This is a genomic window from Pandoraea sputorum (assembly GCF_000814845.2).
Lineage (GTDB): Bacteria > Pseudomonadota > Gammaproteobacteria > Burkholderiales > Burkholderiaceae > Pandoraea > Pandoraea sputorum.
Map to the genome: position 1 here is coordinate 2762017 of NZ_CP010431.2, position 57671 is coordinate 2819687.

Annotated in this window: 48 protein-coding genes and 1 pseudogene (2 of these 49 only partly in view); 33 read left to right on the forward strand and 16 right to left on the reverse strand. The window is 63.4% G+C overall.

Annotated elements, in window-relative coordinates:
• The 8 genes from NA29_RS12215 to NA29_RS12250 form a co-directional block, all read left to right on the forward strand.
• Positions 1–282 carry the 3' portion of a lipocalin family protein gene (locus NA29_RS12215; protein WP_224786792.1) on the forward strand. 231 nt of this gene lie to the left of the window's left edge, so only the last 282 of its 513 coding nucleotides appear in the window; its start codon lies off the left edge, out of view; it ends in the stop codon at positions 280–282.
• Positions 283–480: 198 nt separating this feature from the next.
• The gene (locus tag NA29_RS12220) at positions 481–1263 is read left to right on the forward strand and encodes a DUF1295 domain-containing protein (RefSeq protein ID WP_095178446.1); all 783 of its coding nucleotides are present in this window, start codon (positions 481–483) and stop codon (positions 1261–1263) included.
• 39 nt (positions 1264–1302) lie between these two features.
• The gene (locus NA29_RS12225) at positions 1303–2418 is read left to right on the forward strand and encodes an SAM-dependent methyltransferase (protein ID WP_039398470.1); all 1116 of its coding nucleotides are present in this window, start codon (positions 1303–1305) and stop codon (positions 2416–2418) included.
• Positions 2415–3008 (forward strand): lipocalin family protein, encoded by a 594-nt coding sequence (locus NA29_RS12230; RefSeq protein ID WP_039398471.1) that lies wholly within the window; start codon positions 2415–2417, stop codon positions 3006–3008. The genes NA29_RS12225 and NA29_RS12230 overlap by 4 nt, the downstream gene beginning before the upstream one ends.
• 15 nt (positions 3009–3023) lie before the next feature.
• Complete coding sequence (locus NA29_RS12235; RefSeq protein ID WP_039398472.1) at positions 3024–4325, forward strand: NAD(P)/FAD-dependent oxidoreductase; 1302 nt, start codon at positions 3024–3026, stop codon at positions 4323–4325.
• Entirely contained in the window at positions 4322–5110 is a 789-nt protein-coding gene (locus NA29_RS12240; RefSeq protein WP_052252875.1) for a DUF1365 domain-containing protein, read from the forward strand. The genes NA29_RS12235 and NA29_RS12240 overlap by 4 nt, the downstream gene beginning before the upstream one ends.
• Entirely contained in the window at positions 5107–6318 is a 1212-nt protein-coding gene (locus tag NA29_RS12245) for an SAM-dependent methyltransferase (RefSeq protein WP_039398473.1), read from the forward strand. The genes NA29_RS12240 and NA29_RS12245 overlap by 4 nt, the downstream gene beginning before the upstream one ends.
• 88 nt (positions 6319–6406) lie before the next feature.
• On the forward strand, positions 6407–7261 hold the full coding sequence (locus tag NA29_RS12250) for a class I SAM-dependent methyltransferase (protein WP_039398475.1): 855 nt from the start codon (positions 6407–6409) through the stop codon (positions 7259–7261).
• On the opposite strand, the gene maiA is transcribed toward NA29_RS12250, so the two are convergent.
• Positions 7258–7911: a maleylacetoacetate isomerase gene (gene maiA, locus NA29_RS12255; RefSeq protein ID WP_039398477.1), complete on the reverse strand. Its 654-nt coding sequence runs from the start codon at positions 7909–7911 to the stop codon at positions 7258–7260. The two genes, NA29_RS12250 and maiA, sit on opposite strands and share 4 nt — an antisense overlap.
• Before the next feature lie 303 nt (positions 7912–8214).
• Between maiA and arsH the strand changes: the two genes are divergently transcribed.
• The gene (gene arsH, locus NA29_RS12260) at positions 8215–8964 is read left to right on the forward strand and encodes an arsenical resistance protein ArsH (RefSeq protein WP_039398479.1); all 750 of its coding nucleotides are present in this window, start codon (positions 8215–8217) and stop codon (positions 8962–8964) included.
• Between the two features lie 34 nt (positions 8965–8998).
• Here the strand turns inward: arsH and NA29_RS12265 are convergent, their stop codons facing one another.
• Positions 8999–9334, reverse strand: a complete 336-nt coding sequence (locus NA29_RS12265; RefSeq protein WP_039403242.1) for an ArsR/SmtB family transcription factor — start codon at positions 9332–9334, stop codon at positions 8999–9001.
• 72 nt (positions 9335–9406) lie between these two features.
• Between NA29_RS12265 and NA29_RS12270 the strand changes: the two genes are divergently transcribed.
• From NA29_RS12270 to NA29_RS12280, 3 genes are all read left to right on the forward strand, one after another.
• Positions 9407–9928, forward strand: coding sequence for an arsenate reductase ArsC (locus NA29_RS12270; protein WP_039398482.1), 522 nt, complete (start codon positions 9407–9409; stop codon positions 9926–9928).
• Complete coding sequence (gene arsB, locus NA29_RS12275; RefSeq protein ID WP_039398483.1) at positions 9928–11010, forward strand: ACR3 family arsenite efflux transporter; 1083 nt, start codon at positions 9928–9930, stop codon at positions 11008–11010. Before NA29_RS12270 ends, arsB begins: the two co-directional genes overlap by 1 nt.
• Positions 11011–11182: 172 nt before the next feature.
• Positions 11183–12064, forward strand: a complete 882-nt coding sequence (locus NA29_RS12280) for a hypothetical protein (RefSeq protein WP_150777256.1) — start codon at positions 11183–11185, stop codon at positions 12062–12064.
• Positions 12065–12098: 34 nt separating this feature from the next.
• Here the strand turns inward: NA29_RS12280 and NA29_RS12285 are convergent, their stop codons facing one another.
• The 3 genes from NA29_RS12285 to NA29_RS12295 form a co-directional block, all read right to left on the reverse strand.
• Positions 12099–12845, reverse strand: a complete 747-nt coding sequence (locus NA29_RS12285; RefSeq protein WP_052252876.1) for a lysozyme inhibitor LprI family protein — start codon at positions 12843–12845, stop codon at positions 12099–12101.
• 315 nt (positions 12846–13160) lie between these two features.
• Entirely contained in the window at positions 13161–14198 is a 1038-nt protein-coding gene (locus tag NA29_RS12290; RefSeq protein ID WP_039398487.1) for an alpha/beta fold hydrolase, read from the reverse strand.
• Between the two features lie 235 nt (positions 14199–14433).
• Positions 14434–15216 carry an alpha/beta fold hydrolase gene (locus tag NA29_RS12295; protein WP_039403248.1) on the reverse strand — a complete coding sequence of 261 codons (783 nt, stop codon included), beginning with the start codon at positions 15214–15216 and terminating at the stop codon, positions 14434–14436.
• Positions 15217–15373: 157 nt separating this feature from the next.
• Here NA29_RS12295 and NA29_RS12300 point away from each other — a divergent pair, with 157 nt between their 5' ends.
• Together NA29_RS12300 and NA29_RS12305 are read left to right on the forward strand one after the other, a co-directional pair.
• The gene (locus NA29_RS12300; protein WP_039398489.1) at positions 15374–16828 is read left to right on the forward strand and encodes an HD domain-containing phosphohydrolase; all 1455 of its coding nucleotides are present in this window, start codon (positions 15374–15376) and stop codon (positions 16826–16828) included.
• A gap of 65 nt (positions 16829–16893) precedes the next feature.
• On the forward strand, positions 16894–17328 hold the full coding sequence (locus tag NA29_RS12305) for a DUF2946 domain-containing protein (RefSeq protein ID WP_052252877.1): 435 nt from the start codon (positions 16894–16896) through the stop codon (positions 17326–17328).
• An 8-nt stretch (positions 17329–17336) separates the two neighbouring features.
• On the opposite strand, the gene NA29_RS26330 is transcribed toward NA29_RS12305, so the two are convergent.
• Positions 17337–17471, reverse strand: coding sequence for a hypothetical protein (locus NA29_RS26330; protein WP_257125725.1), 135 nt, complete (start codon positions 17469–17471; stop codon positions 17337–17339).
• Here NA29_RS26330 and NA29_RS12310 point away from each other — a divergent pair.
• Positions 17470–19020, forward strand: coding sequence for a PepSY-associated TM helix domain-containing protein (locus NA29_RS12310; RefSeq protein ID WP_052252878.1), 1551 nt, complete (start codon positions 17470–17472; stop codon positions 19018–19020). The two genes, NA29_RS26330 and NA29_RS12310, sit on opposite strands and share 2 nt — an antisense overlap.
• A gap of 40 nt (positions 19021–19060) precedes the next feature.
• On the opposite strand, the gene NA29_RS12315 is transcribed toward NA29_RS12310, so the two are convergent.
• A complete protein-coding gene (locus NA29_RS12315; protein WP_039398491.1) occupies positions 19061–20272 on the reverse strand; it encodes a citrate synthase family protein in 1212 nt (403 codons plus the stop codon).
• A gap of 248 nt (positions 20273–20520) precedes the next feature.
• On the opposite strand from NA29_RS12315, the gene NA29_RS12320 reads away from it, so the two are divergent.
• The gene (locus tag NA29_RS12320; RefSeq protein WP_095178539.1) at positions 20521–21903 is read left to right on the forward strand and encodes a CoA transferase; all 1383 of its coding nucleotides are present in this window, start codon (positions 20521–20523) and stop codon (positions 21901–21903) included.
• A gap of 55 nt (positions 21904–21958) precedes the next feature.
• Here the strand turns inward: NA29_RS12320 and NA29_RS12325 are convergent, their stop codons facing one another.
• A complete protein-coding gene (locus tag NA29_RS12325) occupies positions 21959–23734 on the reverse strand; it encodes a GGDEF domain-containing protein (protein WP_052252879.1) in 1776 nt (591 codons plus the stop codon).
• A 212-nt stretch (positions 23735–23946) separates the two neighbouring features.
• Complete coding sequence (locus tag NA29_RS12330; RefSeq protein ID WP_039398493.1) at positions 23947–25977, reverse strand: NADPH-dependent 2,4-dienoyl-CoA reductase; 2031 nt, start codon at positions 25975–25977, stop codon at positions 23947–23949.
• A 179-nt stretch (positions 25978–26156) separates the two neighbouring features.
• Here NA29_RS12330 and NA29_RS12335 point away from each other — a divergent pair, with 179 nt between their 5' ends.
• The 3 genes from NA29_RS12335 (at position 26157) to NA29_RS12345 (ending at position 28921) form a co-directional block, all read left to right on the forward strand.
• Positions 26157–26726, forward strand: a complete 570-nt coding sequence (locus NA29_RS12335; RefSeq protein WP_039398495.1) for a PadR family transcriptional regulator — start codon at positions 26157–26159, stop codon at positions 26724–26726.
• Between the two features lie 143 nt (positions 26727–26869).
• The gene (locus NA29_RS12340) at positions 26870–27904 is read left to right on the forward strand and encodes a YVTN family beta-propeller repeat protein (protein WP_084103696.1); all 1035 of its coding nucleotides are present in this window, start codon (positions 26870–26872) and stop codon (positions 27902–27904) included.
• 12 nt (positions 27905–27916) lie between these two features.
• Positions 27917–28921: a sterol desaturase family protein gene (locus NA29_RS12345; RefSeq protein WP_039398496.1), complete on the forward strand. Its 1005-nt coding sequence runs from the start codon at positions 27917–27919 to the stop codon at positions 28919–28921.
• A 173-nt stretch (positions 28922–29094) separates the two neighbouring features.
• Here NA29_RS12345 and NA29_RS12350 read toward each other — a convergent pair whose 3' ends face one another.
• Positions 29095–29505, reverse strand: coding sequence for a hypothetical protein (locus NA29_RS12350; RefSeq protein ID WP_039398499.1), 411 nt, complete (start codon positions 29503–29505; stop codon positions 29095–29097).
• 185 nt (positions 29506–29690) lie between these two features.
• Between NA29_RS12350 and NA29_RS12355 the strand changes: the two genes are divergently transcribed.
• A complete protein-coding gene (locus NA29_RS12355) occupies positions 29691–30764 on the forward strand; it encodes an Lnb N-terminal periplasmic domain-containing protein (protein ID WP_442756986.1) in 1074 nt (357 codons plus the stop codon).
• Positions 30761–32884, forward strand: coding sequence for an esterase/lipase family protein (locus tag NA29_RS12360; protein ID WP_072633271.1), 2124 nt, complete (start codon positions 30761–30763; stop codon positions 32882–32884). The genes NA29_RS12355 and NA29_RS12360 overlap by 4 nt, the downstream gene beginning before the upstream one ends.
• 16 nt (positions 32885–32900) lie before the next feature.
• Here NA29_RS12360 and NA29_RS12365 read toward each other — a convergent pair whose 3' ends face one another.
• Positions 32901–33515 carry a putative pterin-binding protein gene (locus NA29_RS12365; protein ID WP_039398501.1) on the reverse strand — a complete coding sequence of 205 codons (615 nt, stop codon included), beginning with the start codon at positions 33513–33515 and terminating at the stop codon, positions 32901–32903.
• Between the two features lie 154 nt (positions 33516–33669).
• The gene (locus NA29_RS12370) at positions 33670–35544 is read right to left on the reverse strand and encodes a sulfatase family protein (RefSeq protein WP_072633272.1); all 1875 of its coding nucleotides are present in this window, start codon (positions 35542–35544) and stop codon (positions 33670–33672) included.
• Between the two features lie 210 nt (positions 35545–35754).
• On the opposite strand from NA29_RS12370, the gene NA29_RS12375 reads away from it, so the two are divergent.
• The 5 genes from NA29_RS12375 to NA29_RS12395 all read left to right on the forward strand — a co-directional run bounded on the left by NA29_RS12375 (position 35755) and on the right by NA29_RS12395 (position 43333).
• On the forward strand, positions 35755–36741 hold the full coding sequence (locus NA29_RS12375) for a LysR family transcriptional regulator (protein ID WP_167370896.1): 987 nt from the start codon (positions 35755–35757) through the stop codon (positions 36739–36741).
• Between the two features lie 108 nt (positions 36742–36849).
• Complete coding sequence (gene metE / locus NA29_RS12380; protein WP_039398503.1) at positions 36850–39150, forward strand: 5-methyltetrahydropteroyltriglutamate--homocysteine S-methyltransferase; 2301 nt, start codon at positions 36850–36852, stop codon at positions 39148–39150.
• 310 nt (positions 39151–39460) lie between these two features.
• Positions 39461–40120, forward strand: a complete 660-nt coding sequence (locus tag NA29_RS12385) for a response regulator transcription factor (protein ID WP_039398505.1) — start codon at positions 39461–39463, stop codon at positions 40118–40120.
• Positions 40099–41520, forward strand: coding sequence for a sensor histidine kinase (locus tag NA29_RS12390; RefSeq protein ID WP_052252880.1), 1422 nt, complete (start codon positions 40099–40101; stop codon positions 41518–41520). The genes NA29_RS12385 and NA29_RS12390 overlap by 22 nt, the downstream gene beginning before the upstream one ends.
• A gap of 52 nt (positions 41521–41572) precedes the next feature.
• Positions 41573–43333, forward strand: coding sequence for a glycosyltransferase family 39 protein (locus tag NA29_RS12395; RefSeq protein WP_039403279.1), 1761 nt, complete (start codon positions 41573–41575; stop codon positions 43331–43333).
• A 94-nt stretch (positions 43334–43427) separates the two neighbouring features.
• Here NA29_RS12395 and NA29_RS12400 read toward each other — a convergent pair whose 3' ends face one another.
• Both NA29_RS12400 and NA29_RS12405 read right to left on the reverse strand, forming a co-directional pair.
• The gene (locus NA29_RS12400; protein WP_039398507.1) at positions 43428–44258 is read right to left on the reverse strand and encodes a family 1 encapsulin nanocompartment shell protein; all 831 of its coding nucleotides are present in this window, start codon (positions 44256–44258) and stop codon (positions 43428–43430) included.
• Complete coding sequence (locus tag NA29_RS12405; protein WP_039398509.1) at positions 44255–45376, reverse strand: Dyp-type peroxidase; 1122 nt, start codon at positions 45374–45376, stop codon at positions 44255–44257. The genes NA29_RS12400 and NA29_RS12405 overlap by 4 nt, the downstream gene beginning before the upstream one ends.
• Positions 45377–45725: 349 nt before the next feature.
• Here NA29_RS12405 and NA29_RS12410 point away from each other — a divergent pair, with 349 nt between their 5' ends.
• The 5 genes and pseudogenes from NA29_RS12410 to NA29_RS12430 all read left to right on the forward strand — a co-directional run bounded on the left by NA29_RS12410 (position 45726) and on the right by NA29_RS12430 (position 53925).
• Positions 45726–48938: an efflux RND transporter permease subunit gene (locus NA29_RS12410; protein ID WP_052252881.1), complete on the forward strand. Its 3213-nt coding sequence runs from the start codon at positions 45726–45728 to the stop codon at positions 48936–48938.
• 59 nt (positions 48939–48997) lie between these two features.
• Entirely contained in the window at positions 48998–50245 is a 1248-nt protein-coding gene (locus tag NA29_RS12415; protein ID WP_039398511.1) for an efflux RND transporter periplasmic adaptor subunit, read from the forward strand.
• A gap of 5 nt (positions 50246–50250) precedes the next feature.
• Positions 50251–51732: an efflux transporter outer membrane subunit gene (locus tag NA29_RS12420; RefSeq protein ID WP_052252882.1), complete on the forward strand. Its 1482-nt coding sequence runs from the start codon at positions 50251–50253 to the stop codon at positions 51730–51732.
• A 9-nt stretch (positions 51733–51741) separates the two neighbouring features.
• Positions 51742–52416, forward strand: a complete 675-nt coding sequence (locus NA29_RS12425) for a heavy metal response regulator transcription factor (RefSeq protein ID WP_039398512.1) — start codon at positions 51742–51744, stop codon at positions 52414–52416.
• 31 nt (positions 52417–52447) lie between these two features.
• Positions 52448–53925, forward strand: a pseudogene (locus NA29_RS12430) (heavy metal sensor histidine kinase).
• Here NA29_RS12430 and NA29_RS12435 read toward each other — a convergent pair.
• The gene (locus NA29_RS12435; protein WP_039398516.1) at positions 53913–54494 is read right to left on the reverse strand and encodes a hypothetical protein; all 582 of its coding nucleotides are present in this window, start codon (positions 54492–54494) and stop codon (positions 53913–53915) included. The pseudogene NA29_RS12430 and the gene NA29_RS12435 sit on opposite strands and share 13 nt — an antisense overlap.
• Positions 54495–54619: 125 nt before the next feature.
• Entirely contained in the window at positions 54620–55240 is a 621-nt protein-coding gene (locus NA29_RS12440) for a hypothetical protein (protein WP_052252883.1), read from the reverse strand.
• A 700-nt stretch (positions 55241–55940) separates the two neighbouring features.
• Between NA29_RS12440 and NA29_RS12445 the strand changes: the two genes are divergently transcribed.
• Positions 55941–56645 carry a DUF2092 domain-containing protein gene (locus tag NA29_RS12445; RefSeq protein WP_150777260.1) on the forward strand — a complete coding sequence of 235 codons (705 nt, stop codon included), beginning with the start codon at positions 55941–55943 and terminating at the stop codon, positions 56643–56645.
• An 898-nt stretch (positions 56646–57543) separates the two neighbouring features.
• On the forward strand, positions 57544–57671 hold the beginning of the coding sequence (gene arfB / locus NA29_RS12455) for an alternative ribosome rescue aminoacyl-tRNA hydrolase ArfB (RefSeq protein ID WP_039398518.1). Its footprint extends 289 nt past the window's final position; only the first 128 of its 417 coding nucleotides appear in the window; its start codon is at positions 57544–57546; its stop codon lies beyond the right edge, outside the window.

The window sequence follows — 57671 nt, forward strand, 5'->3', positions numbered from 1 at the left end:
GCAATCGGCAAAGCGCGCTTCACCGGGGCGCCGGACGTCGCGTCACTGAAAGTTTCGTTCTTCGGACCCTTTTACGGTGGCTACCATGTAGCGGCGCTGGATCCCGACTATCGATGGGCGTTGGTGCTCGGGCCCGATACCGGGTACTGCTGGATTCTGGCTCGGGAGAAGCATCTTGATGACGCCCAGCTGAAGCAGATCGTGGCACGCGCAAAGACACTCGGCGTCGATACTGAGTCGCTGATCTGGGTGAGTCACAGTCGGGTGGACCCCACGCAATGACATGCCTGGCAAGCCCTGCTCCTCCAGCAAGGTCCGCCAAGAGGACGGCCGACCGGTCGTCTGCCGATCATCACAGGAATCCAGTCTCCCGCAAATACATCACCGGTCGCATTTCAAAAAATCTCGTCAGAAGTGCATCCGGTGACGCCCCCTCTTCGTATACATCGCAACGACACTCACATGCCGGAAATGTCACCGATGCTAACGACTGCCGTGATGACCCTGTGCGGGCTGATCATCGCCTTCGCTTTGGCCTGGGTATTGCAGAAACAAACGAGAAACGCTGGCTTGGTCGATCCGATATGGGCTGCCGCACTGGCTGCGGTGGCCATATTCGTGGCATTGCAGGGCACAGGAGATGCCCTCACCCGGATTTTTGTCGGCGTAGCCGGTGGCGTCTGGGGCGTGCGCCTTGCTGTGCATCTGTGGCGTCGAAATTGGGGCAAGCCTGAAGACGCACGCTACCGGGCCTTCCGCGAGCGATGGGCGGCGGCGGCCGACCGCAACATGTTCTGGTTCTTCCAACTCCAGGGCGTGATATCGATGTTGCTCGCGGTCGCGTTCTTTGTTCCGGCCTTCAGCGCTCAGGCCGCCTCGCCACTGAGTGTGGGCGTCGCGGCGCTAATCTGGGCGAGTGCGATTGCAGGAGAGACGGCCGCTGATCATCAGTTGCGCAACTTCGTATCCGATCCCGCACATCGGGGCCAGGTCTGTCGCGCGGGATGGTGGCGGTACTCGCGCCACCCAAATTATTTCTTCGAATGCCTGCACTGGTGCAGCTACGCCGCACTCTCCATCTCGATGCCGTGGGGATGGACGACGCTTTTTCCCCCGCTGCTCATGGCATGGCTGCTGCTCAAGGTGTCGGGCATCCCACTGCTGGAGGCGCACCTGATGGCCACCCGCCCGGCCTACCGGGAGTACATGAAAACCACCAGTTCGCTGTTCCCCTGGCCGCCGAAAGCCTCTCGCCAGGCGTGATCGGCTTGACAAACATCCGCTTGCACGGAGTACGACATTATGACTGTCTCTCTTACGCAGCCACCTTCGATCAGCCCCAGCGCCACCGAAGCATCGGGGTTGATCCGGCTTTGTGAGTTGGGTGTGGTGCCCGACGCGCTGTTACGCGCCGGAATGCGACGACTGATACGTCAACGGCTCAGGCAGGAGCACGCGTCACACGTGGAACGCAGCGTGTCGGCGCTGTCGGACCTCGTGAAAGAACTGCGCGCGAGTCCCATTGCCATTGCGGCTCAGCACGCCAATGCACAGCACTACGAGGTGCCCAGCGAGTTTTTCCAAGCTCATCTGGGGCCTGCGATGAAATACTCCTGCTGCTACTACGAGCACGAGGAGACAACGCTGGAACAGGCCGAACAGGCGATGCTGGAGCGTTATGCCGAGCGCGCACAGCTCGCCGACGGACAGCGCATCCTCGATCTCGGCTGTGGATGGGGATCGCTCGCGCTGTGGCTGGCCGAGCGGTACCCCAGCGCCCAGATCGTCGGGCTTTCCAATTCCCATGGTCAACGACGGTTCATCGAAGCGACGGCCGAAAGACGGGGGCTGCACAACCTTCGGATCGTGACAGGCAACGTCGCAGACTTCGACTTTTCCGACGATGTCCCTGCGCAATTCGACCGTGTCCTGTCGATCGAGATGTTCGAGCACATGAAGAATTACGGTGCGCTGATGCGCAAGATCGCGCACTGGCTCGACGATCGGGGAATGTTGTTCGTGCACATCTTTGCGCATCGCTATCTGGCCTATCACTTCCAGGATCGGGACGGCTCCGACTGGATGTCGCGACATTTCTTTACTGGCGGCACCATGCCGAGTGCCGATCTGCTGCTTCACTTCCAGGACGACCTGCGCCTGACCGACCGGTGGTGGGTCGATGGGCAACACTACGCACGCACGGCCAACGACTGGGGCGATGCGCTCGACGCCTCCAGAGCGACGACACTCCCGCTGCTGGAGGCGGCCTACGGAGCGCAGGCTCGTCTGCAATTTCAGCGCTGGCGCATGTTCTACATGGCCGTCGCGGAGCTGTTCGGCTACGCCCGGGGCCAACATTGGGGTGTGGGCCACTACCTGTTCGAAAAGCGTCCAACGACCGTCGGAGGCACGCCGTGATCAGACATTCGGCCGCAGGCGCGGCACTCGTCTTCGCGGTACTGGCCGGTTGCTCCGGCTCGCCACCCAACCCGAATCCGCTCGCGGACGTGCCGCTCAAGGTCGCACCGGTCGATTTGCCACGCTATATGGGCCGTTGGTATGTCATTGCCAATATTCCCTATTTCGCGGAGCGCGATTTCGTCGCAAGCCGTGCCGAATGGGCGCTACGCGAAGACGGGCGCATCGACGATCACTTCTACGGGCGCAAAGGCGGGTTCGACCAACCCGAGCGCCACTATCAATTTGTCGACAGCGTTGTGCCCGGCAGCGGCGGCGGCCATTGGCGCGTGCGGCTCTTCTGGCCGATCTACGTCTCGCAACTCACTTTGTACGTGGATCCGGATTACCGCTACACGCTGCTCGGCTACCCGGACAAATCGCTGGGCTGGATATTTTCGCGTTCCCCAACGATGGACGACGCGACGTATCGCTCCCTACTGACGCGCTTATCGGCCATGGGCTATGACATATCGCGATTTCGACGCGTGCCGCAATTGCCGGAGCAACTCGGGAAGCCCGGCTTTGCACCATCTGAAGGATCTGACTGACGGAGAGTACGTGCAATGAGTCCAACGACGGTTCTACCTCCCGGGCAACGGATTGCGGTGATCGGCGCAGGGATCTCGGGGCTGGCCAGCGCGTATCTGCTCGCGCGCAAGCATCGGGTGACGGTATTCGAGGCGGGCGAATATGCGGGCGGACACACCAACACGGTCGATGTCGAGCTCGACGGCATGCGCGCGCCCGTCGACACGGGCTTTCTCGTGTTCAACGAGCGCACTTATCCAAACCTCATCGCCCTCTTCGACGAGCTTGGCGTGCGCTCCATCGCCAGCGACATGTCGTTCTCCGTGTCCGTCGGCAGCGGTGCGCTCGAGTGGGCAGGGACCAATTTGAATACCGTCTTCGCACAACGCAGAAATCTCTGTTCACCGAGTTTTCTCGGCATGCTGCGTGACATCATGCGATTCAATGCTGCGGCGCAACGCCATCTCGAGAGTGCCTCGCGCGACCGACAGTCCGTCGGCGAGCTGCTGCTCGCGCATGGTTATGGCCAGCCGTTCCAGCAGCATTACCTGCTGCCCATGGCGGCGGCAATCTGGTCGAGCCGCGCGACCGATATTCTTCGATTTCCGGCGGTCACGTTCCTACGGTTCTGCCAGAATCACGCCCTGCTGCAAATCCGGGATCGGCCGCAGTGGCGCACGGTCGCTGGTGGTGGCCGCGAGTACGTCAGGCGGATTACCGCCACGCTGGAGGACGTTCGACTCCGAACGCCGGTGAAGCAAGTGACGCGCGACAGCAATGGCGTGACGATCTGTTTTGGCGACGCACAGGCCGAACGCTTCGACGCGGTGGTGATGGCCAGCCATACCCCAACGAGTCTTCGTTTGCTTGCAGACGCCGATCCCACGGAACGCCGCGTGCTCGGCGGCGTGCGCTATCAGCCCAACATTGCCGTGCTCCACACCGACCCGACGCTGCTCCCCCGGAGCCGACGCGTATGGTCGGCATGGAATTATGTGAGTCACGCGAGCCGCACGACTGCCGACGCTGCCCCGGTTTGCGTGAGCTACCTGATCAATCAGCTCCAGGCCTTGCCATTCAGCACGCCGGTCATCGTGACGCTCAACCCGGTACGAGAGCCCGCGCCGTCGACGGTGCTCGGCCGTTATGCCTACGAGCATCCGTTACTCGATCTCGCCGCAGTGGACGCACAGTCGCTCCTTCCGGCGTTACAGGGGCGTCGGCGAACCTGGTTCGCCGGAGCGTGGACCGGCTACGGGTTTCACGAGGATGGCCTCAAATCCGCGCTGCGTGTCGCCCGGGATTTCGACGTTCTGCCGTCATGGGCCGCCCTATGATCCCGACCAGCCCAACCGATCCGACGGACGCCCCGGCCGCCTGGCTACTCAAAGGGCGCGTCATGCACGAACGTCTTCACCCCGTCGCGCACCGCTTCACGTACCCCTTGTTTCAGATCTCTTGCGACGTTGCGCGGATGAACACGTTGGTGCGCTGGTGGTTCGCCGTGGACCGACGTCGCCTTCTGAGCCTGAAGTCGTCCGACTACGGGGCGAGAGACGGTCGTTCGCTGGACATCTGGATGCGCGAACGTCTCGCCGAAGCCGCGATTCCTGCCGACGGTGTCATCTGGCTGCAAACCATTCCACGCATCGCCGGTTTCGCGTTCAACCCGGTGAGCTTCTGGTATTGCCACGATCGCGCGGGAGACCTGCGCGCGATCTACGCGGAAGTGAACAATACGTTCGGTCAGCATCACGGCTACTTGCTGTGCGCGCCGGGTGCGGCCCCCATTCGAGGCGATACCGCGCTCCAGTGTCGCAAGACGTTTCACGTCTCCCCGTTCTGCAAGGTCGAGGGACAGTATGCATTTCGCGTCAACCGACACGGGCGGGTGTGGTCGGTCGGCATTGATTACTACGTGGACGGCCAGCGACTTCTGCAAACCGCCATCGGCATGCATGCCGAGCCGCTCACCGGCCTGGCTGTGCTGAAGGCGATGCTCGGCGCGCCGTTCAATGCCCTGAGCGTCGTTATTCGAATTCATTGGCAGGCACTGCGGCTATGGCGCAAAGGCGTGCCGTTCCACGGAAAGTCGCCATTAGATCGGGAAATCAGATCATGACCCTGCTTCGCCTTCTTTCCCCTCAGACGGCAGTCCCGCTGGGTGCCCGAGTATTCTGTGCCTTGTTGCAGCGTCTTAGCACCGGCCATCTGACACTCGTGACACCCGACGGCTCAGTACAAGTTTTCGGCAAATCCAGCGACTCGCCGGGCGCCACGCTTCAGATCCACGACTGGCGCGCCTGTCGTCAGATCCTGCGCGCGGGCGATATCGGCTTTGCCGAAGCCTATATTGCGGGGTGGATCGATACGCCGGACATCGCCGCACTGCTACGCCTGGCGCTACGCAATCGGTCCTCGATTGAAAGACCGATCGTCGGATCACGATTGAGCCGGATCTGGTTTCACCTGCGGCACGCGATGCGCCGGAATTCGCGGGCGGGCAGCCAGCGCAACGTCCATGCGCATTACGATCTGGGTAACCCGTTCTACGGCCTGTGGCTGGACCCGACCTGGACCTATTCGAGTGCGCTGTTCGAGGGCGATGCGCAACGCTCACTGTCCGACGCGCAGTGCGCCAAGTACCAACGCATTATCGACACACTCGGATTGCGTCCTGGCGACGAAGTACTGGAGATCGGGTGTGGCTGGGGCGGATTTGCCCTGCACGCAGCGCGGCAAGGCATTTCGGTTCACGGCATCACGCTGTCGCAGGAGCAACTGGCGCTCGCGCGCCGCCGGATCGCCGACGCCGGTCTGGCGCACGCGGCAACCGTGTCGCTCACAGACTACCGGGACGTTCAGGGACAGTTCGATGCCGTGGTGTCCATCGAAATGTTCGAGGCGGTCGGGCAGGCCTACTGGACGCCCTTCTTCAGCTTGCTGGCGCAGCGCCTTCGCCCTGGCGGTCGCGCGTTGATCCAGAGCATCACGATTGCGGATGAGGCGTTCGAAGCCTATCGCGAATCCAGCGACTTCATTCGGGAATTCATTTTCCCGGGCGGCATGCTGCCGAGCGTGCCGCGCTTTGTCGCCGCAGCGCGAAGCGGTGGCTTGCATGCCCGTGAGACGCTGAAGTTCGGCCCGGACTATGCACGCACACTGAATCTGTGGCACGCGGCGTTTTCGTCCCGAATCGACGACGTCCTCGCGCAAGGATTCGACGAATCGTTCATCCGCACGTGGCGCCTCTATCTGAAATATTGCGAAGTGGCGTTCGACGAACAGCGCATCGACGTGAATCAGTTTCTGCTCACGCGCGACGACTGACCCGGTCACATCGGGAGCATTTCCCCCATTTTCGGTAAACTGTCGGTTTCCGGGAGGCATTGCCCTCCCGCAGCTTATTCAGTTCCCCATGTCGAATACCCACGAAATCCGTCCCGGCCAGTCCATTGAACTGCTCAAGGAACTCCACATCCTGACGCGCGACGGCAAGATGAATCAGGACAGCCGACGCAAGCTCAAGCAGGTCTATCACCTGTTTCAGTTCATCGAGCCGCTGCTACAGGAAGTCAAGAACGACAATGGCCGCGTGACGCTCGTCGATCACGGTGCCGGGAAGTCCTATCTGGGCTTCATCCTTTACGATCTGTTCTTCAAGGCACTGGCTGACGATTCGCATATCTTCGGCATCGAAACCCGTGAGGAACTCGTCAAGACCTCCACGGCGCTGGCGCAACGCCTCGGCTTTCCGGGCATGTCGTTCCTGAACCTGTCGGTCGCCGATTCGATCACCTCCCCGGCATTGCCCGAAACGGTCGACGTCGTCACTGCACTCCATGCGTGCAATACCGCAACGGACGACGCCATCCGGTTTGCGCTCGCCAAGCAAGCCCGTCACATTGTGCTCGTGCCCTGCTGTCAGGCCGAAGTCGCCGCCGTCCTGCGCAAACACAAGGGGCAGCAACTGGCAGGCAATCCGTTGACGGAAATCTGGCGTCACCCGTTGCACACGCGCGAATTCGGCAGCCAGGTCACCAACGTGCTGCGCTGCCTCCAGCTCGAAGCCCATGGCTATCAGGTCAACGTGACCGAACTGGTCGGCTGGGAGCACTCGATGAAGAACGAGCTGATCATCGCCCAGTACAAGGATCTGCCGCGTCGTCGTCCTGCCGAGCGTCTGGAAAGCGTGCTGGCGTCGCTGGGACTCGAAGAAATGCGTGAACGTTTCTTCACCACCGACGCGCCAGCCTCCGTCGCCGAAGCCTAAATCTCCACCGCGCGATACCCCGGTTGCCGGAACGGATGCGCTTCGGCAAATTCCGGCATCTCGAAGCAGCGCTTCGTCAACTCAGCCACCCGGGGAAATTCGTCCATGTCGACCTGATACAGATCGGCAATGATCTTCTGACCGGCGACGCAGATGTCCGCGAGCGTCGGTGTCGCGCCGACGACGAACGGTGCAGCCGGGCGCACCATCAGCATCCGCTCGTACGTTGCCAGCCCCGCCCTCCCCCAATGCGCGCACCAGGCCTCGATGGCGTCGGTGCCCACGCCGTACGTCTGCGCCAGATGCTTGCGAACGCGCGGCACGACAAACGGATGTGAATCCGCCACGTGCACCTGCGCGACCGCACGGACATACGCGCGTTCACGCGCGATCTCCGGCATCAATCGTGGTTCGGGAAACACCTCGTCCAGATACTCCATGATCGCCATCGACTGAAAGACGTGATGGCCGTCGTGAACCAAGGTCGGTACCACGCGCTCGGCATTGACGTGCGCATAATCGGCGTCGAACTGACGTCCCGCAAGAATGTCGACCTCGATCTCCTCAAACGGGAGCTTCTTCAAGGCAAGCGCAACCTTCACGCGAAACGCAGCGTTCGAACGCCAGAATCCATAGAGCTGAATTGTCATTGCGATAGTCCAATCGTCGTGTTGTCGAAGAGACGCAAATGCACTGTGCAGGCCTTAGCGTCACACACGATTGCATTTGCAATTCAATCGATGGGAATGATGCCATTTGACGATTGCATATGCAACAAATTGCGCTGATCAGACACCCTCTTTACGCGTATCGCAGGCGATTACCGCAGCAGTATCAGAGCCTGCGCTTTGCCCCCACTAACCGATAAGCCCCTGTCCGCTCCATGGGCTTCTTGCATTGAATTCTATATTTCCATATTATTAGAAACATCAAACCCAATGCCAAAGCCTTCCATGTCAATCGTGCCGCCGCCACCGACCACTGCTCTGAAGCCGGAGTATCTCGACGAGACCATCGCGGCCCGGCTCGGCCTCCCCGCCGACCCGCCGGTTCGTATCCTGATGTTGTACGGTTCCTTGCGCGAACGCTCCTACTCACGTCTTGTCACCGAGGAAGCGGCTCGACTGCTCACACGGATGGGCGCTGAGGTCCGCATCTTCGATCCGCGCGGTCTGCCGATGCCCGACGAGACGACTGGCGAGCCCCATCCCAAAGTCAAAGAGCTACGTGATCTGTCGCTCTGGTCCGAGGGCCACGTCTGGTGCAGCCCCGAGCGGCACGGCACGATTTCCGCCGTCATCAAGAACCAGATCGATCACCTTCCCTTATCGATGGGTGGCATCCGTCCGACACAGGGCCGAACGCTCGCCGTGATGCAGGTGAGCGGTGGATCGCAATCGTTCAATTCCGTCAATCAGTTGCGGCAACTCGGCCGATGGATGCGGATGTTCACGATCCCGAACCAGTCATCGGTTGCCAAAGCGTTTCAGGAGTTCGATGAGGACGGTCGCATGAAACCGTCGGCCTACTACGACCGTGTCGTCGATGTGATGGAAGAGTTGGTGAAATTTACGCTGTTGCTGCGCGACAAGCGCGATTATCTGGTCGATCGTTACAGCGAGCGTGTGGAAGCCGGAACGCCGATTGATCCGGTGACGGATCTATCCAGCATCGCCCTCGGTGCCTCACTGAACGCCCGCTGAACGTCCGCTAAGGCAGAGGCACATCGCCGTCACATCAGCACTTGCGCGGTGACACCGGCTCGCACAGCCCCGGCACGCCGCCACAGCAGTTTTCGGTTAGGAAGCCGATCAGCGCATTCATCTTCTCGATGGACGCCGCGTAGTAGATATACCGGCCTTCCTGCCGTGCAGTAATCAGCCCCGCGTTCGCGAGTTCTTTCAAATGGAAGGACAGTGTGGCGTTGGCAAGGCCTAGCGCTTCGGCGATGTTGCCCACGCTCAGCCCGTCCGGCCCGGCAACGACCAGAAGCCGGAACACGGCGAGACGATTGCCTTGCGCCAACGCAGCAAGGGCCTTTACGGCATCGGTATCGTTAAGAGCAGTTTGCATGGCGTCAGACATTGAGGTCATCCGCATTCCTCGCGGATTCATTATTTCTATATTTCTGGAATTTTAGATCAAATGATACAAGCAGACACCCCAAAGCGCCACGTGTTGTTCCTTTGTACGCACAACTCGGCCCGCTCGATTCTTGCCGAAGGCATTCTGAACGACCTCGGTAGCGAGCGCTTCGTCGCCCACAGCGCGGGCAGCCAGCCCGCTGGACAACCGAACCCGCATGCATTGGAATTGTTGTCGTCGCGCGGCATCGATACATCGTCTATGCGAAGCAAATCGTGGGACGAGTTCGCACAACCTGACGCACCGCGCATCGATTTCATCTTCACCGTCTGCGACAACGCGGCCGGCGAGACGTGTCCGATCTGGCCGGGGCACCCGGCCAAAGCGCACTGGGGTGTGCCCGATCCGTCGCAAGTACGAGGCGAGCCGGAGGAGGTGCGCAAAGCCTTTCTTCAAACGTATCTGCAACTCCGCACACGCATCGAGCTGTTCCTCGACCTTCCCCTGGAGAAGCTCGAAGTGGCAGACGCACAACAACGTCTTCAGGAAATGGCGAACCGGCTACGCGCCCGGGGGCAGTGATGACGGATAAGTCTCAACAGACTGGCAGCGACAACGGCGCAACGCCGGCCCCGATGCGAGCCTTCGAGCGATATCTCTCGATCTGGGTGCTCCTTTGCATGACGGTAGGCGTGTTCGTCGGACATGCGACACCTGCACTCGCCGAGTCGGTGTCACGGATTGAATTCGCTCACGTCAACATCGTGGTCGCAGCACTCATCTGGGTGATGATTGTTCCGATGCTGCTCAAAATCGACTTCAGCGCACTGGGCCGTGTGACAGAACACTGGCGCGGTGTCGTCGTCACGGTGGCGATCAACTGGCTTGCCAAGCCATTCTCGATGGCGCTTCTCGGCTGGTTGTTCGTACGTCACCTCTTTGCAACGTGGTTACCGGCGGATTCGCTCGACAGCTACATAGCAGGCCTGATCCTGCTTGCCGCCGCACCTTGCACCGCGATGGTTTTCGTGTGGTCGCAACTGTGCCGGGGTGACGCCCACTTCACACTGGCGCAGGTCGCGCTGAACGACGCCATCATGGTCGTCGCTTTCGCGCCCATTGTCGCGCTACTGCTGGGCGTGTCCTCGATCACGGTGCCTTGGGCGACACTCGTTGTGTCGGTGTTGACGTATATCCTGATTCCCGTTGGGATCGCACAGGGATTGCGTCGCATCATGCTCCGACGCAGTCGCAAGACACTCGATACTGTCGCGGCCGCCGCCGCGCCGTTCTCCATGGCGGCATTGCTCGCGACGCTCGTCCTCTTGTTCGCCTTTCAGGGAGAAACGATTGTCGCGAATCCTGTCGTGATCGGATTGCTCGCCATTCCCATCGTGGTTCAGGTACTGCTGAACGCGGGACTTGCCTATCTGCTGAATCGAAAGCTCGGCGTTGCGCATTGCGTGGCCGGTCCATCGAGCCTGATTGCGGCAAGCAACTTCTTCGAATTAGCGGTCGCAACGGCCATCAGCGTGTTCGGGATGCGGTCCGGCGCAGCGTTGGCGACAGTCGTCGGCGTGCTGGTCGAAGTCCCGCTGATGCTTGTCGTCGTTCATGCCGTCAATCGTTCGAAGCATTGGTACGAAACAAGCCTCACCAGATAGACCGTGCGCAGTGGCCTCGGGAAAAGCTGAATGACAGAAATTCATCACTTCTTGAAATGGATGACAAACACGGGCATTTCGGCCAGAATTTCCCCGGCTCGCCGGATTCGGTCAGACGCACCCGGCATGCCACCTCCCGATGCACCGACCAACTCAGCAGAAGGCTCAAGAAATGTCACATCCTGTCTTTCTCGAGAGTCCGCCGTGGCCACGCATGCCGGAGGGCCGTAAGGGCGAATTGAAGACGTACTTCTCCGCCGACGGCCCGTCGCTGGAAGCCAATGCCTATCTTCCGCTGTTCTGGCGGGTGCTCTTTTCCGTCGAGGACATTCACTTTGCCTACGTCATCGACGAGTTCGACCCGGACGACGAAGCCGTAGAAATCGAAGAGTTTCTTGAAGGCGCGACGCAAGCGGAAAAGGATGCGAAGTACCCCTATCTGGTAACGACAAAGGCGCTGGCGCTCGAACGTGCCGCCCGTCGACGCGACAACGTGATCGAGCTGCTGGGCGAACGTTACCGGCCGATCTTCGACGCCTTCGTCAACTACCTCGGCACTGCGTACGGCGGGTTCATCCTCGTGCGCACCGGCGGCCTGCCCGACGTGACCGACGCCACCGAGTGGATAACCACCGAACTTGAACAAGTAGCGGCACTGGATCACGGCGCACACGTCCAAGCCGCACTTGCCGACGAAATCGAAGACCTTCGGCGTATCTCCGATACCGATGCCGTCTGGCGCTCGACCGGCACCGGCAATCCGCGCGCCGAGGTGAATCCGTGGCCGAGCCGGTCGCTGGTGGAGACTTTCCCGGCATGCGCGCCTCGCTCGCGTCCTGCAGCAGCAGAGCGTCCGCCTGCCGTCGAGAAGCATCAATACAGGAATCCCAACGCGTTCGACAAGGCGCTCGAATGGGTGGCCATTCTGATGTTTGCTGCGGTCGCCGTCTGCACCTGGGCCGTCACCCGGTCGGTCTGGAAAGCGGTTGTCGCGACGGTCGTTGTCACCGGCATCATGGCGTGGCTGCTGGTGCGGGTGCGACGAACTCGCTGACACCGCGACGCTCAGCCAGACGGCGCGGGACAAATCAGTCCGCGCCGATCATCGCATCGAGCCCTTTGAGCCATTGCACACGGGCGGTCGTCTCTCTCGACGCCTGCCCGTCGCGGCAGGCCTGAGCGTTCGGATGGCCTTCGGACGGACACACGACGGCAATCAATCCACTCTCAGCGACTGCAAACGCACGCCACTTTTCATTCGATGTCCGAACGGCATTGTTCGACGCTGGCGGTAATCTCCGCATCATTCGGCGGCCCCAACGGTCGACCTCGGCGTTTGCGGCATGACCCGGCGTCTTTGCGCACGCCAGACGTGCGTCCTTCGAAGCGGCGGTCGAGACCTCACCGCAATCGCGATAGCGGGCGAGCGTCTGTGCCCGCCGTTGTGTCAGCAGCATGACGTCATTGGCGTTCGCGGGCGCGTACATCGTCCCATGCACGGTGGCGTAGACAGCGGCGATGAGCTTCAGATCGGCATCCCGGCTCGCAAGCCACGCGCGTTGTGCCGCGAGTAACGCCGGGCGCGCCGTTTCCGGCAATGTGTCGCGCAACGATTGATAGTTGACATTCAGACGGGCGTCCCACGCTTGCGTGGCATCGTCGATGCACTCGTCCTGCCCGCCGGTGGACTGCTTTTCAGGATCGGCAAGACATCTGGCGAGGATCTGATCGATGTTTCCGGGCACGCCGGACGCTGGCGCATCGGCCGCCGTGGCGGCACACGACAGGCAGAGGGCCAGCGCAGGCAGGCCACACAGTAGCAAGCGATTCACCATATCGGTTGTCGTTCCGGCAGGAATCTCGGATTAGCGGATTCAAGCGCGTGTGCCATAAAAAATCAAGCATCCCTCAAATGGTGGATGCATCGAGTCCTCTCCCGTGACTGTCCTCCTGTCAAAACAGCACCACAAAAACGCAGGGGGAAAATATGGCAGACGTCTACAAGCGGGCCCACCGCGCGAAACTTGCCCTGCCGCCGCAGGCTCAGTCGTAATGCGACGCGGCCAGCTTGTTGAGCTTGTCCCTTGCGCCCGGCGTTTAGTCACCGGACGCACCGGGTGCATCGGACATGCGCCCGACCTCCTCCGGCTTTACAGCGAGACGACTTCCAGAATCGCGTCGGCGAACGCCTTCGGGGCTTCCTGCGGCAGGTTGTGACCGATGCCGCCGCCGATATCGCGGTGCTGATACTTGCCGGTGAACTTCTTCGCATAGGCCGCCGGGGCCGGATGCGGCGCGCCGTTGGCGTCGCCTTCCATCGTGATCGTGGGCACAGTGATCGCCGGGGCCGTCGCGAGACGTTTTTCCAGTGCATCGAACCGCGCCTCACCTTGCACGAGGCCCAGACGCCAGCGGTAGTTGTGAATCACGATGTCCACGTGATCGGGGTTGTGGAACGCGGCAGCCGAGCGCGCGTACGTCGCGTCGTCAAACTGCCACTTCGGCGACGCCAGTTGCCAGATCAGCTTGTTGAACGCGTCGGTGTTGGCGGCGTAACCCTTCGCACCGCGCTCGGTAGCGAAGTAGAACTGATACCACCATTGCAGTTCGGCTTGCGGCGGCAGCGGCACCGCATTGCCCGCCTGACTGCCGATCAGATAGCCGCTCACGGAGACCATCGCCTTCACGCGCTCCGGCCAGAGTGCCGCGACGATGTTTGCCGTGCGCGCGCCCCAGTCGTAGCCGCCGAGAATGGCTTGATCGATCTTCAGCGCGTCCATCAGGGCGATGATGTCGGCCGCCACCACGGCTTGCTGTCCGTTGCGCGGAGCGCTGGCCGAGAGCAGACGCGTCGTCCCATAACCGCGCAGGTACGGCACGATCACGCGGTAACCGGCGGCGGCCAGCAGCGGCGCAACGTCCACATAGCTGTAGATGTCGTACGGCCAGCCGTGCAGCAGGATGACAACCTTGCCATTCTTCGGTCCGGCTTCGGCGTAACCGACGTTCAGGTCGCCGGCGTCGATCTGACGGATCGCTTCGAACGACGTGTGACCACCGACCGAACCTGACGCACCGGCAGACGAAGCCGCATTGGCCAGTTGCGACAGCCCCAATTCAGCGAGCGTGACACCTGCGAGCGTGGTGCCAAGAAGACGACGACGGCGAAGATTGACCGGATCCGACATGACTGATGACCTCTCTGAGTAATATTCCGGCGGCTGCCGGGATTAGCTCCAACCTCACACCTGCGGTGCGTGCCGAGCGCTTACCCGTAGTTATATCGGCGAGTTCATCGTCGTTTATGTCCGAATGTATCTGGCCGGACAAGTGACACATACGGATTCAAAAAACCCCGGTTTCCCGGGGTAATTCGAGGGATGGAGCGGCGCTGGCCGCCCCCGTCACCCCGGACGACAGGTCTTACTTGACGCTGGCGACCGCGTCGAGAATCACCTTCGCCACGTCGGCCGGACGCGACTGCTGCGGCACGTGGCTCGTCGGCAGCTCCGTTACCTTCGCACCGATCGTGCGCGCCATGATGCGCTGGGCTTCCGGGTTGATCATGCGGTCGTTCTGGCTGATCACGAACCACGACGGCTTCTGGTGCCACGAGGCGACGCTGATCTTTTCGCCAAACGCCGATCCCTTGATCGGGCCCTGCGTCGCGGCCATCACGCGCGCTTGCTTGGCGGGCACGTCCTGCGCGAAGAACTTGGCAACGACTGCCGGGGGCAGGCTCAGCCAGCCGCTGGCGTCGGCCACGATATGATCGATGCCCGGTGCCTTGGGCAGGTCTTTCGAGAGCGTTTCGACCGACTGACCGGCGTCCGGCGCGAAGGCGGATACGTAGACGAGGCTGGCGACCTTGTCGTCCTTGCCCGCTTCGGTGATAACGGCGCCGCCCCACGAGTGGCCAACGAGCACGACCTTGCCCGGCTGATTGTCGATGGCGCGTGTGGCGGCAGCGACGTCGCCGGAGAGCGAGTCGAGCGGGTTCTGCACTGCCGTTACGGGGACACCCTTTTCCTGGAGGATGGCGACGACCTTGGCCCAGTCGGAGCCGTCGGCGAACGCGCCGTGAACGATCACGACGGAAGGCGCGCCGTCGCGGGCGGTGGCCGCAGGGGCAGCGTGTGCGGAAACGGCAGCGCCCAGCAAACCGGCGCTAAGCAACATGGCGGCGAGAGTAGAATGGCGGTTCATCGAAATCTCCTTGATTCGGGAAAACGAGCCACGAGGTTGGCTCGACTGGTTGCCAGTGTCGTCGTCTCGCGCTTGCGCCGGTATCGGACGATCGACCGATGCAGGCACCTGATGATCGATAGCGCCTCCATCCTTCTGCCCCTCATCCACGTCCAACATGTCATCGAGCACCGCCGGCCTCACCGACGCGATTCTTGCGCTCGCCTTCATCGGCGATCTCAGCATGGGCCGCTCGACGGACCACTCACGCCGCGCCGCGTGCCTTGCCGGCTGGCTCGCGCAGGAATGCGGTGCAGACCTCGACGCGCAGAATCATGCCCGCGCGACGGCACTGCTGCGCTGGTCCGGTTGCACGGCGAACGCCGGTGGCTTTGCCGAGTTGCTGGGCGACGACGTCGCCGCGCGCGAGGCCATGATGGCGCAAACGCTGCCTCCGCTCTCCGCGCAAACCCAATCGCTCATCGTGCCGTTGGCCCTGATTCACTGCGAAGTGTCGGGCGACGTCGCCGCGACGATGGGGATGCCGCCGCGCGTGGTCGACGCGCTGCGCAACGTCTTCGAACGCTTCGACGGCAAAGGCATGCCCGCCGGGCACGACGGCGATGCGATTCCGGAGACGGTGTTCTTCGTCAACGTCGCGAGCGATCTCGAAATTCTGGCGCGCGCCCATGGACGTGAAAGCGCCCTTGCCTTCCTGCGCAGTCAGTCGGACGCCAAGTATCCCGCGCGTTTGGTAGATGCAGCCCTGCGTCAGGCGAACCGTTGGCTGGATGCGCTGGACGCAGCCGATCCTGACACCGGCGCGTGGCGCCTCGCACAGCCCATCCATCATGCCGACGTGCCGCTGTCGCTGCTGGCGGATGTCACCGAACTGAAGCTGCCGTGGCTCGCCGGTTTCTCACGTCGTACTGCAGATCTGGCGTCGCGTACGGCACAAAGCGTCGCCCTCGACATCGACATCCAGACGCAATTGCACTCGGCCGCCCTGTTGCACGGCATCGGCCGCGCAGCCTTGCCGAACCGGCTTTGGGAGACGGACGGCAAACTGTCCGCCGATCAGTGGGAGAAGGTTCGTCTCGTCCCTTACTGGAGCGCGCGTGCCGCCAAACAGATCGACGGACTGCGGCAGGTGGCCGACCTTGCGTCCTACGCTTACGAACGGCTTGACGGTAGCGGCTATTTCCGTGGTGTCGACGGCTCGACGCTGACGACGCCGCAGCGTGTTCTGGCCACGTCGGTCGCGTTCGAGGCACTGCTGGCGACGCGTCCGTGGCGCCCAGCCCACACGTTCGACGAGGCGGTGGGACTGATCGAGCGTGAAGCCGCCGCCGGAAAGTTCGATGCCGAAATCGTGGCGGCGGTCGTTGCAACGTCGCAGGGGCAAACGGTGCGCCCGCGCGCGACGCCACCGGGCACGGCCTCGCTGCTCTCGCCGCGTGAGATCGACGTGCTGCGCCAAATCAGCGCAGGACTGAGTAACAAAGAAGCCGCCCGCGCGCTGGCTCTAAGTCCCAGCACGGTGCGCACACACGTCGAAAGCATCTTCCGCAAGCTGGATTGTTCGACGCGCGCAGCCGCGACCCTCAAGGCACTCACGGCGGGCATGATCTGACGCCCCGCGTGATAGCATTCCGGCTTTAGCGCCCCAGCCCACCGCAATCTACGATCCTTCGACGCATGACATCGTCTTCTCGCAAACGTCTCACTGCATGGCTCGGCCTCGCCGCCATGTGGCTGGCGATTTGCATGCCGATCGTCAGCCAGGGACTCGCGGCACATCGCGCCGGACAGGCGCGTGTGCTGGATGCGGCGTTCTGTACTGTCGACGGCGCCACGCACGCGTCGTCCGCCGTGCTGGTGGCAGGGACGGCCCACGGGCACGACGACGCGACACACGGCGCAGGCATGTCGCATGCCGCGCATGAGAATCAGGGCGACCTTTGCGACTACTGTTCGCTGCTCGCCAATCATCCGCCGCTCGTCATGCCCGCGCTCGCCGGCGCGATCTCGTTCGCATGGATCGCACGCGCCGGACCGGTCGCGAATGCCGTTGCGTCGAACACCCAATCCGCTTACACGCCGCCTGCGCGTGCCCCGCCTGCCGTTTCCTGACCTCGCGTTCAGTCCGATGCCTCGCCACGCCCGGTGACGGCGTCGCTCTTCATTCGCGCCCAATGCCTGCCTGACGCTTGCGCCAGCGGCATGCGCGCGCCGCTGCCATGCAGCGGCGACACGAGACGGAATCGTCGCAACATGCAGACCTCACATCCGCCGTACTCCCAGACGCCTCACACCCGTGAAGAGCAACCGACGGCCGCCGCTGGCCAATACCGCACCCTCTGGCGCTGGCACTTCTATGCCGGTCTCTTCGTGATGCCCTGGCTTATGGTGCTCGCCATCACCGGCACGATTTACGTCTTCCAGCCGCAGATCGAACCATGGCTCTATCACGACCGGCTGATCGTCGCAGCATCCACCGAGCCGCGCCTGGCCGAGCAGACGCTGATGGAACGCGCGGCGGCGGCGCTGCCCGCAGGCGCGAAAGTCAGCTCCGTCGAAGTCAATCGCGATCCGACGCGCAGCGCGGAGTTCATCTTCCGCTTGCCCGATGGCGAGCGTGAGAGCGTCTATCTGAATCCGTACACCGGCGCGGTGCTCGGTACGCTCAGCGTCGAACACCGGCTGATGGCGCAGGCGCGTGCGTTGCATCGCTCGCTCATGCTGGGCAAGCCCGGCGAATTGCTCATGGAGCTGGCCGGGTGCTGGACACTCGTCATGCTCGTGACCGGACTCGCGCTCTGGTGGCCCCGAGCAGGCGCAACGTGGGCGAATGCGCTGCGTCCTCGTTTGCAGTTGCGCGGGCGTCCGTTGTTGCGCAATCTGCATGGCGTCGCGGGCTTGTGGCTCGCCGCAGGTGGACTGGCGTTCGTGCTCTCGGGACTGCCGTGGTCCGGCTCGTGGGGCGCGCAGTTCAAGGTGCTGACGTCGAAGATCGGCATGGGCTCGCCGCCCGGTGTCTGGGGCGAAGCACCGGTGCGCTCGCAGGTACCGGCAAAGCCCATGAAGATGGACGACCTGCCTATCGCCCAGATGCCGTGGGCCGTGGGAAACACGCAGGTCCCGCAATCGGCGCCGCCTGCAAATGCCGATGAAATGGCAAAAATGCCGGGCATGAACCATGCCGCGCACGATACAAAGGTAGCGGCCGACGAACATGCTGCCCACAACGGACACAGCGAACACAGTGCCCCGGGTAACACAGGCCGGTCGCCCGCTGCGTTGCGTGCAGAAGGCGCGCTGCCCATCGACGACGTGATGGCCATTGCCTCGCGTCTGGGTGTGCAAAGTGGCTATAGTCTCGTCGTACCGAAGCGTCCCGATGGCGTCTACACCGTGTCGTACTTCCCTGCCGACCCGAAGGCCGAGCGCACGATTCACATCGATCAGTACAGCGGCCGCGTGCTTCGCGACATCGATTACAACGCGTACGGTGCCGTCGCGCAGGCGGTTTCGTATGGCACCGCGCTGCACATGGGGCGGTACTTCGGCGTAGCCAATCAATGGCTGTGCGCTGCAATTTCGATGGGATTGTTCGCCATGGCCGCAACGGGCGCGATCATGTGGTGGATGCGCCGTCCGGCACGCACGCTGGGGGCGCCTTCGCGCCCGCAAACGCGTCCGCCGATGCGCGGATGGACCGCCGGTATGGTGGCGCTCGGCTGCATTTTCCCGCTCATGGGGGCGACCATGGCGCTCGTCTGGGCGGGTGACCGGGCAGTGTTCGGGCGACGCTCGGGCGCGTAGCCCGCCGTCGGCGACACCCGAGCGAGTTCGCAGGTGTCGCTCAGACCCTGAGCACGTCGCCAGGTCGCGCGCCAACATAGGCGGCACGCGGCCTAATCAGTTGCGTGCTCTCGCGTTGCTCTCTGGCATGCGCGATCCAGCCGATGGTGCGTCCGAGGGCGAAGAGACCGAACGCGGCACCGACGGGCAATCCCAGGTGACGGCGCACCGCCACGAGCGCGAAATCTAGCGACGGGCGCTGGCCGATCAGTGTGTCGGCCGAGTCGATCATTGTTTGCCATGCGGGATGCGCAGGCAACACCCGCGCAAGCATCGCACTTGCCCGCACATCCCCGGCCGGATAAAGATGATGGCCGAAGCCAGGCAACTTCTCGCCCCGCGCCAATCGCTCGCGCATGCGCACGGCGGTATCGATCTCACCGACTTCGTCCCACATCGCTTCGTTGCGTGCGGTGGTGCCCCCATGACGGCCGCCGGTCAGCGCGGACAGCCCGGCAACGATTGCCGCGCGCAAGCTCGCGCCGGTGGACGCCACACAGCGAGCCGTGAAGCTCGATGCGTTCAACTCATGGTCCGCGCACAACACCAGTGCCATACGGATGAGATCGGCACCCTCAGCGTCTTTCACCCCCCAAGCGGCTGCACATTGTTCGTGAATTGGCGCGTGGCTTGGTAGTGTGCCAAGCAAACAAGCCGTCATCGTACGCAGCAACGCGGCGCTGCCCTGCGCGACACGCACCGGGTCGCGTTGCCAGATCGCGGTCGACGCGTCGTCGCTCGCGACGGTGAATGCGGGCAGCAATGCGTCTTCGGCACGGCGGTCGCGATACCGTTCGAGCAACATCACGGGCCAGTCGGCGGCGAGGTGCCTCATGGAGGCGGTTGCATCGTCGCCAAATGCAGACGCCTCATCGCATTGCCACAGCCATGCCGCCGTGGCTTCGACACACGCCGTTTGCGCCATCTGCAACGCGTCACGTCCGCGGTAGTAGCACCGGCCGTCTTCAATCAGCGTGATGGAAGACTCCAGCACCGGCATGCCCCAGTCGAGCGCGGCCTTGGCCACCTCCTTCGGCTTGCGTCCGCGCGTGCGTTGCGTCGCCAGGCGCTCGACGTCCGATACCCGATAACGACGGTCGCGATGCGTCTTGCCCGGTTCGGCATGCAGCAGGCCACGACTGACGTACGCGTAGAGGGTCTGGAGCGACACGCCGAGATGCTCGGCCGCTTGTTTCGCAGTGAAGTATTGCATCGTCGAAGCCGGTGGATGACCAACAGATTGATTAAGTTAATCAATATTGACAATAAAATCCATCGGCTTAAGCTTCAATGCGCCGGCAGTCTTGCATCGCGACTCATTGCGACGCCACGTATCGAATCGTTCGAGGACTTCCCATGCGTTCCCCTGTTTCACAGACCTCCCCTGCGACGTCTCCGACGTCCCATCTTGCACTGCCGTTGGCGGAAGACACCGGTGTTGTCGCGTCCTACCTGCGCGAGATGCGCCATGCCGTCGACGGCGGCAAGCACGCGGCGACCGATCTCACGCTGAGTGGCACCGGTGCATTGCCCTGCACATTTCCGTACACCGATTTCGCGACCGCCTCGATCGCGACGGCGACACTCGCCGTGGCCGGTCTGACCACGGGGGTCACGGGCGACTACGGCCTGAGCGCACACGCCGTTGCACCGCACATCAATGTCGACAGGCGGTTGGCGTCGTTCTGGTTTCAGACGTCGTTGCGTGCGCAAGGTTGGTCCTCGCCCCCGATGTGGGACCCGATTGCAGGCGACTACCGGACGGCCGACGGCTGGATTCGTCTGCACACTAATGCCCCGCATCATCGTGCGGCCGCACTCGCGGTACTGGGTGTGCAAGCCGACAGAGACGCCGTCGCGCGGGTCGTTTCCACGTGGCAAGCCGACGCCCTCGAAGCCGCCGTCGTGGCGCAAGGCGGTTGCGCCGCCGCCATGCGTTCGCTCGCGCAATGGCGGGAGCATCCGCAAGGGATGGCCGTCGCCAGCGAACCCTTGCTGCATTGGGAGACGTTCGACACCGCAAGCGCCAGCAACGCGCGACGCGGCACATGGCAGCCCATGCGCGAACGCCCGCTGAGCGGTATTCGCGTGCTGGATCTGACACGCATCCTCGCGGGGCCGACGGCTACACGCTTTCTCGCTGGCTTCGGCGCACAGGTACTGCGCATCGATCCGCCCGGCTGGGACGAACCCGGCACGGTGCCGGAAGTCGTGCTCGGCAAACGCTGCGCAAGGCTTGACCTGAAGTGCGCGGATGGGCGCGAAGCGCTTGAGCGATTGCTGCGCGACGCAGACATCGTCGTTCACGGCTACCGTCCCGACGCATTGGAAGGCCTCGGACTCGGTGCCGCCCGCCGCCGCGAACTCAATCCGACGTTGATCGACGTCTCGCTCGATGCCTACGGGTGGCAAGGTCCGTGGTCCGCGCGACGCGGCTTCGACAGTCTGCTGCAGATGAGCGCAGGTATTGCCGACGCGGGGATGCGCGCGGCCGGGGCCGAGCGTCCGGTGCCGCTCCCCGGGCAAGGCATCGATTACGCGACCGGGTACCTGATGGCGGCGGCGGCCGTGCATGCGCTGGCGCTACGTCAGACACAGGGCGTCGGAAGTTCGGTGAAGGCTTCACTGGCCAGAACGGCCAGCCTGCTTGTCACGCACCGTACGCCGGAGAACGCGCCGCCGCCGTTGGCCGCCGAGACGGCGGACGATCTGTCACCGCGCATCGAGGACACGTCGTGGGGGCCAGTCCGACGCGTCGCCACGCCGATGTCGGTGGCGGGTACGCCCGTCGACTGGGCATTGCCCGCGCTGGCCTTGGGAACGGCAACGCCACAGTGGCCGTAATCATCTACGACAGGGTTTGCGGTCGTCGCCGCGCACCCTTCCGCTGGCCGCGCCGTCAGTCGATGGCGTGGCGCTTCGCCTGACGAGCCGCGTGCAACTGGCGTTCCGCCTGACTCAGCAAAGCCGACACGCTCGTGGGCGCGCCAGTGCGCCTGTCGATGACTTCGAAGGTCGCGGGATCTGCCATCGCAATGCCGAAACTAGCGGTCAGCGTCAGCGCTTCTCCGTTCGGCAAAGCGAGCGTCGTCGCTTCGATGCGTCCACGTAGCAATTCCGCGAACTGTCGGGCGCGCGATTCGTCGAGCACGCGCGCAAGAATCACGAACGCATCTGCACCCAGTCGCGCCACGACGTCCCCCGGTTGGCACGTATTCAGACAGACCGCGCCCACACGGCGCAGCACGTCGTCGCCCACGCTGTGGCCCCACGCGGCATTGAGTTGCGTGAAGTTGTCGATATCGAACTTGATCAGTGCAATGTGGCCGGGCGTACGCATCGCACACAGCGCCTGCGCCTGACGCTCGAAGGCGCGCCAGTTCATCAGGCGCGTGAGCGGATCGGTATCCGAACTCATCTCCAGCTCGCCGACCAGTCGCGCGCGCTCGCGGCGCAATTGCACCAGCTCGACGGCGTTCAACCGCAGCGCTCGCAACGCGTCGAACACGGCGCGCACCTGTTCGCGCTTCATCGGGATGCCCTCGACCGGCACCGTTGCGTCGAGATTACCTTGGGCGAGATCGTCGACGAAGCGGGTCGCAGACTCAAACGGCAGCACCACGGTGCGCCGGAAGTTGCGCATCGCCACGATGATGACGAACACCAGTACCGCTTCCGCCAACGACGTCAGGATCAGCCATCGCAACGCCCGGGAGCGTTGCAGTTCGACTTTGCGTTGTGCGAGCCGTAGCATGGTGTCGCGCAGGTCCGTGATGGCGCGCATCGTCGGCACATACTGGCGGGCGAACTCGGCCGTTGTGAGCGCGGGCGGATTCGGCTGCGCGGCCAGCGTGCGAACCGTCGCCACGTAGTGCAGCCCGGTACCGAAATATTGGGCGTTCAGCGCGCTCAGCGAGTCGGGGCCCAGCTCCGGCGGTTCGTTGACGCGCGCGCCGATCATGTCGCGCAACTGGTCGATGCGACCGAGCGTTCGCTCGATGGCGCGCTGATCGGCTTCGGTCAGTGTCTGTCGAGTGGTAAGTGCGGCGGTGAAGTGCGACCCGAGTTGTCCGGCGTGCTCCCGGAGATCGGCCGCGAGACGCGCGAGGATGACGTAATGCAGTGCACCCGGTGCGCCGCGAGAGACGATATCGATGCGCGACGACGCCACAGGCGTGAAGTCGGCGATGACGCGAACCATGCGCTCGACGGCATCGCGAACGGAGGCATCGCTGCGCATTTCGCGCGGACGCTGCACCAGCAGATCAACGTTCGCGCTGGCTGCCGCGAGATCGAGCCGTGCCCGCTCGACGGCACGCAGACCGCTCGCACATTGGTTGCAGGCGTCCGAAGACAGCGCAGAGAGCAGTTCCTCAAGTCGTTCGTTGGTCGCTTCACGTGCGTTGCGCAAGGCAGTGACCGACGACGCGGGCAGCGGAAGGTCCGCGCCCAAAACGGCATTGGCCGGCCCGCGCTCGGCGGACGCCTTCTCCATCGCAAGCAACGTCGCGCGCAAGGCGTCGAGCGCGATCGCTGCATCGCTGGCCCGCCGGTACGTGCCCCACGCCAGGCACAGCAACCCGCTGCAAAGCATGACGACGGCGCAGACGATGGCGAGATTCTGTAACCGGAGACGGCCCGTGAGCGAAATGGCCGAAAGTAACTTGCGCTTCATTGACGATGACACCGTCGGCCACACGGTACGGAGTCCCACTGAGGTCGCGACGGATGCCCCGTGATGGCAGCAATCCGGGGCATGCCTCGGAAACGTCGTGCCCGGCACTTGGCACACACGCTTGGCATCGCAAAAACCGCCTTTGGAAGGCAGAAATCACGAGGCGTCATTGTCGCACACCGCTATGCCACGCCCCGTGTAACTCCCTAAACTTATAGGTCGATCGCCAACTCCGTGCCTTGCTTGATGGCGCGCTTTGCGTCGAGTTCCGCCGCCACATCGGCCCCACCGATGACGTGCACGCGCACACCCGCCGCCTGCAGCCCTTCAGCCAATTCCCGCAGCGGCTCCTGTCCCGTGCACAAAACTACGTTATCAACGGGCAGCACATGCGGCGCATCGTCAATCGTGACGTGAAGCCCCTCGTCGTCGATACGCCGATAGGTCACGCCCGGGATCATTTCCACGCCGCGATGTTTGAGCGACGTACGATGAATCCAGCCGGTGGTTTTCCCCAAACCGTCGCCGACCTTCGAGGTCTTGCGCTGCATCAGGAAGACTTTGCGCGGCGAAGTCTCGGGAACGGGAGGACGCAGGCCGCCCGCATGGGCGTACGACGGATCGATGCCCCACTCGGCGTAGAACTTCTCGGGCACCAGCGTGGCGCTCTCGCCCGCTTGCGTGAGGAATTCGGCCACGTCGAAGCCGATACCGCCCGCACCGAGCACCGCGACGGTTCGCCCGACCTTGGCCCCCCCGCGAAGCACATCGATATAGCGCAGCACTTTCGGATGATCCACGCCTTCGATGTCCGGCGTACGTGGCACAACGCCTGTCGCGAGGACCACGTCGTCATAACCGCCTCCGGCAAGCGAATCCACTGTCGCGCGGGTGTTCAACTGAACGTTGACGCCGCTGGCGTCCAGTTCGTGCCGGAAGTAACGCAGTGTCTCGAAGAACTCTTCCTTGCCGGGAATGCGCTTGGCCATATTGAACTGACCGCCGATCTCGGCATCGGCTTCGATGAGCGTGACGTCATGTCCGCGTCGCGCGGCCACCGTGGCCGCCGCCAATCCCGCAGGCCCCGCGCCGACGACCGCCACGCGACGTCGACGCCCGGTCGGCTCGATGCGCAACTCGGTCTCGTGGCACGCACGCGGGTTGACCAGACACGAGGTGATCTTGCCGCTGAACGTGTGGTCGAGGCACGCCTGATTGCAGCCGATACATGTGTTGATCGTCTGCGCGCGGTCGGCGGCCGCCTTGTTGACGAATTCGGGATCGGCCAGCAGCGGGCGCGCCATCGAGACCATATCGGCCTCGCCGTCCGCCAGAATCCTTTCGGCCACATCCGGCATGTTGATGCGGTTAGTCGTGATGAGCGGAATGCCCACATGCCCCTTGAGCTTGCCCGTCACCCACGCGAAGGCGGCGCGCGGCACGCTCGTGGCAATCGTCGGAATACGGGCTTCGTGCCAACCGATGCCCGTGTTGATCAGCGTCGCACCCGCGGCCTCGATCGCGCGCGCGAGCCGGACGACTTCGTCAAACGTGGAGCCGCCCTCGACCAGATCGAGCATCGACAGACGGTAGATGATGATGAATTCGCGCCCGACGCGCTCACGCACCCGGCGAACGATTTCCACCGGGAAACGCATGCGGTTCTCGTAGCTGCCGCCCCATGCGTCGGTGCGATGGTTGGTCCGGGCGGCAATGAACTCATTGATCAGATACCCTTCGGAACCCATGATTTCGACGCCGTCGTACCCCGCGCGCTGCGCGAGTGCGGCGCAGCGCACAAAGTCGTCGATGGTCGACTCGACTTCGTCGCTCGTCAGTTCGCGAGGTTTGGCCGGTGTGATGGGGGCCTGCAAGGCGCTCGGGGCGACGAGATCGGGATGGTAGGCGTAGCGGCCGAAATGCAGGATCTGCATGGCAATCTTGCCGCCAGCGGCATGAACGGCGTCGGTCACGACACGATGCTTGTCCGCTTCCTCTTCCGTGCTGAGCTTGGCGCCGCCCGCGTACGGACGCCCTGCCTCGTTCGGTGCGATACCGCCCGTCACCATCAGCGCCACCCCGCCACGGGCGCGCTCGGCGTAGAACTCGGCCATCCGGGCAAAGCCGTTGCGCGCTTCCTCCAGTCCAACGTGCATCGAACCCATCAGCACGCGGTTACGCAACGTCGTAAAGCCCAGATCCAGGGGCTGCATCAGGTGGGGGTAGCCGCTCGTCGCGCTCATGATTGTCTCTCTCGTCGTCCGGCCCGGAGATAGCGGGCCGTGGGTCTTGTGGGATTGGGGAATGACCACGCGTATGACCGGTTATGCAACCGGTTGCATAGTTTGAGGGCGATTCTAGCGCGTCCCGACAACTATGCAACCCGTTGCATAGTGCGATTAGAGTCCCTAGACTAGCGGGCATGCCGCTCGCCCACGCCCTGATGACCTCGCTGCTGGAGAAATCCTCTTCGGGGTACGATCTCGCCCGCCGCTTCGACAAATCCATCGGTTTCTTCTGGCACGCCACGCATCAGCAGATCTATCGCGAGCTGGCACGGATGGAGACTGCCGGGTGGATCGTCTCGACGGCCGCCCCGGATGGCGGACGCACGCGCAAACGCGTCTATCGGGTCCTCGACGGCGGACGCGACGAACTGCTCGCGTGGGCCGCCACACCGACCGAGCCGTCCGACCTGCGCGACGACCTCATGGTCCGATTGCGGGCGGACGCTGCCATCGGCTCCCTGCGCCTACAGCCTGAACTGGCGCGGCGCGCGGCGCTTCACGCGCAAAAACTGGCCGCCTATCAGGCCATCGAAACACGCGACTTCCCGGCGGACGCACCGCTGACACGCGAAACCGCCTTGCAACGTCATATCCTGCGATTGGGCGTGCGCTACGAACAAGGGTGGCTGGACTGGACCCGCGAGGCGCTGGCCCTGCTGGTGCAATGGGACGGGCCTGCGACCGGCGCGCCTGACGAAGCCTGATCAGGCAGCCTGATGCCATCGAACGAGACCGCCAATTCGTCCCATTTTCTTGTCAACGAACGGGGTGTCTGGCGCGTTTAACGTGAGAATCGACGTTAAGCTTACCGGCGAACGTCACCGTTTTTCGCCCCCCCTAGGCATTCATGGTGTTTTCTTCCAAGCGCTCCAAGATTTCCCGGCTGGCCGGCCGCGCCCGCGTCGCGACGCTCTCCCTGCTGGCAGCCGCCGTACTCCCGCTGACGTTCTCGTCCGCCCACGCCGGCACGGTCATCGTGCTCGACTCGGGTGCCGCGCAGCTTTCCCTCATCGATCAGGCGTCACACAAGGTCATTGGCACGATGCCCACGGGCAAAGAGCCGCATCACCTGATGATTACGCCCGACAAGCGCTCGCTGATCGTGGCCAATTCGGTCTCGAACAGCCTGATGTTTCTCGACCCGAACACCGGCAAGTTCCAGCGTCAGGTCGCGGACATCGACGACCCCTACCAGCTCGGCTTCTCGCCCGACCGCAAATGGTTCGTGACGGCGGCATTGCGTCTGGATCGTGTCGATCTGTATCACTACGACGGTGAAAACGTCACGGTCGCCAAGCGCATTCCGCTGGCCAAGACCCCGAGCCACATGACGTTCTCGTCAGACAGCAAGACGGTGTTCGTCACGCTTCAGGACTCGGGCGAGCTGGCCGCCATCGACCTGGCGACGCAAACGGTGAAATGGCGCATGCCGGTCGGCAAGACCCCGGCAGGCCTGTGGATGACGCCGGGCGACAAGTATCTGCTCGTCGGCATGACCGGCGAAGACGACGTCGCTGTGGTCGACTGGCGCGCGCAGAAGGTCGTCAAGCGTATTCAGACCGGCCGTGGCGCGCACAACTTCCGATCGCTGTCCGACGGACGCCATATCGCGGTCAGCAACCGCGTGGAAAGTACCATCAGTATTCTCGACTACGAGTCGCTGACCAAGGTGGCCGACCTCACCGGTCTCATGCCCGGACCGGACGATATGGAATTGTCCGCAGATAAACGCTATCTTTGGGTAACGTTCCGATTTGCCCGCCACGTTGGCGTGATCGACCTGACGACGCGCAAACTGGTCGACACCATTGCTGTGAACCGTTCGCCGCACGGCATCTATTTTGCCGACCGCGCCCCGGTTCTCTCGCCGAATCCGGACTGACAAGGCAGATAGATGATTCAGGAAGCCCTCAACTTCGTCGATAGCGGCATCTCCGCCGTTCAGACACTCGTCTACGTGGATGTGGTGCAGCCGCTGCTGTTCCACTTCAACCTGATGGGTTACGACGACGATATCTACGATGCCCTCTATCTGGTGATCATCGGCGTATTGCAGGTCGGCCTGACGTACCTGCTGTTGCGCCCGCTCGAAGCGCTGCGCCCCGTTGAGCAGTGGCAAGACCGCAAGCAGGTGCGGGCCGACGTGATCTATACGTGGATCGCCAAGCTCGGCATTCTGAATCTGGTGTTCTTCGTGGTATTGCAGCCGTTCTTTAACGACTTGCAGAGCCAGATGGTGATTCACGGGCTGCCCAGCGTCGATCTGGACGGCCTGGTGCCCGGCGTGACCGACCAGCCCATCGTATCGTTCCTGCTGTATCTGACGGTGCTCGACTTCGCTGGCTATTGGTATCACCGCTGGCAGCATCGCTTTGGCGTCTGGTGGGAGCTGCATGCCGTGCATCACAGCCAGCAGCAGATGTCGCTGTGGTCGGACGACCGCAATCACTTTCTCGACGACATCGTGCAGGCCGCATTCTTCGCCGCAATCGCTCTGTTCATCGGTGTGCAGCCGGCGCAGTACGTGGTGCTGGTGGCCGTGGGCAATTTCCTGCAAAGCGTGCAGCACGTCAATGCCCGCCTGCCGTATGGCCCGGTGCTCGAACGCCTGATCGTGAGCCCGACGTTCCATCGTCGCCATCACGCGATTGGCTACGGACACGAAGGCACGCGCTATGGCTGCAACTTCGGTGTGCTCTTCCCGTGGTGGGATATGCTCTTCCGCACGGCATCGTGGGAAAAGACCGTTGAGCCGACCGGCATTCGCGACCAGTTGCCCGCCCCGGCAGGACGTTCGCGCCGCTACGGTCTGGGCGTCATTGCCCAGCAGGTCCGCGCCTTCGGCCGCATCGTCAAGCGTCTCGCACCTCGCCGCACGTCGCCCCGTCAGCCGGTCTGAACCGCCTTCCCGGCGTAGAAGGGCTTCCGGCCCCTTACCGTTAAGCCCCGCAGTAACGATGTAACAGGGGGACGACGATCGTCCCCCTGCCTCCCGGCCGGGCACGCAGACCAACGGGTCGACGAAACCAACAGAGGCAACAAAGACGAAGACGCCAGCGTCGGCGCACTGACCTAGCGAGGCTTATTCGCGGCTGGACCAAAGTCCGGGTCGGAGCCGAACGTCTTGCCGCGCGGCACATTGGCGCAGGCGGGCAAGTCCGGGAAGTCGGTGCAGATGATCCGCCGGTCCTGATACTGGAATCCGTGGTCGATCATGCACAACTCGCCCTTGGCGAAGTCGTTGAGCGTCATGTCCTTGCGGTCGACGTAAGCCGAGTTGGGGAAGCCGCATGCCAGCATGGCATTGCGCACGCCCTGCTCGTCGACACCGCGCTTTGCCCAGAGCTTGTAGAGCGGTGGCGAGGGCTGAAATGGGCGCGTGGTGCAGGCGGCGAGCCCGACGGCGCCAAGCGTCACCATCAGCAAGGTGCTCCATCGAACCCGTCCAGCGATATGAAGCCCCCCCTTGGGATGCTTCAGCATGCCAACCTCATAACGTCTCCAATTCGTGAAGTGAATGTGCGAAATCCGCGTCTAAGTCGCACGGATTGTGGGGCATTGTAGCGCCACGCCGCACCAATAAATGACGACCGGGTGCAGGGTTGTAGGCGCCAGCAGCCGGTCTACTGGTATTCTTCGGCGCTGAACCGGATTGAATTCTGCGAAACATGGTGCAACTGCAATCCCATGCTGGCGACGCGCTCGCCAGCCATCACATCGCGTGGTACGTCTACATGCTGCGCTCGTTCCTCGCCCTGCTTGTGCTGGGTGCATGCGCCTGGGGGGCGATGGCCCTCGCCTACCGTTGCCCGGGGCCGACGCTCGTGCGCTATCTCGTGATCGCCGTCTGGGTACTGCTCGGGGTTGTTGCGATCGTTGCGCTCTTGCGTGTGCGCGCCGGTATGCCGCTGCGGGGTTGGCCGCTCGCCTTTCTGATCGCGCTCGTGCTGCTCATCGGCTGGTGGCAGACAATCCGCGCCTCGAACGACCGCCTCTGGGCGGCCGACGTTGCGCAATTGCTCGACTCCCGAATCGACGGCGAACACGTCACGCTGCACAACGTGCGCAACTTCGAATGGCGCACGGAAACCGACTTTACGCCCCGTTGGGAAACCCGCGAGTACGATCTCGACAAGCTGGAGAGTGCCGATCTCGTCCTGTCGTACTGGATGGGCCCGGCGATTGCCCACACGCTGGTGTCGTTCGGCTTCTCCGACGGCCGCCGCGTGGTCTTTTCCATCGAGATTCGCAAGAAGCAAGGCCAGAAATTCTCGGCCATCGGCGGGTTCTTCAAAGACTTCGAAGCCACGCTCGTGGCCGCCGACGAGCGCGACATTCTGCGGGTTCGCAGCAATGTGCGCGGCGAGACGACCTACCTGTATCGACTCAACATCCCGCCCAAACAACTGCGTGACGTGTTCCTCGGCTATCTCGCCCGTGCGCGCGAACTGCACGATACGCCCGCCTGGTACAACACGCTCACGAGCAACTGCACGACCATCGTCTTCGAGATCGCCCGCCTCATCGCGCCGGGATTGCCGCTCGATTACCGGTTACTGCTATCGGGGTACTTCGCCGAGTACGCCTACGATCAGGGCGGTCTGACACCGGGCTTCACCTACGCGCAACTTTATGAACGCGGCAATTTCGTTGCCCGGGCACTGGCCGCAGGCGACTCGCCCGAGTTCTCGACCCTCATCCGTCAGGGCGTGCCAGGCGACGATCCGAAGGTGACGCCATGATCTCGTTGCATGCCTCTGGCAAGGCGCGCTCGCTGCGGCGGGCGGCCATGCTGATGGCGGCCGTATTGCTGACGGCCCTATCCGGGTGTGCGATGGTGGAAGTCCGCTCGCTCGGCCCCGAGCAGTACATCGCCATGAAACGCGGCGACATTCTGTCGACCGGCAAGCTCAGCGCCTCGACCGATGAAACGGTTCGCGTGGCAGGCCTCGACGAAACCCTTTGCGCCAAATCTTCGCTCGACTGTATCGACGCGTTGGGCCGTGCCAAGGAGATCAACGTCGACCGGCGGCTCGCGGCCATGGCCGAAATGTCGATGCAGCTCGCCATCGCGCAAACACCTACGGGCGAGCGGCAATGGAACGACGCACAGTTCGATCTGTGGCTGCGCTCGGCACGCTACGCCTACGCGTACCTGTTCTACGGCGACCGTCCGTCGAGCGAACGGGCCTTCGAAGACCGTCAAACGCAGGTCCGTGACTACTACAACTACGCGGTGCAGAATTTCTCGGTTGCGTTGTTCCGTCGCGTGCAGCAAACGGGCAGCGACAAGATAGCGGGATGGCTTCTGCCGGTCGACGCCAGCAGCGTGCGGTTCGCCGATAACCGCGTCCAGCCGCGCGAAGTCTTGCCCGCGTCCACGCTGTCGTTCGCCGGGTTGCGCAGCCCGTATCGACGCGACGGTTTCGGCGCTGAGCTGGTGGCCGTGCTCGATGAGAAGTCCGCCGCCGAGGCGCTCGCCGCCGCCGCCCAGAACCCGACGCCCCGCGGCGACGCGGCAACCGGTCCGGACAACCGCGACACGACACTTCACCCGCGCGAAAGCCGCGCATCGCGCGATTTCCGCCGCGCGACCGACCCCAACGCCGGGCCGGTGTTCAGCGAGATGCCCTCACCGTCACTCACGCTGCTGTTGCGCTTTGACGGCACGACGCTCGAACAGGTCCTCACGACGAAGGTCGCTACGCTGGTGGTCTACGACCCGTACCGGCAGACGTCCGTCGAGCTGAATCATCAGACGGTGCCGCTGGCGGGCAACTTCACGGCCGGTTACGGACTGTGGCTGGCGCGCTCGGGCTTCGCCGAGCAGTCGCTGCGCACGCTGTTCGGACGCGACCGAGGCATCGTGCGCCCCCACATCTACCTGATGCAGCCATTCGATCCGGGACGCCGCGTCATCCTGATGCTGCATGGGCTGGCCAGCAGCCCGGAGGCGTGGGTGAATCTCGCCAACGAAATTCAGGGCGACACGACGCTGCGCGAGCACTTCCAGGTCTGGCAGGTCTATTACCCGACGAATGCACCGATTCTCGTGAACGCGATGGCCATTCGTAACGCGTTCGAGACGACGCTCAAGCACTTCGACCCGGACGGCCTGTCTGCCGCGTCGCACGAAGCGGTCGTCATCGGACACAGCATGGGCGGCGTGATCGCGCGCCTGATGGTGTCCAGTTCGGACGATCAGCTCTGGGACACCTTCCAGAACGAGTACCACCTGGACGAAGATCAGATCGACCGCGCTCGCGACCGACTCAATCCACTGTTCAGCTTCAAGCCGGTGCCGCAGTTCGAGCGTGCCATCTTCATCGCCGCACCGCACCGGGGCACGCCGTTCGCCCGCAACCGCATCGGACGCTGGGTCTCGAACCTGATCAAACTACCGGTCACGCTGCTCTCGGGGATCGACGACGTGCTGCACTACGCGACCGGCTCCGAAGACAGTCCGTCGGAGGGCAAGACACGCTACGTGCCGAACAGCGTCGATCAGTTGCGTGACGACGATCCCTACGTGATGGCTGCGGCCGGGCTGAAGATCTCACCGTCCGTGCAATACCACTCGATCATCGCGCGGCGCGACGCCAAGGGGCCGCTGGAGGCGTCGAGCGATGGTGTGGTGCCATACACGAGCGCGCATCTCGCGGGGGCGCAGTCCGAGCGTGTCATCGTCGCAGGACACAGCGTGCAGGAGACGCCGCAGGCGATTCTGGAGATCCGGCGCATCCTGCACGAAGACGTCGACGAACTCGAACCGATCAAGCTGCCCGGGCGGGTGAACCCGTATCAGGCGATCAATCCCCCGCCGCGCGCGACGTCGACGCCGGGACGCCCGACATCGTACTAAGACAGGATCGGGCGCGTCAGGAAACGGCGTTGACCTGAATGTGATACACGCCCCACGGACATAGGGTGAACTGCTCCTTGAGCGGTTTACCCGCCAGCGCCGGGATCGCGGCCGGGTCGTACACGGCCCAGAGCGGCCCGAGACCGCCTAGCGCGAGCGGCTTGTCGTCGATATGCGTGGCGAGCAGGAAGCCGTACTCCCGCACCTGCCCTATCGTGGTCGCCACCACGTAGCCGTCAATCGCGCGCAGCAACACCTGCGTGAGCGGATTCGACGGCGCCCCCGACTGCACCAGCACATCCGCCAGACGCGGCCCGCGCAACGAGTGCGGCTTTGCGTCGTACTCCAGCGTGGGGCGAATCGTCTGCGCTGGCATGCGCGTGAGCATGGCGAAGTCGAGCGCATACGCCGCGTCGAATTGCACGAGTTGCTTGTGAAACAGTTGATCGAGCGCCGGGTCGACCGGCCCCCGGTTGTGACGCGCAATCGCACCGCTGAGCGTGACGAGCGGTGTTGACGCCGGTGCAGCGGTGGCCGAGGTGGCGGAAGTGCCCGCGGCGCCCGGCTTGGCAAAGACAGGCACCGTTGCGCCCAGTGCCACGGCACCGGCAAGGAATTCACGTTTCTTCATAGCGTTGGCGATAGCGAATGACGGAGGCGGCAAACCCATGCGGGAGGAGCCTCGGCTCGCTCCCATGAGGTCGCAAGAGCGTACCACCGATGTCATTCGACAGGCCAACGGCAACGGCGTCGCCGCCGTGCCGTCAGGTCAACGCGCAGTTGAATCAGCCGACCTGCGTTTCGAACGTGAAATGCACGCGTCCGTCGCGGATCGGTAGGATGTCGGCGCGATCTTCGCCCACTTCCGTGTCCAGCCGATCGTTGAGCAGCGTGTTCATCGCCATCAGCAACGCGCCGTTGCTACGGGCGTCGAGCGCCAGATTGCGCGACTCCGTCGGATCGGCGTGCAGATCGTAGAGTTCGACGTCGTTACTGGCGAACAGCGCCTCCAGCGACGTCGGCCGATTGAACGCCTTCGGCGAAAAGTAGCGCGAGAAGCGATAGCGGCCGTCGAACACGCTGCGAATCATGCCGCGATGCCGGAAGTCCGGCTGACGTGCGATCACCCGTCGATGGATCTCGTCGACCGGCATGCCCTTTTGCCGCAATGTCGCATATTCCTGCGCGAGCCACTCGCTGTCGTAGAAGAGCAGCATGGCGTAGTTGAACAGGGTGGCCGGACGCAGCGCATCGACCGCCTGCCTCTCAGGTCGGCGCAGCAGTGGCGTGAGGTCATGCCCATGCGCGGCCTTGCCAGCAATGCGGGCCACGCTCTCGGCGTCCAGCCCCGTCAATCCGAGCAACGTCGGCGTGATATCCACGTGCGAGCTGAGCGCGGCGCATTGCTTCCCGCCCGGATACGCCGGATGACGAATCACGAGCGGTACGTGATTCTGCTCGCGATAGGTCGTCGGCCCCTTGCCTACCAGCTTGTGCGCACCGACGTGATCGCCATGATCGGCACTCATCACGACGATGGTGTTCTTGTCGACACCCAGTTCGCGCAGCGTATCGAGCAGCGTCACGACATGGGTGTCGCAGTCGCGGATGCAGTTGAAGTAATAGTCCTGATAGACCTGAAGACGTGCGTCGTCTAACGGATAGTCCCCGACCAGCACGCCCTCGGCCGCGTTGTAGACGCCGTGCGCAGCGGGTCGCCCGGGTGCATCGTAGGCCTGCTTACGTGTGGCTGCGAGCGGTACATCCCAGTGCTTATCGTAAAGACTGTCCTTCGGCGGACGGGCGTTGCCCAGCGTCGGCTTGCTGGCGTTTTGCGTATCGACGCCCGCCGGATCGGTGTTCAGGAACATCGCGTCGTGCGGGTTGACGAGATTCACTGCCATGAACCACGGCTTCTGTTCGCTCGCCAGTTGTGCGCCGCGTCCGCGCAGCCACGACACAGCGGACGACGTCGTCAATCCGTCGTAGGTATAGCCCCCGCGCACACGCCCGATCAGATCGCCCACGCCGAAGTAGTCGTCGAATCCGTACGAGCGAATCAGCGCGTTGTATTCCTGCGTTGGCGTGTCGTAGGGTGTGTGATTGTGGTGCAGTTTGCCGCTCAGATGCCATTTGCCGAGATACGCCGCGTAGTACCCGGCGTCGCGCATCATGTGGCCGATCGTGCGGATATCGGTCGACATATCCGGCTGCCACGGAATGCCGCAGTTGTCGAACACGCGCGTGTGCTGGATGTGCTGGCCGGTGTAGACGACAGAGCGCGACGGCGAACACACGCACGCCGCAATCTGATGATTCATGAACGTCACCCCCTCACGGCGCAGCCGTTCGCGGCCCGGCACCGGAAACGGCCACTTGTCGAAATGCCGCTCCTGATCGGTGAGGATGAACAGGATGTTGTAGCCCTTAGGTGCGGTCGCCGGGGCTTGCGTCGGCATGACGTAACCGTCGTCGGCCGCGTGCTGGGTCGGCGATGCCGCTCCCGTGGCCGACATGGCCGACGGCACCAGCCCGGCCGATGCCATCGCGACACCCGCCTGCTTCAGAAAATCGCGTCGCGCATTGCGGTTGGGCGCATCAGGCTGTATCGCGGATGTGGCGTCGGCGGTCGTGGGGGATGAAGGTTTTCGTGTCGTCATGCGTCTCGCTCCTGATGAGGTGCCAGCGTCGTGTCGTGCGCCAGCTACCGGATGGGAGTCTCATTATTCGGTTGAATTCTGAACAAATCGATGAAAAGTCACTTCACATTCATTACCCGCAGAACATCAATAGTGCGGTAACGTATCGGCAACTCATCGATGCATTGCCTCGCCGACATGACCGAAGACTCCCGCGCGCGCCGAGATTCATTGCCTCAGTCTCATTTGCCTCCGTCTCATTTGCCGCCGCCCGAACTCGCCCGTCAGATTCCGGCCGTCCTGCGCAAACTCCGGATCCGCGATCTTGAGACGCTGCGCTGGCTGGGCCGCACGCGCAGTTTCGCCCGCACGGCGGAAGCTGCCGCGATCACCCAGCCCGCGTTGTCGAAGTGGCTGCGTGAGATCGAGGACGCACTGGGCGTGTCGTTGTTCGAGCGCACTACCCGGCGCGTGACCCCGACCCCGTACGGCGACGCCCTGCTCGAACGCGCCGAGCGCATGCTGACGGATCTGGCGGGCGTTGCACCGGCCATGCAGGCGTTACGCGACGGACTTGCGCGGCCGGTCAACGTCGGCGTCCTGCCGGGCATGGCAAGCGTGCTCATGCCGCAAACGCTCGCGCGACTGGAACGCACGGGGCCGACGCTTCGCATCAATCTGTTCGAAGACACGCTCGACCGCCTGCTGCCCCGCGCGCACTGGCATGAGATCGATCTGCTCGTCTGCCGGTTAGACGAAACCGCCATGAACGCGGGCTTCGGCACCGTACCGCTGTATGAAGACGACGTGCGGGTATTCGGCGCGCGAAACCACCCGCTGGCATCGCACCCGTCGCCCGGCTGGCCCGACGTCGCACGCTATCCGTGGATCGTTCCACCGCCCGGCACCCCGATGCGACGAGCCATCGATACCGAATTCGCCCATCACGGGCTGCCGCTGCCACGCGTGGTCATGGAGTCGGTCACGCTCATGACCAATGCGAGCACCGCGCAGGTCATGCCCTGTCTCTTCCTCGCGTCCACGCTGGGCGTGGCGCGATCGCCGCTCGCCCCGACGCTTCATGACTTCGGGCTGCCGTTCTCTCACGTCGCCCCCACCGTCGGCGTCCTGCATGGGCACGCGCCGAGTGCCGCTACCCTTGCACTCATCGACGTCTTGCAGGACGTTTCGCGCACCCTCACGGCATCGTCATCATGAATAGAATTAACGTTATCGAGAAATAAGACCATTTTCATTCATGAATTGAAATCTCTATGATCGATGTCACCGTATCAATTCCTCCAGTGACAAGGGTCGATAGAGAACATGGCAAAGACACACAATCTGGGATTCCCGCGCATTGGCGCGAAGCGTGAGCTGAAGTTCGGTCAGGAAGCGTACTGGAAGGGTCAATCGTCGCGCGACGAACTGAAGGCGCTCGGTGCCTCACTGCGTCTGCGTCATTGGCAGGATCAGGTGGCGCTGGACCTGGCCCCGGTCGGCGACTTTGCGTTCTACGATCACGTACTGGACATGAGCTTCACGCTGGGCAATTTACCCAAGCGCGTACAAGGCTTTCACGGCGACGCACTGGACAACTATTTCCGCGTGGCCCGTGGCCGCTCGGCCCAGAGCGCCGAAGTACACGCCGAAGCCCACGCCGACTGCTGCAGCGGTGTTGCAGCAGGCGAGATGACGAAGTGGTTCGACACGAACTACCACTACATCGTCCCCGAGTTCGCCGCGGACACGACCTTCACACTGGACGCGTCGCGCCTCGTCGAGCAACTCACCGAAGCGCGCGCCGCCGGGGTGAAGGCCAAGCCGGTCATCGTCGGCCCTGTCACGTACCTGTGGCTCGGCAAGTCGAAAGACGACAGCGACAAGCTGGCGCTGCTGCCGCGCCTGTTGCCCGTCTACGTGAAACTGCTGGAGACGCTCGCTGCACGAGGCGTGGAATGGGTGCAGATCGACGAGCCGATCCTCGTCACCGAACTGGATGCCGAATGGCGGACAGCCTTCGAAACCGCCTACGCCGCGCTCGCCGCCGCGCCGGTCAAACGTCTGCTTGCCACGTACTTCGGTGAACTGCAAGAGAACTTGCCACTGGCGTGCAGCCTGCCGGTCGACGGTCTGCACATCGACGCAGTGAATGCGCAACGTGAAGTCGCCGAGGTCATCGCTGCGCTGCCGACGGACAAGGTCGTCTCGGTCGGCGTGGTCAACGGTCGCAACATCTGGAAGTCGGATCTGGCGGCCGTGTTGGACTGGCTGGAGCCGATGGCGAAACGCCTGGGGGAGCGTCTGTGGATCGCGCCGTCGTGCTCGCTGCTGCACGTGCCAGTCGATCTGGACAGCGAACAGAAGCTCGACGCCGAGATCCGGTCGTGGCTCGCCTTCGCCAAACAGAAGCTCACTGAAGTGACGGTGCTGGCCCGCGCCATCAATGAAGGACGCGACGCTGTGGCCGCCGAACTGCGCGCCAATGCCGCCGCCATCGCCAGCCGCCGTGCGTCGCCGCGCGTACACAACCCGGCCGTCAAGACGGCGGTCGAACGGATCGAAGCCGCCTTGGGTCGTCGCAAGCGTCCATATGCCGAACGGGCACCGAAGCAGGCCGCGCGACTGAACCTTCCGCGCTACCCGACCACGACCATCGGCTCGTTCCCGCAAACGGCCGAGATCCGCAACGCCCGCAGCCAGTACAAAGCGGGCGAACTGGATCAAGCGAGTTACGTGGCTGCGATGAAAAAGGAAATCGAGCGCAGCGTGCGTGAGCAGGAAGCGCTCGGGCTGGATGTGCTGGTGCACGGCGAAGCCGAACGCAACGACATGGTCGAGTACTTCGGTGAGCAGCTCGAAGGCTATGCGTTCAGCCAATTTGGCTGGGTGCAGTCGTACGGCTCGCGCTGCGTGAAGCCACCAATCATGTTCGGCGACATCAGCCGTCCGAAGGCCATGACGGTCGAGTGGATCAAGTACGCACAATCCCTGACCAGCAAGCCGATGAAGGGCATGTTGACCGGTCCGGTCACAATTCTGAACTGGTCGTTCGTGCGCGACGACCAGCCGCGCTCGGTCTCGTGCTTCCAGCTCGCACTCGCAATCCGAGAGGAAGTGCTGGATCTGGAGCGTGCCGGTGTGCGCGTGATCCAGATCGACGAAGCGGCGCTGCGCGAAGGCCTGCCGCTGCGACGTTCGCAATGGGCGACCTATCTGCACTGGGCGGTCGAGTCGTTCCGCATCACGGCGAACGGCGTGCAGGACGACACGCAGATCCATACGCATATGTGCTATTCGGAGTTCAACGACATCATCGCAGCCATCGCCGAGATGGATGCCGACGTGATCACCATCGAGACCTCGCGCTCGGATATGGAACTGCTCGACGCGTTCGACTCGTTCCAGTACCCGAACGAGATCGGACCGGGTGTGTACGACATTCACTCGCCCAACATCCCGACGCAGGATCACATGGTCTCGCTCATGAAGAAGGCCGCCGAGCGCATTCCGGCGCAACGTCTGTGGGTCAACCCCGACTGCGGACTGAAGACGCGTCAGTGGGCGGAAGTCATTCCGGCGCTGCAAAACATGGTCGCCGCAGCGAAGACGCTTCGCGCGCAGTAAGTCCCACTCGCTGCCCGCATTCCGACGGATTCGCGCACCAGGAAAATGCCTCCAATGAACGGGCCGACGAAATGTCGGCCCGTTTGCATTGGGGCACGGAAACGGCCCCAGCCATCACGGCACTTGAGGAATCGTCGCTAAGTCATTGATTGATGAAGTGTTTGCATGGCATAGTCGCGCCAACGCACACGCGCACGAGCTAAGTTTCTCCTAAGTTTCGCGCGCTATCGTGCGCCCGTGCCATCCATCCGTGGATGGCACGGATTAGGCGTAGGCTGATCCCAGCACGCCAGAATGCGTTCGGAAACCCATGCGGATATTGCTTGTAGAAGACGACGCCATGATCGGTGAGGCCATGATGCAGGCGCTCAAGGACGCCTCGTACGCCGCCGATTGGTGTCGCGACGGCGACGCCGCGCTCGCCGCCCTCGCCGCTCATGCGTACGACCTCATGCTGCTCGACCTCGGTCTGCCCGGTCGGGACGGCTGGGACGTACTGCGCGCCCATCGCGGCGCTGGCGGGCGCACGCCGATCATCGTCGTTACCGCCCGCGACGGCGCGGAGGACATCATTCAGGGCCTCGATCTCGGGGCAGACGATTTCGTCGTCAAGCCCTTTGAAGTGGGTGAGTTGCTCGCCAGAATGCGCGCGGTCATCCGACGTCACGCAGGGGTGGCCGTGCCGGTGCTGACCAACGGCGCGCTTGCACTCGATCCGGCAACGCATCAGGCGACGTACGGCGAGAACAGTTGCGTTCTGTCCGCGCGCGAATACGCGCTGCTCCACGCGCTGATGCTGCGCCCCGGCACGATCCTCTCGCGCGACGCGCTCGAACATCGCCTGTACGGCTGGGGCGAAGAGATCGAGAGCAATATGATCGACTTCCTGATCCATTCGATTCGCAAGAAGCTTGGCGCCGACGTCATTCGCAACATCCGCGGTGCAGGATGGCTGGTGCCCAAGGCATGATGCGTTCGTTGCAGTCACGGCTCGTCGTTACGCTCTCGGCCTGCGCGCTGGGGCTGGCCATCGTCGCGGGCTTCGTCTCGTACGGTGCGGCCTTTCGCGAAGCCTATCGGTTTCAGGACGACCAACTGCTGCAACTCGCCGCGCTCGTCGACACGCGCAATCTGGCCGGTGCCGATTCGGCCATGCACGGTCTGCCGATTCAGGATCACGACTACCGTCTCACCGTTCAGCGCCTTGGCGGTACCTTTCCCGTGACGCTGTCCGACGGCTTCCACACCGTCAACACCGGCGACCATACCTGGCGCGCCTTCGTGCGCACCATCGAACCGGACCTGCGCATTGTCGTGGCGCAGCCAACGGAAGGCCGCAACGAAATCGCGCGCAATAGCGGACTGCGTACCGCAATGCCCTTCGTCGGATTCCTGCCGCTGCTCATCGCCGCCATTGTGCTGACGGTGCGCCGCGCCTGGCGGCCCGTGCAACAACTGGCCGCCGAAGTGGACAAGCGCCGCGATACCGATCTGCGCGGCCTCGACACGCAAGGCGCACCCACGGAAATCGAGCCGTTCATCGTGTCGATCAACCGTTTGCTGGCGCGGCTGGCCAAGGCGCTCGACGAGCAACGCCGTTTCGTGGCGGACGCCGCGCACGAACTGCGCTCGCCGGTCACCGCGCTGGTGATTCAGTCCGAGAACCTCGACCGGGCACTCGCTCCGGCGGCGCTCGATGCCGAAACGCGTCACCGCCTGACCAAACTCAAGAGCGGGCTGCATCGCACGCGCACGCTGATCGAACAGTTGCTGACGCTGGCCCGGGCCCAGAGCGCGCCGACCGTTCCGGCCAATCCCCTGATGTTGCTCCCTGCTGTGCACGAAGCGCTCGAAGATGTGTTCGTGCTGGCGGATCGCAAGCAGATCATGCTCGATCTGTCGGACGCGTCGACCGGTGTGCCGCGCCGCTCCGGCCTACGCGTTGCAGGGTCGAAGCGCGACATCGTCACGTTGCTGAGCAATATTGTCGGCAACGCCGTACGCTATACGCCTGCCGGTGGCACCGTCACCGTGCAGTTGTCGGCCAAGGGCGCCGATGTCCTGATCGACGTGATCGACTCAGGCCCCGGGATCGACATCGACAAGCGCGAACGCGTGTTCGATGCGTTTTACCGCGCCACCGATCACCGCGAACCACGCGAACACGGTGGCGACGGGACCGGACTGGGGCTGGCGATCGTGCGCGCCATCGTCGACCGCCTCGGCGGGCAGGTGCATCTGACAGACGCGCGCCTGTCGCCGCCGCGTGGGCTGCACGTCCGGGTCACGCTGCCGAATCCCGATGTCGCCGCCTCACCCGATGCGCCCGATGCGCAGGCCGGTGGGTCTGGTCAGCCGCGTCAGTCCTGAACCGAACACCCAACGACCTCAATTCATCCTCAAGACCGGAAGCCTCGTATTCATGTCTACACGTCCTCAACGTGACGCCGGGTTAGAACCCTGGCCGATTTCCCCCGCCGCCCTGCTCTGGCTGATCGCCATGTTCGCGTTGGTCTGGTTCGGTGTCCTGAACCTGCGCCATCTGATTCCCAGCGACGAAGGCCGCTACGCCGAGATGGCGCGCGAAATGCTGGCGACCGGCGACTGGGTCACGCCGCGTTACAACGGCTATCTGTACTTCGAAAAGCCGCCGCTCCAGACCTGGATGAACGCCCTCACGTTCATGGTCTTCGGGCTGGGCGACTGGCAGGCGCGCCTGTGGACGGCGCTGACCGGGTTCGGCGGCGTGCTGCTCGTGGGATACACGGGCCGTCGTGTGTTCAGCGCCCGCGCAGGTCTGTTCGCCGCGCTGGCACTGGCAAGCGCCCCGCTGTGGAGCCTGCTCGGCCACTTCAACGTGCTGGACATGGGCTTGTCGTTCATGATGACGCTGGTCCTGTGCGCGCTGCTGCTGGCACAACGCCCGGGTCTCACCCACACGCAAACCCGCAACTGGATGTGGCTGTGCTGGGCGGCGATGGGCTTGTCGATTCTGAGCAAGGGGCTGATCGGTGTGGTCCTGCCCGGTGCCGTACTCGTCATCTACACGCTGATCGCGCGTGACTGGGCCTTATGGAAGCGCCTGCACATCGTCAGCGGCCTGATCGTGATGCTGGCCATCACGGTGCCGTGGTTTGCTGCGGTGATGTCGCGCAATCCGTCGTTCTTCGATTTCTTCTTCATCAACGAGCACTTCAACCGCTTCCTGAAGCCCGACCACCATCGTCCGGGCGCGCTCTGGTACTTCGTGCCCGTGCTGCTGATCGGTTTCCTGCCCTGGCTCTCGACGATCCCGCGCGCGATTGCCGGTTCGCGCGCCGTGCCGCGTCAGGCGAATGGCTTCCGCCCGGTGCTGATGATCGCCGTGTGGGCCGTCTTCATTTTCTGCTTCTTCTCGCTGTCGCACTCGAAGCTCATTTCGTATGTGCTGCCGATCGTCCCGGCCATCGCGATGCTGTTCGGCCTCGGTCTGGCCACCATGACGCGAGAGTCACTGCGCAAGCACCTCGTCGTCTCTGTCGTGCTGTTCATCGCGACGATCGTCACGTGTCTGGTGTTCTTGTCTCATCACTCGGACAGCCGTAACCCTGTGGAGGCGTACCGTACGTTCTCGTACTACTTGTATGCGGCGAGCATCGTCGGCCTCATCGGCATCGGCATCACCCGCTGGCTGAGCACCCGCAGTACCAAGCAGGCACTCATCGCGTTTGCGGGTACGTGGCTGGCCTTCGTGATGATCGGTGGCTCGGGTCACGAAGCGTTCGGTCGCGGAAGTTCGGGGATCGATCTGGTACCGGCAGTGCGTGCAGAGATGGATCGCCTGGGACCGGACACGCCGTTCTACTCGGTCGGCACGCTCGACCACACCATGCCTTACTACCTGCGTCAGCCGATGATCATGGTTGCCGTGCAAGACGAACTGGAGTTCGGCATTTCGCAGGCCCCGGACAGCTGGGTGCCGACGCTTGAGAAGTTCGTGGATGTCTGGATGGAAGATCCCAAGGCGCTCGCGCTGGTCGATCCGGACAAGTTCGCCGTGCTACAGACGTTGAATCTGCCGATGAAGGTGATTGCGCGCGACAACCGTCGCGTGATCATCGAAAAGCCGATGGCTGGCGAACCGTCGGGCAACAGCACGGCACCGGCGGCACCGCCTACGGCGTCATCGCCTGCCGCCAACTGAGCGATTGCCGCCAGATCCGCGGCATAGAAAAACGGCTGAAAGCGGTGCACCGCCTTCAGCCGTTTTTTATTGCGTCGTCAAAGACTTGGACGCGTTACTTCGACTTTTTCTTAGCGCCGGCAGGCTTGGCGTTACCGACCGAAACGCTGGCCTCGGCCGTCAGCATCAGGAACGTGAACGTCTCTTCCAGATACAGTCGAACCGTGGTGGCTGTATGGTCGAGATAGCCGATCGAGATGTCCTGACCGATGTGCATTTCATAGTCACCACCACGCGTCGAGACGATGCAGCCGCCGTCGATGGCCGGAGCCCAGATGATCTCGCCGCTCACGATGTGGCCGATGTGCTCGAGAATCGGATAGCCCTGATCGTTGGCTTCAGCCACGGCGGTATAGGCGTCGGCGCCCAGCAGCACGCTGTACGGACCGTCGACACCTTCCAGACGCAGTTGTTCGAGCGCCTTGGCAATAACCGTCGGATAATCGGCGATGCTGTCCGGCAGCGGCAGCACCGGGTTCGACGTGCCCTGACGCACGCCCGTGATGCGGGCCGCTTCGTAGCCGTCGAAGATCGCGCGATCTTCGGCGTACGCCAGCTTGATTGCGGCGTCTTTGGCCGGTTGCCAGTCCGAGTCGTTCGCGCCGCGCTCGACGTCGTCGACGGCTTCACGCGAGAGTTCGAACGGTACGCGTAGCGCCACGAGCGACAGGACTTCGCGCTGACGCGCGCTCACGCCGTCAAGCGGTGCATCGATCGCTTTCTGATGGCCAGTGCCCACGCCCGAGAGAGCGAGACCACCCGGCCCCTTTACGTCGACAACACGACGGCCAGCGACGGTGCGCTTGAACGTTCGGGCCACTTCTTCTTCGATCTGCGCCCATGCGGCGCTCGAAATGGGGGCCAGTTCGCGATGCAGGTTATTCATGCCTGAGAAACTCCTTTGAGCGATCCGATTTGCAGCGAGCCGTCCGCAACTGCGGGACTCGCCTGATGAGAAGCGGTAGCGGCGTCGAACACTTGCACGCCCGAAGGCTGTGCGTCGATCAACGTCTTGATAACGTGGCCGGATTCGGTGGCGGCCGCTTGTGGCGCACGGTCGGCAAGTGCTTCCAGCAGCGGGGCCGATGGCACGAAGAACAACCCGCCGGTCACGGCCGTGCTGAAGTCCAGCAAGCGGTCGTAATTACCGGGCGGCTTGCCGACGAACATGTTCTCGAGCATCTGCTCGATGGGCCACGGCGAGCGCGCGTATCCGATGAAAAACGTGCCGAACTCCCCCGATCCCGGGCGACCGAACGGCATGTTGTCGCGCAGGATCTTGACCTCACGGCCGTCGACTTCGAGCGTGGTCAGGGCGCTGTGCGAATTGCTCGGTTTCACGTCCTCATCGAGTTCCACGTCCGAGAACTTGGTTCGCCCGATGATGCGTTCCTGCACTTCCACGGGCAGGGCGTTCCAGCCCGTCATGTCGTGCAGGTACTTCTGCACCAGCACATAGCTGCCGCCCGCGAATTCGGGGTCCTCGTCGCCCATGACCGTGAAGTCGAGCGCCTCCTGGCCTTCCGGGTTCTCGGTGCCGTCGACGAAGCCAATCATCGCGCGCATGTCGAAATAGCGGAAGCCGTGCACTTCGTCGACAACGCTCACCGCGTCGCCCAGCTTGTTCAGCAAGAGCGTGGCGAGGTCGAAGCAGAGGTCCATCTGTTCGGCACGAATGTGCAGCAGCAGATCGCCGGGCGTGGCCGGGGCGTGGCGCTTCCCCGCGCCGAATTCACGGAACGGATGCAGCTCGGCCGGACGCGGATCGCCGAACAGGCGGTCCCATGCGCTGTCGCTGAAACCCGCCACACAGGTCAGATTGCCGCTCGGCACACGCTTGCCCACGGATCGGACATACGCGGCAACATCGGCACACCAGCCCCGCACGGCGGCGTGGGCGGCCTCGTCGTCGCGAATCGTGGCGACGAGGAAGATGGCGCTGCGGGTCACTTTGCCGGAAACCGGCTGCGGTTCGGGAGGAGGAGACGTCGGACGTTCGGTCATTGCTTGCCTGCGTGGGACTGGAGTTCGTGACGCTGTCGCCCGCCAACGCCCGGTCCTCGGGCGGACCATAGGCTATCGGACGGCGACTTTTAGTGTGACAACTTTATAACGCAACACGCCGTAATATGCCACTCTCATCGACATGGCGGTGTGTCGGGCCTTATGGGACGGGGGTTTCCGGGCGGCGTCGCGAATTCTGTCAATTTCGCCATATTCGCGCCATTTTGGCGTTGGGGGTGCACCCATAACATGGCGGCGTTCCTTCCGGTACCGATGGCGCGCCCGCGTGCGCGTTGCTGGCGCCGCCCTTGTCCGTACGCCTGTGACTGCGCCCGAGCGCGTCTGAATCATGTGGATTGTCAACGTTGCGCTCAAACGGCCATACACGTTCATCGTGATGGCCATTCTGATCCTGCTCGCCACGCCGCTCGCGCTGTTGCGCACGCCCGTCGACGTGCTGCCGGAAATCAACATCCCCGTCATCAGCATCATCTGGACCTATAACGGCCTGTCCGCACAGGACATCGCCGATCGGATGATCTCCGGCAACGAACGCGGCCTGACGACCACCGTCAACAACATCGAGCACATCGAGTCGCAATCGCTTCCCGGCATCGGCATCATCAAGATCTTCCTGCAACCGACGGCCAATATTCAGACAGCCATCGCACAGGTCGTTGCGGTCGAGCAGGCACAGGTCAAGCAGATGCCCCCCGGCGCCACGCCGCCACTCGTCATCAGCTATTCGGCCTCGTCGATTCCGGTGATGCAACTGGGCCTGTCGAGCCCCAGCCTGTCGGAACCGGCGCTCAACGATACGGCACTGAACTTCCTGCGCCCGCAACTGGTGACGATTCCGGGAGCCGCCGTGCCGTATCCGTACGGCGGCAAGACGCGACTGATCTCGGTGGACATCGACTCACGCGCCCTGCTCGCCAAGGGCTTGACGGCGCAGGACGTGGTCGCCGCCGTCAACGCACAGAATCTGATCTTGCCGACCGGCACGGCGAAGATCGGGCCCCGCGAGTACACCGTCGACATGAACGGCTCACCGCCAACGGTCGAGGGACTGAACAACATTCCGGTGCGCACCGTGAATGGGGCAACGACCTATCTGCGTGAAGTGGCCCACGTTCGCACGGGCTTCTCGCCACAGACGAACATCGTGCGTCAGAACGGCCAGCGGGGCGTGCTGATGTCGATCATGAAGACGGGCGATGCGTCTACGCTGTCTGTCGTCGACGCCATGAAGGCGCTGCTGCCCGAGGCGCGCGCCGCCCTGCCCGCCGACCTGCACATCGCGGCCCTGTTCGATCAGTCGGTCTTCGTGAAAGCCGCCGTGCAGGGTGTGATTCACGAAGCGCTGATCGCCGCCGCCCTTACGGCAGCCATGATTCTGCTGTTCCTCGGCAACTGGCGAAGCACCTGCATCATCGCGATCTCGATTCCGCTCTCGATCCTGTCATCGCTGCTCGCGCTCCATGCGCTCGGGCAGACCATCAACATCATGACGCTGGGCGGACTGGCGCTAGCCGTGGGGATTCTGGTCGACGATGCGACCGTCACCATCGAGAACATCGAGCGACACCTCCACATGGGGACACCGCTACATCAGGCGATTCTCGACGGCGCCGGGGAAATCGCCGTCCCCGCACTCGTCTCGACGCTGTGTATCTGTATCGTCTTCGTGCCGATGTTCTTCCTGACGGGAGTGGCGCGTTACCTGTTCGTGCCGCTGGCCGAGGCGGTGGTGTTCGCGATGCTCGCCTCGTACGTGCTCTCGCGTACGCTGGTGCCCACGCTCGCCATGCTGCTCATGGGGCACGCGCATCCCACGGATCCGAACGCGAAGCCCGACGTGTTCCGCCGCATCTACCGGCGCTTCGACGCCAGCTTCGAGCGCATGCGCGCGGCATACATCGTCGTGCTGTCCACCCTGCTGGTGCGCCGCCGTGTCTTCGCGACAGGCTTCCTGGCGTTCTGCGTGCTGTCGATGGGACTGGTGTTCGCGCTGGGTGCGGACTTCTTCCCGTCGGTCGACGCGGGCAACATCCGCATGCACATGCGCGCACCGACCGGCACACGCATCGAAGAAACGGCGCGTCTGGCCGATCAGGTCGAGAAGGTCGTGCGCGAGGTCGTGCCAGCCAACGAACTCGAAACGATCCTCGACAACCTGGGTCTGCCGTACAGCGGCATCAACCTCTCGTATAGCAACTCGGGCACGATCGGCACGCTCGACGGCGAGATCCAGATTGCGCTCACGCCCGACCATCGTCCGAGCGCGGAGTACATCGACAAGCTGCGCGCCCTGCTGCCGCAGCGCTTCCCCGGCGTGGAGTTCTTCTTTCAACCGGCGGACATCGTTACGCAGATTCTTAACTTTGGTCTGCCCGCCGCCATCGACATCCAGATCAGCGGCAATCAGCAACTGGCGAACTTCGATGTCGCGACCAAACTGCTCAAGCAGGTGCGTCAGGTGCCCGGCACGGTCGACACCCATATTCAGCAACGGGTCAACGCACCGACGATCCATCTGAATATGGACCGCACGCGCTTGCAGCAACTGAACCTGAACGCCAATGCCGTCGCTCAGAACGTGCTGATCTCGCTCTCGGGCAGTTCGCAGACGTCGCCCGGCTTCTGGTTCAACGAGCAGAACGGCGTGGAGTACAGCCTCGCGGTCCAGTCGCCACAGTACCGCATCAGCTCTATCGACGATCTGTTGCGCCTGCCGGTGGCGGGCACGGGCAACAACGGTCAGCCGCAGTTGCTCGCCAACTTCGTGCACGTGGAGCCGACGCAGCAATTCGCCGTGGTCAGCCACTACAACATTCGCCCGGTCATCGACCTCTACGTGAGCGTGGAAGGCCGGGATCTGGGCAGCGTGGCGAGCGATATCAACAAGCTCGTCGCACAGGCCCGTCAGGATCTGCCGCGCGGCAGCCAGATTGTGGTGCGCGGCCAGGTCAGCACGATGCAAAGCTCGTACATGGGGCTGGGCATCGGGGCGGCCATGGCCATCGTGCTCGTCTACCTGCTTATCGTGGTGAATTTCCAGTCGTGGGTCGATCCGCTGATCATCGTGAGCGCCCTGCCCGCCGCGCTGGCCGGCATCGTCTGGATGCTGTTCCTCACCGGCACGCGCCTGTCGGTGCCCGCGCTCACGGGGGCCATCATGACCATGGGGGTCGCGACCGCCAACAGTATTCTCGTGGTGGCGTTCGCGCGGCAACGGATGGAAGCTGGCATGGCACCGCTCAAGGCGGCGCTCGAAGCCGGGGCGAGCCGGATTCGTCCCGTGCTGATGACGGCGCTCGCGATGATCATCGGTATGGTGCCGATGGCGCTCGGTCTGGGTGAAGGCGCAGAACAGAACGCGCCGCTCGGCCGCGCCGTGATCGGCGGGCTGATGTTTGCCACAGTCTCGACGCTATTTTTCGTGCCCCTGGTCTTCGCAGGCGTGCACACGCGACTCGTGCGCCGCAAGGCGCGTCGCGCAGGGAACACGGCCATGCCGACGCATGGCGACCATAGTGACGACAACGATAACGCCAGCTAGTAAGGCACGGCGACCGACACTTCGCACACCAGATATCAAGATTTGACGGGTTGAACGACATGACCGAGAAACATCACGCCGAACTGGCTATTCCAGAGCACGATCCTGCCGACGGCCGGCAGTTGCCTCCGCGTCACGGCGAGTTCCGTCGCGCGAAGGTCGTGCTGATCATCGTGGCCCTGCTGTTGGTCGCAGGTGCTGCGCGCACCACCATCTCCAACGTCCTGCAACGCCGTGCCGTCGCCAGCGTGACGACACAGAACGCCAGGCAATTCGTGAGCGTGGTGACGCCACAAGCCACCGCCGCCAGCGAGACGCTGCTGCCCGCCACCCTGCGCGGTGCGGTGGAGTCCCCCATCTACGCCCGTGCGACGGGCTATCTGCTGCATCGCTACGTGGACATCGGCGCGAAGGTCAAACAAGGTCAGTTGCTCGCCGACCTCGATACGCCGGAAATCGATCAGGAACTGGCGCAGGCCATCGCCCAGCGCAATCAGATCAACGCCAGCCTTGGCCTGGCCAAGTCATCGCTTGACCGATGGCAGCAACTGCGTCAGCGCGATGCCGTGTCGCAGCAGGAACTGGACGAACGTCAGAGCACCTACACCCAGGGCGTAGCGAATCTCGCTGCGGCCGACGCCAACGTCAAACGACTTCAGCAACTGGAATCGTTCAAGCGTATCGTCGCCCCGTTCGACGGTGTGATCACGCAGCGAAATGTGGACGTCGGCGATCTCATCGCGGCGGGTAGCGGCAGCGCGCAGGCAATGTTCTCGCTGGCGCAGACCGACCCGCTGCGTGTCTATGTGCAAGTGCCGCAGGCCTATGCGCAGAGCGTGTCCGTCGGTCAGCCGGTGGTCGTGACACAAGCCGAACTTCCCGGACAGCACTTCCAGGGCAAGATCACACACGTGTCCGGCGCCATCGACGTGGCGACGCGTTCGCTTCAGATCGAAGCCGCCTTGCCGAATCCGGACGGAAAACTGCGCCCCGGCGCGTATGTGCAACTCGCGCTGCCCGGCGCCGTGCAACCCCATCTGAGCGTGCCATCCAACGCGCTACTGTTCCGCGCCGAAGGCCCGCGTGTGGCGGTCGTGGACGATCAGGGCGTCGTGCATCTGCACAAGATCGTGATCGCGCAGGATCTCGGACAGACGCTGGAACTGGCCGATGGCGTGTCGCCCAACGACCGCGTGATCGTCAATCCGAGCGATTCGGTGGACGACGGTGACCACGTGCAAGCCAAGGCGCTTGAGGCCAAAGGCGGCACCAAACCCGCAGCCAAGGCGCAGGGAGACCAATCGTGAACCGCATGGATCACGACAGCCGGCGTCACCGCCAAAGCGGCATCCGGCTCAGCGCAACGCTGCTCGCCGTCGCCACGGTGCTGAGCGCATGCGCCGTAGGCCCGGACTACCATCGTCCGAAAGTCTCGACCCCGCCCGTCTGGAAAACAGACGGTTACTGGAAGGTCGCGCAACCGTCGCGTGCTGCGATGCAGCCGGACTGGTGGAAAGCGTTCAACGAACCGGCGCTCGACGCCCTCGAAGACAAGGCGCTCGCACAGAGCCAGACGCTCGCCGCCGCCGTCGCACATTACGATCAGGCACAGGCGACGCTGTCCGGCATCTCGGCACAGCGGCTGCCGGAAGTCGATGCCTCGTTCGGGCTGGCGCGTCAGCGCATCTCGGCGAATCGCCCGGTCACGAGCTACTCCTCGAGCAGCATGTCGACGGTGCAGAACAACGTTCAGTTGGGACTGGGCGTGAGCTACGACACCGATCTGTTCGGCCGGATTCGCCGTCAGGTCGAAGGTGCGAAGGCGTCCGCCGAACAAGCGGGCGACGATCTGGCGAATGCGCGGCTGGTCCTCACGACACAGCTCGCCACCAGCTACTTCCAGTTGCGCGCGATCGACGCCGAGATCAAGGTGCTTGACCAGTCTGTCATCTTGCAGAAAAAGGCGCTCGATTACGTGAGCGCGCAACACGACCTCGGCGCGGTCTCCGGGCTGGACGTCCTCCAGCAGCAATCGCAACTCGACACCACGCGCGTACAGGCTCGCCTGCTGCATCAGCAACGCGACCAGTACGAGCATGCCATCGCCGCACTCGTTGGCGTGCCAGCGCCAACGTTCTCAATTCCGGAGGGTGTGCTGCCTGCAACGCTCCCCCAGATTCCGCTCGGGGTGCCGAGCGATGTGCTGCAACGGCGTCCGGACGTGGCCTCGGCCGAGCGCAGCATGGCCGCCGCAAACGCGCAGATCGGCGTGGCGAAAGCGGCCTTCTTTCCTAGCCTGATCCTGAATCCCGGCATCGGCTGGCAAAGCACCGAGTTCGCCAACCTGCTGTCTGCCCCCAGCCTGCTGTGGACGCTGGGCACGTTGGCGTCGCAGGTCGTCTTCGACGGCGGACGGCGTCAGGCGGGTGTCGATTACGCCAGCGCGGGCTATCGCGCCGTGGAAGCGAACTACCGTCAGACCGTGCTCACCGCCTTCCAGCAGGTGCAGGACGGCGTGACCGGCCTGTCGGTCCTCAATGCCGCCGCGCAGGAATCGCACGCGGCCGTGGTCGACGCCGAGCGCCTCCTGAGTCTGGCGAACGACCGGTATTCGGGCGGGTTGACGGCGTATCTGAGCGTGATTACGGCGCAGCAGGCGGCGCTGGCGAGCGAGCGTCAGGACGTGCAGATCCGGGGACAGCAACTCGTGCTGTCGGTGGCGCTGGTCAAAGCACTCGGCGGCGGATGGCAGCCCTCGGAGACATCCTCTGACTCGTATAATGCGCAAAGATGAGGTGACGACATGAAAGTGCTGATCGTTGAAGACGAACAAAAGGTAGTGGACTATCTGCGCTCGGGGCTGACCGAGCAAGGCTGGGTGGTCGATGTTGCGCTCGACGGCGAAGAAGGCACGCACCTCGCGCTGGAGTTCGATTACGACGTCATCGTGCTTGACGTCATGCTGCCTAAGCGCGACGGCTTTGCCGTGCTCGGGTCGCTGCGCGAGCGAAAGTCCACGCCCGTCATCATGCTCACCGCTCGCGACCATGTGAACGACCGGGTACGCGGCCTGCGCGAAGGGGCCGACGACTACCTCACCAAGCCGTTCTCGTTCATCGAACTGGTCGAACGTTTGCATGCACTCGCCCGTCGCACGCGCGTGCAGGAGTCGACGCTGATCTCGGTAGGCGACCTGTTCGTCGATCTGATCGGCCGCCGGGCGACGCGCGACGGGCACCGGCTCGATCTCACCGCGAAAGAATTCCAGTTGTTGTCGGTGCTTGCGCGCCGTCAGGGCGACATTCTCTCGAAGACGGCCATCACCGAACTGGTCTGGGACGTCAACTTCGACAGCCATACGAACGTGGTGGAGACCGCCATCAAACGGCTACGCGCCAAGCTCGACGGCCCCTTCACCACCAAGCTGCTGCACACCGTGCGCGGCATGGGCTACGTGCTGGAAGTGCGCGAGGCCTGAGCGCCCCGCCCTCCACGCCAGCGACGTCACCGTGAAACACTCGATCTCCCGCCGCCTTGCCGCCATGTTCGCCGTCGTGGCGCTGTCGGTGTTTGCGCTCGTCGGTGCGGCGTTGTATCTGGTGTTGCGCGTTCAACTGGAACGGCACCTGCGTGAGTCGCTGGACGACCGCGCGCAGATCGCGCACATCATCGTTTATCACGGCGCCACGCCCGAGAAGTGGCAGATCGTGCGGGAAAAACTGAGCGACATGACCCCGCGCGACGGCACCACGACGTACGCCGTCTCCAGTGACGACCCAAGGTACACGTTCGGCACGCCTGTCAGTGGCATGTTCGTCAAACGGCTATCCAACGGTTATGTGCGCCTGAGCCCGGACGTCGGTGGCGACGACATGCTCACGACCCGTGAGATCCTTCCGCCTTACGGTGCGCGGCCAGCCGTCACACTGCAAGTCGCGGCCAGTTATTCCCCAACGAGCAGACGCTACGCGCATTCGGGCTAAGTCTCGCGGCACTCTCCGGATTGGGCGCGCTGGGCGTGCTGCTGCTCAGCTACTCGGTGACGCGCCTGGGCCTCTCGCCGCTCACGCGACTCACGCGCGAAGCGTCCGAGATCCGGCCGGACAACCGCTCGCAACGGCTCGTGACCCGCTCGCTGCCCGTGGAACTGGACGAGCTCGCGCACTCGTTCAACGGCGCACTGGCCCGGCTCGACGGTGCCTACGAACGCCTGGAATCGTTCAATGCCGACGTTGCACACGAATTGCGCACGCCGGTCACCATCCTGATCGGACAGACGGAAGTGGCCCTTACGCGCGACCGCCCGGTCGAGGAACTGCGCGTGTTGCTGCAATCGAACCTAGAAGAACTCGGCCGCATGCGCACCATCATCAACGACATGCTGTTCCTCTCGCGCGCCGATCAGGGCGAACGCGCGACGGGACTGACCGCCGTGTCGCTGGCGAGCGAAGCCGCGCATACGCTGGAATTTCTGGAGTTTCCGCTGGAAGAAGCGCAAGTCACTGCGCGGCTGCACGGCAGCGCGTTCGCGCAAGTCAACAAGGCGTTGTTCGGCCGCGCGCTGGCCAATCTGGTGATGAACGCCATCGAGCATTGCGCGCCCGGGGCGAATATCGACGTGCGCATTACCACCGGGATCCCCGACACCGCCACCGCCGTCGAGCCGAACCGCACCCGTCACGTGCGCATCGAAGTCGTCAATCCGGGGGCGGAAATTCCGGCGGACGTGCTCAAACATTTGTTCGACCGGTTCTACCGCGCAGAAGCGTCGCGCACCAATAGCCGTGAGAATCACGGCCTTGGGCTGGCCATCGTCAAGGCCATTGCGGAAATGCACGGCGGTACGGTGTGGGCACACAGCGCGAACGGCTTCAACGCGTTCGGCTTTTCGGTGAGCTATCGTGAAGACGCGGGTGCCGCCGGTACGCCACCCGCCACGTCTTCCGCTGCAACGACACCGACTCAACTCGTGCGTCAGACGCCGTGACGCCCCAGGCTGCTCGCCTGCTGCATGACATGCGGCGCAAACACGGTGAGCGTCTCGCCCAGTGCCTCGCGAGCATAGGCGGCGGCCACCGTCATTTGCGCCAGACGCGCGCGTAGCTCCAGATTTTCCCTTTCCAGATGCTGCACGCGGCGCATGGCGTCGGCCACGTCGGCGACACCGTCACCGACCGCGCCGTGGCTTGCGGGCATCGCGTCGAGCAGCGTCATGGCACGTGCCAGATTCTGTTCGAGTTGCTGCGCCCAGACGGCATGCCCTGCGACGGATATTCCCCCAAAGGCCGGGATGACCGGGGCCTCGTACAGCGCGCGGGCGCGCACGATGGCTTTTTGCACGGTACCGGCGCTGGGACGACGCGTGACACCGGCCTGCGCCATGAAACGCAGATAGGTTTGCGCACCGTAGATCCGGCGCGCGGCTTTCCATGCATCCGTCAGGAAGGCATCGAGGAAGGCGGGGTTGTTGTGGGGGTGTGCGGCGTCCGCATCGCGTGCGGCGCCAAGCAAGGCAGCGTAGGTTGCATCGTCGAACTGCAAGGCGGACCGTGCCATGGCGATCTCCGGGTGCTTACCGTATTGGGGGGTATCGCGCCCCGGCGAGCCAACATCGGCTGACCGGGGACACAACGGTCAATGCGACTGCGCGCTGCGCGGCGCAGCCGCCGGGTGAAGCGACTTCAGGGCTTCGGGGCCGAAGCAGGTGCGGGCGGCACCCACTTCTTGGCGCGGCTCTTTGCTGACGGATCCGGCGTCACGGCCACGGCAATCGCTTCGGTGTAGTTCACCGTCACGGAGTCGCCTACCTTCACGCCTTCGAGCAGCTTCGGATCTTCCACATTCACGTCGACGGTGCGGTTCGGGCCGCGCAACGTCACGACATTGGACTTGCGGTCGATACGTTGCACCGTCGCCACGACCTTCAGATTGCGCGCGGCATCGGCGGCGGGCTTTTGACCCGGCGTCGCACGGTCGGCCCCTTCGGTCAGCACGCGGCTGCGAATGCCGTCGCCCGGCGCGACGGAAATGGCGACCGAGCGCTTGAACGCCACAATGATCTTGTCGCCCTTGCGAATCTGATCGAAATTATGAACATCCGGGCCAACGATGAAGGTGACCGGCTTGCCGTTATCGTCGGCCACCTGAATGGTGCGATTCTTGACGTCCACGCCCAGCAACGTCGTGCGGAATTCGACGACGTCGCCCGCAACGATCGGCGCCGGACGCGCCGCATCCTGTGCGTGCGCCAACGTCCCCAACGACAACAGACCGGCCAGAATCATGGCGTTCGTGAGCTTCATGCTGAGTCCTTTTGTTATCGATGTATGCAAATGCCGATCGCAGCTAATGCAATCGGTTTCGCAAATTAGTTAATTATCCAAACTAAAACACCAGGCATTCTGCCGACTGCGTAGAAACCCGGATGTTTCCATCGGATAGTAACAAAATAATTCAAAGCCGCAAGTCTCTTTCGAATTGCATACCAAATTCCATCATCGACTTACGTAATCAAAATTATCGACAAATTCTCACGAAATCCCTTAACACTCCCTGAATATGGGGACTGCAAATATCGTACTTTGATGTAGATCAACCTTTCTTGACGATTCATAGGGTAATAGATTTCGTTTTTGCATCGATTCCGATACAGCTTGTTACAAAATTATTCATGAGATTCAAGTAATTCTTAAGCCGTTTGGATGATGGCTTCGCAGCTTGACAGTTTGCAATCCGAATCACTATTCTGAATTTACATACCTCGCGCCATGCCGCATCGGTATTGCCTGCAATTCATGTTTGCACGCCATCTGGCGTCGCGTCCGCACGTGTTGGTCGTCCCGTTCAATTCCACCATTCGAATGAGGTCACACAGTGCTCTTTTCATTCTCCCGACGAAAAATCCGGCGGCAATCACCCCGTAGTGTCAGGCTGGTCCTTCTGACGGGCGCGCTGCTAGCCGCCGCACCAGTATTGGCACAGGCCCCCGAATCGGACAGTGCTTTGCCAGTACAAGGCATGCCGGAAATGCAGCAAGGCGCTGTCGATGCGTTGACGACAATGAGTCGGTATTTGCGTTCGCTCAAGCGATTTCAGGTACACGCGGATACCGTGACCGATGCCGTGTTGAGTACTGGACAGAATGTCGGTTTTCTTCACCAAACAGAGCTTTCCGTTCAACGCCCCGATAAGGTCCGCGCCGTCGTGACGGGTCAGGCACGCAATCGCGGGTTCGTCTACGACGGCAAAACCTTCACGCTTTACCAAGAGTCGCAAGGCAAGCGGTATTTCAGTCAGGCCAGCGCGCCACCGACCATCGACGAGCTGATTCGCGATATCGACGAGAAATATCAGGTCGGCCTGCCGTTGGCCGATCTTTTCTATTGGGGGATGGACCGGGACGATGCCAGGCAATTGCGTTCGGCCCTATTCATCGGCCTTGACCGCGTGGGCGGCGAGTGGTGCAACCATTACGCGTTCCAGCAGCCCGACGTCGACTGGGAGCTTTGGATTCGGGTCGGTTCGCGCCCGCTGCCATGCCGCTTCGTGATCACGGATACGTCGCAACCGTCACGTCCGCGACATTCCGTGAATTACCGCTGGGATGTGAATCCGACGTTCCCCTCGGGGACCTTCACTTACAAGGCCCCGGCGGGCGCGCAACACATCGAGATGCGGCCGCCGTCTGCCGCAGGAGGTCAGCAATGAAGCGAACGACCTCTTCGGCAATCGCGTCGGCGAAGGCAGGCAAAGCCGGCGTCCTCACTTTGGCTCGTGCCACGTGCGTTGCCACAGCGACGGTGCTTGTCCTGACGTCCACGGCCAGTCATGGCTTCGGTTTTCGGGGCGGCGCGCGCACCAGCCTTCACGGTGGCGGTGGTGGTGGCTTCCACGGAGGTGGCGGGTTCCACGGCGGCGGAGCACAGCAAGGCAACTTGAGTGGTGCCACGCGCGGTGGCGGTCTTGGGGGCGATGGCGCGATGCACGCCAACGCCGGGGGCGGACAACCGCCCGGACCGGGACCTCAGCCGCATCCGAACCCCGGCCCAAATCCGTCGCCCAATCCTAGCCCGCACCCACCTGGCCCTGGACCCGGACCTGGACCTGGACCGCACCCGCCCGGACCTGGCCCCGGACCTGGCCCCGGACCTGGCCCCGGACCTGGACCCGGACCGCACCCGCCCGGGCCACCTCCCGGACCGGGGCCGGGGCCCGGACCACATCCGCCACCGCCTCCACCGCCTCCACCACCTCCACCACCTCCACCGCCCCCGTATTGGGGTTGGGGTGGCGGTTGGTATGACCCGGTAGCGGCCGCTGTCACGATCGGGGTGTCGGCAGCGATCATCGGCTCGACCGTTGCTTCGCTGCCACCGAGTTGCGTGAGCACTGTCGTCAACAACGTTGCCTATCAGCGTTGCGGCTCGACCTGGTATCAGCCGGTCTATTCCGGCACGACCGTCCAGTTCGTCGTCGTGACTGCCCCGCACTGAAGCATTCGTCTCAACGCGTATGTCGGCAGCACCGGATGTCATCTCCGGCGCTGCCGCATCGCTGTTTGCGTGTCGCTTGTGGGCGTCGCATCGCGAACGTTATCCTTGAGCCCATGAACCGTCGCATTCTTATCGCCCCCGAAGACGTCGAACTCACCGCCATGCGCGCGCAAGGCGCTGGCGGCCAGAACGTCAACAAAGTCTCCAGTGCCATCCATTTGCGTTTTGACGTCATGCGCTC

Bases quoted from the DNA above. Each gene is read 5' to 3' on its own strand.
- NA29_RS12245 (WP_039398473.1), top strand. From the start codon at position 5,107: ATGACCCTGCTTCGCCTTCTTTCCCCTCAGACGGCAGTCCCGCTGGGT.
- NA29_RS12390 (WP_052252880.1), top strand. From the start codon at position 40,099: ATGGCTGGTGCCCAAGGCATGATGCGTTCGTTGCAGTCACGGCTCGTC.
- NA29_RS12265 (WP_039403242.1), bottom strand. From the start codon at position 9,334: ATGCAAACTGCTCTTAACGATACCGATGCCGTAAAGGCCCTTGCTGCG.
- NA29_RS12435 (WP_039398516.1), bottom strand. From the start codon at position 54,494: ATGGCACGGTCCGCCTTGCAGTTCGACGATGCAACCTACGCTGCCTTG.
- NA29_RS12410 (WP_052252881.1), top strand. From the start codon at position 45,726: ATGTGGATTGTCAACGTTGCGCTCAAACGGCCATACACGTTCATCGTG.
- NA29_RS12340 (WP_084103696.1), top strand. From the start codon at position 26,870: ATGGTGTTTTCTTCCAAGCGCTCCAAGATTTCCCGGCTGGCCGGCCGC.
- NA29_RS12420 (WP_052252882.1), top strand. From the start codon at position 50,251: ATGGATCACGACAGCCGGCGTCACCGCCAAAGCGGCATCCGGCTCAGC.
- NA29_RS12240 (WP_052252875.1), top strand. From the start codon at position 4,322: ATGATCCCGACCAGCCCAACCGATCCGACGGACGCCCCGGCCGCCTGG.
- NA29_RS12440 (WP_052252883.1), bottom strand. From the start codon at position 55,240: ATGAAGCTCACGAACGCCATGATTCTGGCCGGTCTGTTGTCGTTGGGG.
- NA29_RS26330 (WP_257125725.1), bottom strand. From the start codon at position 17,471: ATGTTGCGACGATTCCGTCTCGTGTCGCCGCTGCATGGCAGCGGCGCG.
- NA29_RS12300 (WP_039398489.1), top strand. From the start codon at position 15,374: ATGTCATCGAGCACCGCCGGCCTCACCGACGCGATTCTTGCGCTCGCC.
- NA29_RS12310 (WP_052252878.1), top strand. From the start codon at position 17,470: ATGCAGACCTCACATCCGCCGTACTCCCAGACGCCTCACACCCGTGAA.
- NA29_RS12360 (WP_072633271.1), top strand. From the start codon at position 30,761: ATGATCTCGTTGCATGCCTCTGGCAAGGCGCGCTCGCTGCGGCGGGCG.
- NA29_RS12415 (WP_039398511.1), top strand. From the start codon at position 48,998: ATGACCGAGAAACATCACGCCGAACTGGCTATTCCAGAGCACGATCCT.
- NA29_RS12235 (WP_039398472.1), top strand. From the start codon at position 3,024: ATGAGTCCAACGACGGTTCTACCTCCCGGGCAACGGATTGCGGTGATC.
- metE (WP_039398503.1), top strand. From the start codon at position 36,850: ATGGCAAAGACACACAATCTGGGATTCCCGCGCATTGGCGCGAAGCGT.
- NA29_RS12250 (WP_039398475.1), top strand. From the start codon at position 6,407: ATGTCGAATACCCACGAAATCCGTCCCGGCCAGTCCATTGAACTGCTC.
- arsB (WP_039398483.1), top strand. From the start codon at position 9,928: ATGACGGATAAGTCTCAACAGACTGGCAGCGACAACGGCGCAACGCCG.
- NA29_RS12270 (WP_039398482.1), top strand. From the start codon at position 9,407: ATGATACAAGCAGACACCCCAAAGCGCCACGTGTTGTTCCTTTGTACG.
- NA29_RS12315 (WP_039398491.1), bottom strand. From the start codon at position 20,272: ATGCAATACTTCACTGCGAAACAAGCGGCCGAGCATCTCGGCGTGTCG.
- NA29_RS12305 (WP_052252877.1), top strand. From the start codon at position 16,894: ATGACATCGTCTTCTCGCAAACGTCTCACTGCATGGCTCGGCCTCGCC.
- NA29_RS12285 (WP_052252876.1), bottom strand. From the start codon at position 12,845: ATGGTGAATCGCTTGCTACTGTGTGGCCTGCCTGCGCTGGCCCTCTGC.
- NA29_RS12385 (WP_039398505.1), top strand. From the start codon at position 39,461: ATGCGGATATTGCTTGTAGAAGACGACGCCATGATCGGTGAGGCCATG.
- NA29_RS12330 (WP_039398493.1), bottom strand. From the start codon at position 25,977: ATGAGCGCGACGAGCGGCTACCCCCACCTGATGCAGCCCCTGGATCTG.
- NA29_RS12350 (WP_039398499.1), bottom strand. From the start codon at position 29,505: ATGCTGAAGCATCCCAAGGGGGGGCTTCATATCGCTGGACGGGTTCGA.
- NA29_RS12290 (WP_039398487.1), bottom strand. From the start codon at position 14,198: ATGTCGGATCCGGTCAATCTTCGCCGTCGTCGTCTTCTTGGCACCACG.
- NA29_RS12365 (WP_039398501.1), bottom strand. From the start codon at position 33,515: ATGAAGAAACGTGAATTCCTTGCCGGTGCCGTGGCACTGGGCGCAACG.
- NA29_RS12225 (WP_039398470.1), top strand. From the start codon at position 1,303: ATGACTGTCTCTCTTACGCAGCCACCTTCGATCAGCCCCAGCGCCACC.
- NA29_RS12400 (WP_039398507.1), bottom strand. From the start codon at position 44,258: ATGAATAACCTGCATCGCGAACTGGCCCCCATTTCGAGCGCCGCATGG.
- NA29_RS12280 (WP_150777256.1), top strand. From the start codon at position 11,183: ATGTCACATCCTGTCTTTCTCGAGAGTCCGCCGTGGCCACGCATGCCG.
- NA29_RS12325 (WP_052252879.1), bottom strand. From the start codon at position 23,734: ATGAAGCGCAAGTTACTTTCGGCCATTTCGCTCACGGGCCGTCTCCGG.
- maiA (WP_039398477.1), bottom strand. From the start codon at position 7,911: ATGACAATTCAGCTCTATGGATTCTGGCGTTCGAACGCTGCGTTTCGC.
- NA29_RS12295 (WP_039403248.1), bottom strand. From the start codon at position 15,216: ATGAACCGCCATTCTACTCTCGCCGCCATGTTGCTTAGCGCCGGTTTG.
- NA29_RS12335 (WP_039398495.1), top strand. From the start codon at position 26,157: ATGCCGCTCGCCCACGCCCTGATGACCTCGCTGCTGGAGAAATCCTCT.
- NA29_RS12425 (WP_039398512.1), top strand. From the start codon at position 51,742: ATGAAAGTGCTGATCGTTGAAGACGAACAAAAGGTAGTGGACTATCTG.
- NA29_RS12320 (WP_095178539.1), top strand. From the start codon at position 20,521: ATGCGCCATGCCGTCGACGGCGGCAAGCACGCGGCGACCGATCTCACG.
- NA29_RS12370 (WP_072633272.1), bottom strand. From the start codon at position 35,544: ATGACGACACGAAAACCTTCATCCCCCACGACCGCCGACGCCACATCC.
- NA29_RS12345 (WP_039398496.1), top strand. From the start codon at position 27,917: ATGATTCAGGAAGCCCTCAACTTCGTCGATAGCGGCATCTCCGCCGTT.
- NA29_RS12355 (WP_442756986.1), top strand. From the start codon at position 29,691: ATGGTGCAACTGCAATCCCATGCTGGCGACGCGCTCGCCAGCCATCAC.
- NA29_RS12405 (WP_039398509.1), bottom strand. From the start codon at position 45,376: ATGACCGAACGTCCGACGTCTCCTCCTCCCGAACCGCAGCCGGTTTCC.
- NA29_RS12220 (WP_095178446.1), top strand. From the start codon at position 481: ATGCTAACGACTGCCGTGATGACCCTGTGCGGGCTGATCATCGCCTTC.
- NA29_RS12395 (WP_039403279.1), top strand. From the start codon at position 41,573: ATGTCTACACGTCCTCAACGTGACGCCGGGTTAGAACCCTGGCCGATT.
- arsH (WP_039398479.1), top strand. From the start codon at position 8,215: ATGTCAATCGTGCCGCCGCCACCGACCACTGCTCTGAAGCCGGAGTAT.